A 54,436-nucleotide genomic window follows, 5' to 3' on the forward strand; every position below is an offset into this window, starting at 1 on the left:
CGTTCATAAAGGTCTGGGGCTTCATCAGCAGGACCTTGGTCCCATCGACCAGACCCTCGCTGACGATCGACTGGAACTTTGCGCGCTCAGGCCCGAACCGCCACCGGCGCGCGATCTCGTCAGCGGCCATGAAGCCGATGTTGTGCCGGTTCTTTTCGTATTTCCCGCCCGGATTGCCGAGCCCCGCGATGATGATCATGGCGTCCTCTTGCCGTTTGCGTCAGGCAAAGAAAAGCCCCGCACGGCGAACCGTGCGGGGCCTGATCTTGTCGAAGCGACGAAGGATCAGTCTTCGGTCTTCTCAGCCGGAGCGGCCTCGGCTTCGGCGGCTTCGTCAGCGGCTTCCGACAGGGCGGCCGACGAGATCTTGACCGTGGCGATCACGAAGTCGCGGTCGGTAATGGTGGCTTCCGCGCCCTTGGGCAGCTTGATGTCCGAGATGCGGATGGTGTCGCCGATTTCGGCCTTGGCCAGATCGACAACCAGTTCTTCCGGGATCTGGTCGGCGCGGACCAGGATCTCGACAGTGTGACGGACGATCTCCAGCGAGCCGCCTTGACGCGAGTAGGGCGCTTCATCGGCGTTCAGGAAGTGCACCGGCACTTCGATCTTGACCGGAGCCTTCTCATCGACGCGCATCAGGTCGAAGTGCAGGGGGCGGTCCGAAACGGGGTCGAACTGCACGTCCTTGGCGATGACCGGCTGGGTCTCGTCGCCATACTTCAGGGTCACCAGGTGGCCCAGCAGCTTGCCGGTGTAGAGCGACTTGCGGAAGTCCTTCTCGTTCACCGAAATGGCGACGGGGCCTTGCTCGCCGCCGTAAAGGACGCCTGGCACGAAACCGGCGCGACGCGCAGCGCGAGCGCCGCCGGTGCCGACGCCATCGCGGACGTCCACGTTCAGAATGATCTCGGCCATGTGGCTCGCCTCAACAACAACGGAAACGCCGCGCCAACCCGGGGCTCTCGCGGCGGGGGTGATGAACCCTCGAATTCAAGAGCGCGGGCTATTACACGCATCAGGTCCAAGGCGCAACCGTCAAAGGTTCCGCTTCACGCCGCCCGCGCGCGATCCTTCAGCAGCGAGGTCGGCGCTGCGACGATGCCCAGCAGTTCTGCGGCGTTGAAAGGCTTGGCCAGGTGATGGTCGGCCCCGGCTGCGCGTCCGGCTGCTATGTGTTCGGGCATGGCGTTGGCGGTCAGCATGACGATCGGCGTGCGATCCAGACCCATCGTCGCCTCGTGCAGACGAATCTCCTGCGTCGCGGTCAGCCCGTCCATGACGGGCATCTGCATGTCCATCAACACCAGGTCGAAGGTATCCGCCCGGAAGCTTTCCACCGCCTGGGCGCCGTTCTCGGCGATCACGATCTGCGTCGGCGTCTGCGCCAGAATCAGTTCGATGACGCGGCGGTTGGTCGGATGGTCGTCCGCGACCAGCACGCGGATCGTCCGCGCCTGCTCTATGACTGCGGTTTGAGCCGGCGCCGGTTCCTTGCGCGACGAGGCCTCAGTCTGTCTCAGCGGCAAAGTCAGGATGAAGGCCGCGCCGCCGCCGGGTTCGCTTTCGCAGCCCAGGTCGCCGCCCATCATCTCGGCCAGCTGACGACAGATGGACAGGCCCAGTCCCGAGCCGCCGAATTTGCGCGTGATGCCGCCATCGGCCTGTTCGAAGCGACTGAACAGGCGCGCCCGCGTCGCGGCGTCGAAGCCGATGCCGCTGTCCTCGACGGTGAAACGCAGCACGGGCGAGCCCTCGCGATCCGCCCCGCGCTGCACGATCAGACCGACGAACCCCTTGCTGGTGAATTTGACCGCGTTGGAAATCAGATTGGTCAGAATTTGTTTCAGGCGCACCGCATCGCCCAGAATCCAGACGTCGTCTTCCAGATCGATATCGACGTGGAAGTCAAGATGCTTCTCACGCGCGTTCTCGGCATAGAGCTGAGCCGCCTCGCGCACGACCGTCGCCAGCTCGAAGGCGTCTTCCGTCAGCTCCAGCTTGCCCGATTCGACACGCGCCAGATCCAGGATGTCGCTGAGCAGGGTCTGCAGCGTCTTTCCCGACGCCTGCATCAGATCCAGCATCTCACGCTGTTCAGCCGTCAGATCGGTCTTGGCCAGGGCTTGGGACAGGCCGATCACGCCGTTCAACGGCGTGCGGATCTCATGGCTCATATTGGCCAGAAACTGGCTCTTGGCGACATTGGCGGCCTCGGCCGCGTCACGCGCTTCGGACAGGGCCTCGGCGTCGCGCTTCAGATCGGTGATGTCGTTGCAGACCGTGACCGTCCCGCCCTCGGACGTACGGCGATCCTGGATACGCAGCCAACGCCCGCCGGCGACCTGTTGCTCGCTGTTCGATGACAGCTGACGACGCGCCTGCATGCGCTCGTTCAGCCATTCTTCTTCGCGGCCCGCCGCCTCCTGATAGCGGCCCTCGTCGATGCCGATGCGAAGAGCTTCGCGGAAGGTCAGGCCGACAACCAGATGCGGCTCAAGTTCGGGGTTCACCTCGGCATAGCGCGCATTCCAAAGCACCAGCCGGTCCTTGGAATCATAGAAGCCCAGGCCGTCGGGCATGGCGTCCACCGCCTCGCGGATACGGCGCAGAGCGGTGGCGCGTGAAATATAGGCCATCATGCCCAGAACGGCCGCGGCCGTGCAGATCATCAGCAGAATGGCGGCCAGCAGCAGTCGCATCGCCTCGCTGGACAGCCCCTGGTCGGCGGCGACGGTCGGGTCCGGCGTAACCGTGATGGCAGACATGCCGATGAAATGAAGAACAAGAACTGTCGCCGAAAGTCCCGTCGTCGTCGCCAGCAGGCGCAGCAGGCCGCCTCGACGATAGAAGAAGGCCGTCGTTCCGCCGATCGCCAGGGCCGCGATGATGGACAGCGCGACAAGACCGGGGTCCCAGCTGATGTGCGCCGGCGCCTTGATGGCGGCCATGCCCAGGTAATGCATGGCGCCGACGCCGGCGACCGCGATCACTGCGGCAAGCACGCGCCACATGCGGCCCTTGCCCATCAACGTCGAGCCGATCGTCAGGCCGATCATGGCCAGCGCGATTCCAAGAGAGGCGACCGTCAGGAACGGATTGTAACGCACCGGCACACCGGCCACGAACCCCTGCATGGCCACGAAATGGGTCGCCCAGATGGACAGGGCGCCGATCATGACGGCCAGCAGGACCGAACGGCGGCGTCGCCCGGGATCGCGCCGACCCATCCGTTGCATGACGTGGGTGGAGACGCCCAGACCGGCCATGCAGATCAGCGCAGCGAACAGCGTGATCCGCCAGTCGTGATCGTGCGCAATGCAATGGATGATGCGGTCCACGAGGCCTCCCCTTGAGCGTACGATAGACGACAATTCTAAAGAAACCGTGCGGCGAAGCTTATGGGCGCCGCAGGCTGTCGGCACGCCGTCACAGAATCCGTGCAAGGATCGGAATCGTTCTTCAGTTCGAGGTCGCCCGGACCCATGCCTTACGAAGTCTCGCCATCGCCCGTCGCGCCGGTCTCCACCTCGCGGCTGTGGACGGTCGGCGCCAGCATCGGCATCGCCATCGTGACCCTGCTGGTGCTGGCGATTCTGCATCCCGAACTCGCGAACTGGCTGGTCGGCGGGGCGGTGATCGTGGCGGCCTCGGCCTGGCTTTTGAACATGAGCGAGGCGAGCAGGGCCGAGCCGGCGGCCAGTCAAGGCGCTGCGACCGAGCCCGCTATCGACATGATGACGGGCGATCTTCTCGACCGCGTGTTCGAGGCGCTGGACGATCCAGTGCTGGTGGTCAGCGGCGGCGAGCCGGACGACATCGCAGGGCGACGCATTGTCATGGCGAATGCGGCGGCGCGCGAACTTCTGCGCATCCAGCGCCAAGGCGCCTTGCTGGTGCAGGTGATCCGCGAACCGGGCGTGCTGGAGGCGGTGGACGAGGCCCTGTTCGGCGGGACGGCCCGCACCACGGATTATGCGACGGGCGGTCAGCGCGACCGACGCTGGCGCGCCTGGACCCGTCCGCTTTCACTCGAATCGTCAGGCAAGGCCGGGTCGGAGCTGGCTCTGCTGATCCTGCGCGACGAAACGGACTCGCGACGCATCGAGATGATGCGCGTGGACTTCCTGGCCAACGCCAGCCACGAACTGCGCACGCCCCTGGCCTCGCTCAGCGGTTTCATCGAGACCCTGAAGGGCCACGCGCGTGAGGACGTGGTTGCGCGCGACCGCTTCCTGGACATCATGTCGGCCCAGGCGGACCGGATGGGGCGGCTGGTCGCGGATCTGCTGTCGCTCAGCCGGATCGAGCTGAACGAGCATATTCCGCCCTCTGGCCGCGTCGATCTGGACCGAGCCGCCTCTGACGTGGTCGACGCGATCAGCGTTCTGACGCGCGAAAAGGAGATCGCCATCGCCCTGGATCAAGGGGAGGCGAGGGCGTCGATCAGCGGCGATCGCGATGAGATATTGCAGGTGGTGCAGAACCTGCTCGACAACGCCGTCAAATATTCGTCACGCAACGGGACGGTCGAAATCTCGGTCCGTTCGGACCTGTCGTTCGACGAGGCCTGGGCCTCGCGCATGCCCGGCGCCACACGACTGCCGCTGGTCACGCCGGACCGCACGGCGGGCGTCTCCTATGCCGCCGTCACGGTGCGCGACCATGGGCCCGGCATGGCGCGCGAACATCTGCCCCGCCTGACCGAGCGCTTCTATCGGGTCGAGGGTCAAAAGAGCGGCGAGCGGCAGGGGACGGGGCTGGGGCTGGCCATCGTCAAACACATCATCAACCGTCACCAAGGCGGTCTGGTGGTCGAAAGCGCACCGGGCATGGGCGCGGCCTTCACCGCCTGGTTTCCCCAGCCGGTCGAGCGACGCTGAGAGCGCGGCGGCCGATCGCTGTCACCCAACTGTCATCGACCCGTCGTAATCCGCTGACCATTCGCAGGCAGTAGTCGCGCCGCGTTGGTCCCGATGTTCAGGACCGTCGTCGATTCGCGCACGGCGCTTCGGACTTCTGAATGATCTGGATTTATCTGCTGATCCTCGTCGCCTTGAGTGCGGCCGCCTTCCTGGGCGGGCGTGCATTGGCGCGTCGTCGTGCGATCGGCGCAAAGCCCCATTCCCGCCCCGGCCAGCACGGCGCCTATGCGCTGATCTGGGTCGCCGCGCCGGCTCTGGTGGTCCTGATCCTGGCCTCGGTGTTCGCCGCCCCGCTTCAGCGTCAGCTGACGGCCGCCGGCACGCCTGATGCAGTCGCTGCGCTGGAGCCGTTCCGTCGCGACGCCTTCTTCGCCGACGCCCACCGCGTGGGTCGTGGCGAACCCGCCATGCAGATTTGGGAGCGTCCGCTGGCCGAAGAACTGCCGGTCGAGGCGCGCCGCATGGTTCGCATCGAACGCACCCTGTCGTGGGGCGGCGGCGTCGCCGCCATCCTGGCCGCCGTCCTGGGCGGCCTGTTCGCCCTGACGCAGATCAAGCCCCAGACGCGCGCCCGCAACCGGGTCGAGGGCTGGATCTACGGCGCCCTGTTCGTCTGCTCGGCCATCGCCGTCCTGACGACCCTGGGCATCATCGCCTCCCTGGCCTTCGACAGCTTCCGCTTCTTCCAGAGGGTGCCGGTTCTCGACTTCCTGTTCGGCACCCAATGGAGCCCGCAGATCGCCATCCGCGCCGATCAGGTCGGGTCCTCGGGCGCCTTCGGGGCCGTGCCGCTGTTCGCCGGCACCCTGCTGATCATGGTCATCGCCATGTGCGTCGCCGCGCCGATCGGCCTGCTGTCGGCCATCTATCTGTCGGAATACGCCAGCCGCACGACCCGCGCGGTGATCAAGCCGCTGCTGGAGGTTCTCGCCGGCGTGCCGACCGTCGTTTACGGCTTCTTCGCCGCCCTGACCGTCGGGCCCTTGCTGCGGGTCCTGTTCAACGAGATCGGCCTCTTCCTGATCGGCGGACCGCTGGACGGGCTGGGCCAGTACCTGGCCCTGGTTCAGAATCAGATGGCCCTGACGGCCGGTGCGGTGATGGGCATCATGCTGATCCCGTTCGTGTCGTCCCTGTCCGACGACATTCTGAACGCCGTGCCCCAGTCGCTGCGTGACGGCTCGTTCGCTATGGGTGCGACCAAGTCCGAGACGGTGAAACGGGTTCTTCTGCCCGCCGCGCTGCCGGGCATCGCCGGCGCCCTGCTGCTGGCCGTGTCGCGCGCCATCGGCGAGACCATGATCGTGACCATGGCCGCGGGCCTGGCCGCCAACCTGACCTTCAATCCGCTGGACACCGTCACCACCGTCACCGTGCAGATCGTGACCCTGCTGACCGGCGACCAGGAGTTCAACAGCGCCAAGACCCTGTCCGCCTTCGGCCTGGGCCTGACTCTGTTCCTGGTCACCCTGATGCTGAACATCATCGCCCACCGGATCGTGCAGACCTATCGGGAACAATATGACTGACGCGACCCCCGATCAGATCGCCGGCGCGGCCGCTAAGGGACGTCTCGACCGCCTGCGTGCAGGTCTGAAGCGTCGTCACGCCAAGGAAACGCGCTTCAAATGGTATGGCCGCCTGGCCATCGCCGCCGCCATGCTGTTCCTGGCCGTGCTGCTGGTGCGCATCGTCGAGCAGGGCCACACCGCCTTCTACGCCCACACCGTCACCGTGCCGGTCTTCATGGACCCGGCGCGCGTGGACCGCGCCTATCCGCAGGGCTCAAACTTCGAGCAATTGGCCGCCGAGCAGCAGTTGGCCCGCATGGGCATTCCGGACGACGCGGCCGGGACCAAAGCCGCACAGATGAAGCGGTTGTTCTCGTCTGAGCTGAAGTTCGTCGCCGCCGACTTGGTCGCCAAGCGCAGCGAAGTCATCGGCGAGACCGTGCCCCTGGCCGTACCGCTGTCCGACGACGCTGATCTGTATCTGAAGGGCGAAATCTCCAAGGCCACGCCCGAGGATCAACGCCGTCTCACCGATCAGCAGATCGCCTGGCTGGACCGGATGAAGGCCAATGGCGTGATCGGCGCCCACTTCAATACGGCCCTGTTCACCAACGGCGATTCCACGCAGCCCGAGCTGGCGGGCGTCCTGGGCGCCGTGGTCGGTTCGGCCCTGATGCTGATGGTCACGGCCCTGATCGCCATTCCGCTGGGCGTCGGCGCGGCCATCTGGCTGGAAGAGTTTGCGCCCAAGAACAAGCTGACCGACATCATCGAGGTCAACATCAACAACCTCGCGGCCGTGCCGTCGATCGTCTACGGCCTCTTGGGTCTGGCCCTGTTCATCAACTGGATGCACCTGCCGCGCGCCAGTCCCATCGTCGGCGGTCTGGTCCTGGCGCTCATGGCCCTGCCGACCCTGGTCATCGCCACCCGTTCGGCGCTGAAAGCCGTGCCCCCGTCGATCCGCGAGGCCGCCCTGGCGATGGGCGCATCCAAGACCCAGACGGTGTTCAGCCATGTCTTGCCGCTGGCCATGCCCGGCGTCATGACCGGCGCCATCATCTCCATGGCCCACGCCCTGGGCGAGACCGCGCCGCTGCTGCTGATCGGCATGGTCAGCTTCGTGCCGGGCGTGCCGCACGCCATCGACCAGCCGGTCGGGGCGCTGCCCTCGCTGATCTACATCTGGGAGAACGCCTCGGAGCGGGCCTTCCACGAACGCACCGCTGCGGCGATCATCGTCCTGCTGGTCTTCATGATCATCATGAACGCGGCGGCCATTATCCTGAGGCGGCGCTTCGAGCGTCGGTGGTAAGAGAATGAAATTCCGTATTTTCCGCTCCGCCGAGGACCAGACCGGCGCCGGCTCGGTCGATCCGACCGAAGCGCCGCGCATGGGCGGCCAGGTCCTGCCCGAAATCGCTCCGTCCAAGGGCGCAGCCGCCGAACCGCGCGTCGAGGACGCTACGCCCCGGTCGGGCCCCGCCGTGGTCGACAGCCCGCCCGTCGGTCCGATCAAAATCGCCGCGCGCGACGTCTCGGTCTTCTATGAGGGCAAACAGGCGCTCTACGACGTCTCGCTGGACATCCCGGACAAGACCGTCACGGCCCTGATCGGCCCGTCGGGCTGCGGCAAGTCCACCTTCCTGCGGACCATGAACCGCATGAACGACACCATCGCCGGGGCCAAGGTCACGGGCCGCATCGCCATGGACGGCGAGGACATCAACGACCGCTCCATCGACCCGGTGCTGCTGCGCGCCCGCGTCGGCATGGTGTTCCAGCGTCCGAACCCCTTCCCGAAATCGATCTACGAAAACGTCGCCTATGGGCCCAAGATTCACGGCCTGGTGTCGTCCAAGGCCGAGATGGACGAGGTCGTCGAGAAGGCGCTGAAGCGCGCAGGCCTGTGGGACGAGGTCGCCGACCGCCTGCAATCGTCGGCCATGGGTCTTTCTGGCGGGCAGCAGCAGCGTCTGGTCATCGCCCGCGCCATCGCCGTGAACCCCGAAGTCATCCTGATGGACGAACCCTGCTCGGCGCTAGACCCCATCGCCACGGCGCGGATCGAGGAGTTGATCGACGAACTGCGCGAGCGATTCTGTATCGTCATCGTCACCCACTCGATGGCCCAGGCCGCGCGCGTGTCTCAACGCACCGCCTTCTTCCACATGGGCCGTCTGGTCGAGACGGGGGATACGGAAGACATCTTCCAGAATCCGCGCGAACGGCGCACCCTCGACTACATCACGGGACGCTTCGGCTAATCCGATGAACCAGCACACCGTCAAAGCCTATGGCGACGAACTGAACCAGATTACGGCCGAGATCGCCCGCATGGGCGGCCTGGCCGAGGCCCAGGTCGCGGACGCCATCGATTCCGTCGCCCGCCGCGACATCGCCCTGGCCCGCGCCGTGGTGGAACGCGATCTGAAACTGGACGCCCTGCACCGCGATATCGAGAAGAAGGCGATCCGCCTGATCGCCCTGCGCCAGCCGGTCGCCAGCGACCTGCGTCGCACCCTGGGCGCCATGAAGATCGCCACCGATCTGGAGCGCACCGGCGACCTCGCCAAGAACATCGCCAAGCGCGCGCTGATCCTGGCCGAAGCCCAGCCGATGCAGCCCCTGACCCGTTCGATCGAGCGGATGGGACGGCTGGTTTCGACCCGCCTGCGTGATGTGCTCGACGCCTATACGGCCTCGGAACTCGATCGCGCCGTCGCCGTCTGGCAGACCGACGACGAGGTCGACGAGCACTACAACGCCCTGTTCCGCGAACTGCTGACTTACATGATGGGCGATCCGCGCACGATCGGCGCCTGCACCCATTTGCTGTTCATGGCCAAGAACCTGGAGCGGATCGGCGACCACGCGACCAACATCGCCGAGACCGTTCACTACGAGATCACGGGCGAGGACATCGTGGGCGAACGCCCGCGCGCCCAGCCCACGGCTGAGGATTCCGATCCGACGCCGAACCTTTCGACGCACTGACCCGAGACCGGAGACCCGACGTGCAGCCCTATATCCTTGTGATGGAAGACGAGGACGCGCTGGCGACCCTTCTTCAGTACAATCTCGAAAAGGAAGGCTACGACGTCGCCGTCGCCGCCGACGGCGAGGAGGGCATGCTCCAGATCGACGAGCGTCTGCCCGATCTGGTGCTGCTGGACTGGATGCTGCCCAAGCTGTCGGGCATCGAGGTCTGCCGTCGCATTCGCGGCAAGGCCGAGACCCGCAACCTGCCGATCATCATGCTGACGGCGCGCGGCGAGGAGAGCGACCGGGTTCGCGGCCTGGACACCGGCGCCGACGACTATCTGACCAAGCCCTTTTCGATGGTCGAGCTGATCGCCCGCATCCGCGCCGTCCTGCGGCGCATCCGTCCGGGTCTGGCCGACGACCGTTTGAACCATGGCGACATCGTCGTGGATCGCGTCTCGCACCGGGTGAAGCGCAACGGCAAGGAGGTCCATCTGGGCCCGACCGAGTTCCGCCTGCTGGACCACTTCATGCAGCACCCCGGACGGGTGTTCAGCCGCGAACAGCTGCTGGACGCGGTCTGGGGCTCGGACGTCTATGTCGAGGCCCGTACGGTGGATGTCCACGTCGGGCGCCTGCGCAAGGCCCTGGCCATCGCCGATGAAAGCGCCAATCCCATCCGTACGGTCCGCTCGGCGGGCTATTCTCTGGATCTGGAAGGCTGAGATCAAAAAAGGGCGGCTCCCCGGAGCCGCCCTTTCTCGTTCAAATTTGCTCTGCGACCACTTCTTCGGGATCCAGCGCATAGACCGTGGCGCAGTATTCGCAGGTGACGCGGATCTTGCCGTCGTCCTCCAGCATCTCGGCGCGCTCGGCCGGATCGAACGAGGCCAGGACCGAGGTGATCCGTCCGCGCGAGCAACGGCAGACGGCCGTCAGTTCTCGCGCGCCCTCCAGCCGCACGCCGTCCTCGTGGAACAGGCGGAACAGCAGCGTCTCGGGCGAGATCGTCGGATCGACCAACTCGTCATCGCCCAGCGTGCCGAACAGGGCTCGCGTGCGGTCCCAGACTTCTTCGGTCGAGCCGCGAGCCTCGTCGCCGGCGATGATCTGGATCATCGCCCCGCCGGCGCGCCATTGCGATCCGGCCTCGGTCTGAACCTGGCCGACGGCCAGGCGCACCTTGGTCGGCACCTGTTCCGACTGCTGGAAATAGTGTTCGGCCGCCAGCGACAGGCTTTCGCCCTCGATCGGCGTGATCCCTTGGGTGCGCTCGAAGTCCGGGCCGCGATCCAGCGTCATGATGAAGACGCCTTGGCCCAGCAGCGAGCGGGCGCCGGGGCGGGCGAACCCCTGCGACGCCTCGGCGACCTCAGCCTCGTCATAGCGGCAATAGCCGCGCAGCGATCCGTCGGTGCCGTAATCGGCGACGACATAGCGCACGGGGCCGTCGCCCTGGGCCTGGACCAGCAGGCGACCCTCGAACTTCAGGCTGGAGCCGATCAGGGCGGCCAGCGCGCAGGCCTCGCCCAACAGGGCGGCGACCGGCTCGGGATAGGCGTGGGCGGCCAGGATCTTGTCGATGGTCGCGCCCAGGCGAACCAGGCGACCGCGCACGGGCCAGCCTTCGATCTGGAAGGCGGCGGCCAGATCGTCGGAAACGGGAATGTTGGGCGCGTGATCGGTCACGGCGAGGTCCTTTGGGGCGTCATTTCGGGATCGCGGCTATGTAGGCGCCCGCAGGCGACTTGATAAGGGGCTAATCCGCCGGGTCTTGGGAGAGGGCGACGGAACCGATTTCGGCGCGGATCGCTCTTTTGGCTCAAGCGGAGCCGTCGCTCCGTTCATGACGCCAATAACTGAAGAGGTTCCGCCGATGATCCGCGACATCGATCCGATCGAAGAGATTCGCAAACACCCCGGCATCACCGCCGGCAGCCTCCTCGCGGTCGCCCTCGGCGCGGTCGCCGTCGTCTATCTGACGCAACGCAGCGGTCCTACCCGTTACCAGCGCATCAAGTCGCGCATCGACCCGCGCGGCTGGGTCGACACGTCCGAACTGCGTGACCGTTTCCACGACGCCGTCGACGCTTTCCGCCACCGCGCCGAGGATGTCGGCGAACGCGCCGGCGCGCTGTCGCGCGACGCCCGCCATCGTGCGGCCGACGCCGCCTATGACGTGCGCGACCGCGCCGACGACTGGTTCCGTTCGGCCCGCAAGGACGGCAAGAAGGCCTTGAAGAAGCATGGCAAGACGGCGCGCCGCTATGCTGACGACGCCGGTCAATATGCGCGTGATCACGCCCGCGAAGGCGGCGCGTTGCTGGCGGTGGCGACCATCGCCGCAGCCGTCGGCGCAGCGGTGCTCGAAAGCCGTCGTCCCGACAGCCACGTGCGTCGCATCGCGCGCTTCTGACATTTTCGTGCCGCCCGCCCGGTGAAAACCGCGGCGGGCGGCAAACTTTTAGCGCATCTGCCCACAGTGAGCAGCATCGCTCGGCTTTGCCGCAGACGCGAAGGCCGCTAAGACGCCGCCCATGAGCGCGCGCCCCACACTGATCTTCGACTTCGATTCGACCCTGGTCGATTTCGAGACCCTGGAAGCCTTGGCCGACATCGCCCTGGCGGATGCGCCGGGCGCATCCGAAGTGCGTGCTCAGATCGCCGCCCTGACGGATCAGGCCATGGCTGGAGAGATCGAGTTCGGCGAGGCTCTGCGCCGCCGTCTGACGCTGTTGCCGCTGACCCGCGCCCATGTCGCCGCCCTGGCCCAGAGCGCGTCGGACCATCTGACGGCGTCGGTGCGGCGCAACCTGAATTTCTTCCAGCAGAACAAGGGCAGGGTCGTCATTCTCTCCGGCGGCTTCCGCGAGGTGATCGCGCCTGTCGCGGAAGAGCTGGGCGTCTCTGCCGATCGCGTACTGTGCAACGATCTGATCTATGACGCCGACGACCGCGTGGTGCGCGTCGACGACGCCAACCCGCTGTCGCTCGCCAATGGCAAGCCGACCGCCATTCACGGCCTGAACCTGTCGGGCCGCGTCGTCATGGTGGGCGACGGCTGGAACGACGCCGAGGTCAAGATCGCGGGCGCCGCCGACGCCTTCTACGCCTTCACCGAGGTCGTGCGCCGCGCACCGGTGGTCCAGGTCGCCGACGCCGAGGCCGCGTCGCTCGACGAGGTGCTCCATGCCGAAGGCCTGGTCGGTCGGTGGTCCTTCCCGCGCAGCCGCATGAAGATGCTGCTGCTGGAAAACATCCACCCCGCCGCCGTCGAGAGATTGGAGGAGGCGGGCTATTCGGTCGAGACCCAGAAGGGCGCGCTGGACGAGGACGATCTGATCGCGGCCATCAAGGGCGTCCATGTCCTGGGCATCCGTTCCAAGACCACGGTCAGCCGCCGCGTGCTGGAACAGGCCGATCGGCTGATGGCCGTCGCCGCCTTCTGCATCGGCACCAACCAGATCGACCTGGACGCGGCCTCGGATCACGGGGTGGCGGTGTTCAACGCCCCCTATTCGAACACCCGTTCGGTGGTCGAACTGGCCATCGGCCTGATGATCGTCCTGATGCGCGACGTGGCGGACAAGTCGGCGGCCATGCACGTCGGCAAGTGGAACAAATCCGCCACCGGCTCCAAGGAGCTGCGCGGCAAGACCCTGGGCATAGTCGGCTACGGCGCGATCGGCAGCCAGTTGTCGGTATTGGCTGAAAACCTGGGCATGCGGGTGCTGTTCTACGACCTGTCCGAGCGCCTGGCCCTGGGCAATGCGCGCCGCATGCGCTCGCTGGACGCGCTGCTGGCCGAAAGCGACGTGGTCACCCTGCATGTCGATGGCCGCAAGGAGAACGCCAATATCTTCGGTGCGGCCCAGTTCGGCCGCATGAAGGAAGGCGCGTTGTTCCTGAATCTGGCGCGCGGCCATGTGGTCGATGTCGGAGCGCTATCTCAGGCGATCGGCTCGGGCCGGGTCGCCGGCGCCGCCGTCGATGTCTTCCCCGAGGAGCCGCGCACCAACGCCGACCCCTTCGAGAGCCCGCTTCAGGGCCTGCCCAACATGATCCTGACGCCGCACATCGGCGGCTCGACCGAAGAGGCGCAGGAGGCCATCGCCGAGTTCGCGGCCGAACGCCTGCTGGGCTATCTGAACCGGGGCGACACGACCTTCAGCGTCAACCTGCCCAACGTCCAGCTGTCCGAGGTTTCGGGCGCGCACCGCATCTTGCACATCCACCGGAACCAGCCGGGCGTGCTGGCTGAACTGAACCGCGCCCTGGCGTCGGCGGGCCTGAACATCCTGGGCCAGCATCTGAAAACGGATGAGCGCACTGGCTATGTCATCACCGATGTTGATCGCGACTACGACCCGGAGGCGCTGCGCGAACTCAAGACGGTGCCGGGCACGCTGAAGTTCCGCACGTTGCAGTGATGCGTCGCTCGCAAATATCTTCTCAAAGCTGACCTCGCGGCATCTTGCGCTCTGCGCGAACTGGCGCATCCTCACGTCGAACGGCCGCGCAGCGACGGCTGCGGGAGGATATTCATGTCACGCTTCATCACCGGCGGCGCCGTCGCCGCCCTGGCGCTCGCCGCCTGCGCCTTTGCCGGCTCGGCCTCGGCCCAGACCTACAACCGTCTTGTCGTCTTCGGCGACAGCCTCAGCGACAACGGCAACCTGTTTCTAATCTCGGGCGGGACCCAGCCGCCGTCGCCGCCCTATGCGCGCCGCTTCTCGAACGGTCCGACCTTCGTTGAACTGCTCGGCTTCAACGCCGCCAACTTCAACGGCTCGGTCACGGGCAGCATCAACTACGCCTTTGGCGGCTCGCGCACTGACTCCTCGGCCGGCGTACCGTTCGGCATGTTGAACCAGCTGTCGCGCTACACCGCCGCGGGCGGCCGGTTCAGCTCGACGGATCTGGTCAGCGTCCTGGGCGGCGCCAACGACATCTTCCAGGGCCTGCCCGCCGCCGGCGCTTCCGCCAGCCCGGTCGCCGCCATCACTCCGGTCGCAACCACGGCCGCCGCCAACATCAACAGCCTGGTCAACACCGTGGCGGGCGCGGGCGCCGGGACCATCCTGGTCACCAACCTGCCCAAGCTCAGCCTGACGCCTCAGTTCCGCGGCACGACCGCCGCGCCCCTGGCCGACTTCGCCGTCACCACCTTCAACACCGCGCTCCAGACCAATCTGACCGCCACGGCCGCCGCCCGCCCAGGCAGCAACATCATCATGATGGACCTGTACAAGATCGGCGACACCCTGGCCGGCAATCCAGGCCTGTTCGGCATCACCAACATCACCCAGCCCTGCTTCAACGGCGTGACGGTCTGCACGAACCCGGACAGCTACTTCTACTTCGACGGCGTCCACCCGACCGCAGCGGGCCACCGGATCATCGCCCAGCTGGCGACTGACTACCTCTACTATGGCGACATCGGCGCTCAATCGACCTTGCAGGGTGAGACGACCTATCGTCACCGCGAGGACGCCCTGGACGCCGCCGGCGAGGCCCTGTCGGGTCGCCAGCCGTGGGAGGCCGGCGTCTCGGTCACGACGGCGGCCCTGATCGACAGCGTCGACACCGACGCGCGCGGCTCGGTCAACAGTTCGTCCAGCGATGGCTGGGGTGCCCGTATCGCGCTTGAGGCCGGTCCCTCGGCCAACTGGCGCTTCGGTCTGGCCGGCACGGCGCGCAACACCGAAGTCGAAAGCCAGGCGCTGCAGTTCAACGTCGAAAGCTTCGGCCTGGACGTCTATGGCGGCTGGCGCTCGGGCGATGTCTTCGTCAACGCCGCCGTCGGCATGGCGCGTGACAACATCGACGACATCGAACGCACCACCAACTTGGCGCCGATCGTCCACACCGCCGAAACCCGCGCGCTCAGCAGCGGCGCGCGTCTGCAAGGCGGCATGTGGTTCGACATGGGCGGCGTCGCCCTGTCGCCCCGTGCAGCCCTGGCCTATGTGTCCAGCGACGTGGACGGCTATTACGAACAGGGAGTCGGCGCCCAGTATCAGTACGGCGATCGCACCGTGAAGGCCCTGACCGGCGAGGTCGCCCTGCGCGCCGAGGCGGAAATGGGCGGGTTCGGCCTGTTCGCCGAAGGCGGCTACCGCGACGCCCTGGACGACAGCTCCGATCCGGTGCGCGTCGGTCTCTACAACAACCCGGCCCAGGTGCTGTCGCGCGAGATCGACGATCCGTTCGGCGGCCAGTTCCTGGCCTCGGCCGGCGTCGAGGGGGCGGTCGGCCCGGTCAAGGTGACGGTCGGCTATCGCGGCCGCTTCGGCGACCACGCCGACAGCCATATGGGCGGCATTCAGCTGAAACTGCCGCTTTAAGCGGCAGCAGGGGCGGGAAGGGGCCTCAGCGCCCCTTCTTCCTCACCCACATGGCGGCGTCGGCTTCGGTCAGCCAGACCTCGGCGTCGGTATGGCCGTCCCAGGCGCGCACGCCAAACGAGCCGCCCAGTTCGGTCTTCTGGCCGTCCCAGACGAAGCCCTCGGTCTTAAGCGCTTCGGCCAGCTGACGCGCCTTGACCCGGCCCTCTTCATAGCCTGCGTGCAGCATCAGCAGGGCGAACTCGTCGCCGCCCAGCCGGCCCACCGCATCCGACTCGCGCAGATTGGCCAGGAACAACTCGGCCACCGCCACCAGGGCCGCATCGCCGGCCGCATGGCCCAGGCTGTCGTTGACGCTCTTGAACCCGTCCATGTCCAGATACAGCAGCACCGCCGGCACCCCGTGCCGTTGGCAATAGGCCATGGTCCGCTGCATCGCCGTGATGAAGCCACGCCGGTTCAGGGCGGGCGTCAGCACATCATGGTCTGCGGCGGCCTCGGCGGCTGCGGCGCGCGTCTTCCACGCTTCCAGCTCGGCGCGCAGGCGCGCGATCTCGGCGGTCAGGTCGTGTTCGGCCACGTCGGTCACGGCGCAGGGTTGGCTCCGAAGGCGCGACTCAGTCTGCGTCGCGCGGTCGAACGATGGTAGAGCGTGATCCGCCGACATTGAAGGCCGACATTACGGGCCGACCCGGCTGAAATCACGGTGTTGCGGTTGCGGGCGTCACCCGCGTGCTGTAACCGGCGCCTTTCCGCGAGGGGCCTTGCAGACATGGCGACTTCCCAAACCCCGGTGGCGATCATCATGGGCAGCCGGTCCGACTGGCCGACCATGAAGCTGGCCGCCGATCGCCTGGATCAACTGGGCGTCGCCTGGGACGCCAAGGTCGTCAGCGCCCACCGCACGCCCCAACGCCTGGTCGAGTTCGCCACGGGCGCCAAGGCCGCCGGATACAAGGTCATCATCGCCGGGGCCGGGGGCGCCGCCCATCTGCCGGGCATGGCCGCCTCCATGACCGAACTGCCGGTGCTGGGCGTGCCGGTTCAGTCCAAGGCGCTGAAGGGCATGGATAGCCTGCTGTCGATCGTGCAGATGCCGGCCGGCGTTCCGGTCGCCACCCTGGCCATCGGCGAGGCAGGCGCCGCCAACGCCGGCATCCTGGCCGCCCAGATCCTGGCCCTGTCGAACGAAGAACTGGCCGGACGCCTGGCCGCCTTCCGCGCCGCCCAGACCGAATCCGTCGCAGAAACCGTCGAGGACTGAGTGCCTGATCTTCCGCTTCCCCCCGGTTCGACCCTCGGCATCATCGGCGGAGGCCAGCTGGGCCGGATGCTGAGCCAGGCCGCCTCGCGCCTGGGCTTCGACGTCGTGATCCTGGACCCCGAGGCCGACAGCCCGGCCGGCCGGGTCTCGGCGCGCCAGATCGTCGCCGCTTATGACGACCCCAAGGCCCTGTCGGCGCTGGGCCGCGCCGCCGATGTCGTCACCTTCGAGTTCGAGAACGTGCCGGCCGAATCCATCGAGCGTCTGGCCGAGGCCGGCGCCCTCGTCGCGCCGGGACCGACTGCGTTGCGCGTGTCGCAGGATCGGGTGGACGAAAAGACCTTCCTGAACGCCGTCGGCGCCCCGACCGTCGCCTTCGCCGTCGTCGATACGCTGGACGATCTGGTCGTCGGCCTGACCGAACTGGGGCTGCCCGCCCTCCTGAAGACCCGCCGCGAAGGCTATGACGGCAAGGGCCAGGTCTGGATCCACGCCATTGAGGACGCGCCCGCCGCCTTGGAAAGCCTGGGGGGGCGCCCGGCCATCCTGGAGGCCAAGGCGACCTTCGTGCGCGAACTGTCGGTCATCGCCGCCCGCGACTGGGACGGCCATATGGCGGTCTATCCGTTGGGCGAGAACCGACACGAAGGCGGCGTCCTGCGCACCACCCTGGCCCCCGCCGCCGTGGACGAGAAGACGCAGGTTCGCGCCCGCGCCATCGCCGAGGCGATCCTGGACGGGCTGGACTACGTCGGCGTTCTGGGCGTCGAACTGTTCGACCTCGGCGACGACGTGCTTCTGGTCAACGAGATCGCCCCGCGCGTCCACAACACCGGCCACTGGACCCAGGACGGCTGCGTCTGCGACCAGTTCGAACAGCATATCCGCGCCGTCGCCGGCTGGCCGCTCGGCGCCACGACGGCCCACGCCCGCATCGAAATGACCAATCTGCTGGGCGACGAGGTCGAGGACTGGCGCAAGCTGTCGGCCAAGTCCGACGAACGGTTGCACCTCTACGGCAAGGCCGAGGCCCGCCCCGGCCGCAAGATGGCGCATGTGAATAGGGTGTTGGGCGTGGTCTGATCAGTCAATCTTAGTCGCGTCACATCGCACGACATTGAGCACGCCGTTGGGAATCGGTTTGCTCTCAACCCAGCAGACCTTCGGTTTCACTTGTGACGGCGGCTCTTGGTAAGAGAGTGCGCCCAAAAGCGCAGACCCAGCCAAAACGCCTATGCCACTCAAGACGATAGTCTTTCGCATCCTACACTCTCCGTTGGAGCGAAGGGGTCGCATGGCTTGCGCTCGTCGGCAACCTTGACGCGTTCGCCTTACACCCTCGCTCCATACCGCATGCGGCTCAACGCATCGCTGACCTTTCGGAACGGCGCGTCGAAATCCTTGCCCGCCTTAAACTTCTCGAAGGCCATGACGTTTTCGATCCGGCGGGCGACGAAAGCTTCGGCCGTTTCGCGGCCGTCGAACCAGCGCAGGGTCAGGGCGGGAATCAGGATGCCCGACAGGATCGTCCGCTTCGAATAGTGATTCCAGTCGGTCGCCTCGTCCCCGGACCAGCGCCACAGATGATCCGCGCTCTCCCAGGCCAGTTTCAGTCCTAGATCGGCGTTGACGGGCAGGGCCAGGAAGGCGGCGCAGCGACGCGTGGCCTCCAGATCGGCGGCGCCCGCCTCCATCCGCTCGGACACGGCGCGCGCGACTCGCTCACGAATCTTCAGCGACTTGGCGTCGATCTCACCCAGAGCCGCCAGCGCTCGCGCATCATGGCGGCGCGACAGCAGGGCCGCCAGATCGCGCGCGCCGTTAGGCAGCAGCAGTTCCTCGTCGCCCTGCGACAGGCCGCACGCCTCGCAGGCTTCGCGCACCAGACGCGCGTTCCAGCCCAATGCGGGCGCGCGGGCGATGGCGGCGTCCAGCACGGTCTGTTCGGTCCGGTCGGCCCAGTCTGTCGTCTCGGTCATAAGGGCGATCATACGCCGGTCGTCATGGCGTTTCGAGCCTTGAAGAATGGTCGCGACGATCTGGACAGAAGGGGGCGGCTCGTGTATCAGCGCGCCTTCATCCGAGAGCCCGGCTGTCGGAAGACGATTTTATTTTGTTCGCCCGTCTCCCTCACAGGACGCGGCGGGCGGCCAAAGGAGAGTTTAACCTGGTTCAGATTTTCGTTCGCGACAACAACGTCGACCAAGCGCTGAAAGCCCTGAAGAAGAAGATGCAGCGCGAGGGCAGCTTCCGTGAAATGAAGCGCCACGTGCACTTCGAGAAGCCCTCGGAAAAGCGCGCCCGTCAGAAGGCTGAAGCCATCCGTCGCGCCCGCAAGCTGGCGCGCAAGCGCATGCAGCGCGAGGGCCTGCTGCCCGCGCCGAAGCCGCGCGTTCCCGGCGGTCGTTAAGACACCGGCGAAAGCCGAAAGATTTAAGGCCGCTTCCTCCGGGAAGCGGCCTTTTTCTTTGCGTTTCGTTTCTGCGGAGCGTGGGGCAGGGCTCTTCAAGTTTTGACGGAAGAAGCGCCGCGCCACCTCCCCATCGCGGTGCGACGGGGAGGAGACAACCGTGCCGACTAAGCCGGCCCGGTGATGGCCCGACCGAAGCTCTTCCAGCTCAGCTTCACGTCTGACAGCGCCCCGGCGCGGAAGGCCCGCCCGGCGATCCACACCATGAAGGCGGCGGTCGCGAACATGCCGATCAGCGTCAGAATCACCTCCACCAGCGGCGGATCGCTGGGCGCGCGCGCGCTCATCAGGAAGGGGGTGAAGAAGGGGATCCAGGACAACACCTTGACCACCGGCGCATCCGGACTGGTCAGGGCCATCTGCATCACCAGGATCGGCACGACCAGGATCATCATGATCGGCCCCATCAGGGTCTGGGCGTCGCGTGGCGTCTCGCAGAAGGCGCCGATGGCGGCGAACAGCACCGCATACATCAGATAGCCGCCGACCATATAGGCGATGAAATAGAAGATCAGGCCGTCGTGCAGCAGCACCTGTCCGACCGTCGCCGCCGTCTCGGGCGAGGCCGAGATCAGGGTGAAGGCGCCGATCCCGCCCCAGACCCCCATGACCGTCAGGGTCAGCAGCGCCACGCCCAGCACCTTGCCCGTCAGGATTTCGGTCGCTGAGGCCGAGGACAGCAGCACCTCCAGGATCTTGTTCGACTTCTCCTCCATCACGCTGTTCAGCAGGATGGAGGCGCCGGTGATGACCAGTGACCACAAGAGGAAGCCGACGCCCAGGCCGATGAAGGACGGGATCCGGTCACGCATCGACACCTCGCCACCGCTCGCTGCGCTGGGCGAGAAGGACTTCACTTCGGGCCGGAAGGTCTGAACCTCCTGCGCCACGGCCGGGGCGACCCCGGCGGCGGTCAGAAGTTCCGTGCGCCGTGCATCGCGCAGGGCGTTGCGGACGAAGCTGGAAACGTCGTTGTCGGTCGCACGCGCGGTCCAGACCTGGGCGGCGGGCTTGCCATCCGTGCGGCTCAGGAAGACCACGGCGTCGAGGCGTCTGGCCTTCGAGGTCTGCTTGTCCAGCGCCTTGCGGATCGCCTCGTCACGGGCCGGGCCGACGGCGTCGGCGATGGCGGGCGGCGCGTCGACCAGACGGATCTTGGGGCCGGTGATGGAGGCGACGGCGCGCCCGGCGCCCGCCTGTCCCTTTTCGGCGGCTTCGCGCAGGCGCTCGTTCTGACGATCCACATCGGCTTGCAACGAGACGCGGACGGCGGCCGCCAGACCTGTCGCATTCGGGCCTTCCTCGATCACCGCCACCGACTTGATCGGCTCGGAGGCCTTGATCAGCGCCGGAATGCCGCCGCCCAGCACGGCGAACAGGGGAAAAGCCAGAAGCGACAGCCAGAAGCCGACGGTCTTGGCGTAGGCGACATATTCGCGTCGCGCGATCAACAGAGTGCGGTTCATCGGACAGCCTCCACGGATGCAACGGGTTGGTCGGGATGGTCGCCGGTCAGGCCGATGAAGGCGTCGTGCAGCGTCGGCTCCTTCAGCGCGAAGCCACGCACGTCCAGGCCGTTCAGGAAGGCCGTCTTCAAGGTGTCCTGGCCCCCGGCACCGGGCACCAGGGCGATCTTCAGGCGACGCACGCCGTCCACGTCGGACAGGGTCTCGACGCCCGCCACGCCGGGCAGGGCGGCAGCGGCGTCCGCGCTGATCGCGCCGTCCAGATCCAGGAAGCGCGGCGAGGTGGCCTTGGCCTGATCCACTGTCCCCTCGAACGCCTTCTTGCCACGCGCCAGCAGCACGACCTTGTCGCACAGCCGCTCGGCATGCTGCATCACATGGGTGGAGAACAGCACCGTGGCGCCGTTCGCGGCCAGCCCGCGAATCATCGCCTCCAGGCCCTGCTGGTTCATGGGGTCCAGACCGGAGAAGGGCTCGTCCAGGATGACGAACTCGGGCTGATGCACGACCGAGGCGATCAGCTGCACCTTCTGCGCCATCCCCTTGGACAGCTCCTTCATCTTCTTTTTCTGCGCCTCGCCGAGCCCCTGCTGCTCCAGCAGGGTCTTGGCGCGCTTGCGGCCCTCGGCGACCGGCAGGCCTTTCAGCGCGCCGAAGAAGGCGATGGCCTCGACAGGCGTCATCTTCTTATAAAGACCGCGCTCCTCAGGCAGGAAACCGATCCGGTCGCGCACCTTGCGCCCGTCGTCGGCGCCCAGGATTTCGATCCGCCCCGACGTCGCCGGCTGCAACCCCAGGATCATCCGCAGGCTCGAGGTCTTGCCTGCCCCGTTCGGTCCCAGAAAGCCGCAGATCGACCCCTTCTCGACCTGAAAACTCAGATCGCGCACGGCGTGGAAATCGCCGTATCGCTTGTTCACCCCATCCAGCGTCAACGCCGCCATGTCGCCTCCCAAATCCCTGTCGTCAGACTAGAATCCGACGACAGGGGACGCCAGCGACTTCGGCGCAGGGGCGCCTATTTCACCACAGGCAGGTCGATATAGGAGGCGTCGTCACCCGCGTGATGGATGGCGTTGTCGGCGATCACGCCTTGGCTCTCGGTCTCGTTCGGTCCGCCCGTGTTCAGGTTGCGCACGAACTTGGGGAAGTTGGAGCTGGTGACTTCGACCCGGATGCGGTGACCGGGCTGGAAGGTGTTGCTGATGGTCAGCGGCGTGGGCTGCACCGTCGCCACCTGGCCCGGCGTCAGGGGCGCGGGACGGTCATAGCCGTTGCGATAGCGCGCCCGCATGATGGTATCGCCCAGGATATAGGCCGTGCCGTCCGGCGCCACATCCACCAGCTTGACCGCGAAATCGGTGTCGAGCGCAGAGGACGACACCTTCAGCACCGCATCGATGAAGCCGGTGACCTGCATCGGCTCGGTCAGCGCTTCCGACGTATAGACCAGCACGTCGTTGCGCGCCTCGATCGGCCGCTGATCGAAGGCCCCGGCCGTGACCAGCCCGCCGTTGCAGCAATCGCCGCCGCCGATGGTCTGGACCGGGTTCATCGGATCATAGCGATAGCGGTCGGCCGGCTCGCCGGCGGGCGGCGCCTGAAGACTCAGCAGGCCGTCGCCATTCAGGCTGTTGGCCCCGCCGCCCGAGCGCAGATACATCCGCACCGTCCTGACCCCGGCCGGGGGCCACTGCGCGGCCGTGCGCCAGGCGTTTTCGCCCATGTTGAAATACTGCACATGCGGCGTGCTCTCGGGGAAGGCGTGGCGCTCGCCCTTCAGCCAGCGGTCGAACCAGGCGTGCACCAGGGCGTCGCTGTCGAAGGTGGCGTCGCCCAGCGGCCGGTCGCCCGACTTGTAGTTCGGCCCCAGGCCCGCAAAGGCGCAGTGGTTGTTGGGGCCGACCACGACATACTGGTTCTCGACCGCCTCGCGATCCTGGGTCGTGGACCGGGCGTGGTTGAACAGCTCCATGTTCGGCCCGATCGAGACGTCATACCAGCTGTTGAACCACAGGGACGGCACGCCCCAGCCCATGTCGTCGTGATACAGGCCGCCCTGACGCCAGGCCGGATCGGACGGGGTGCGCGCGATCAGTTCCTCGAACGTGCCGGCCGGCTCCCCCAGGTCCTTCAGCATCTCGTTGACCGGCAGATGCCGGATCTGGCTGGGCCAGTTCACATCCGGCTTCTTGGCGTCCAGATCGTTGTAGCGAACGATGCGGGCGCGGGTTTCCTGATCGAGATCCATCGGGATCTGGGCGCGCTGCGGATTGTCCACGCCGTACAGCCACACGAAGAACAAATTGCGCGGCACGCCCCCGGTGTACCAGTTGCCCTGTTCCTGGAACCGGCCGACCTTGCCGATGCCGGCGCCCGAAGCCTGGGGCACCATGGCGGCGTGGGCGGGGTGGTTCTGGGCCGCCAGGGCCAGCTGCCATTCGGCGGACGACGAACAGCCCAGGGTGCCGACCTTGCCGTTCGACCAGGGCTGGGCCGCGATCCACGTCAGGGCGTCATAGCCGTCGGTCTGGGGATAGCCCAGGATCTGATAGTCGCCACCCGAGAAATACCGTCCCCGCTCGTTCTGGATGACGAAGGCATAGCCCTTGCTGACCCAGCTCAGGGCCGAACGCGTGGTGCGGGCGTTGTAGGCCAGCTCGTTATAGGGCGTGCGGACGAACACCGTCGGCAGGGGGCCGGATGCGTTCTTGGGGCGATAGACATTGGTGGCCAGCCCCACGCCGTCGCGCATCGGCACCATGACCGCCATCTGCACATCCGCCAGGCGCGACAGCTCGGTCTGTGCGGCGGCGTCGCTGTAGCGCCCGTAGTCCTGCGCCGAGGCGGCGATGGGCGTGGCGGCCAACAGGCCCGCGACGACGGCGGCGACGATCTTGTTCATATTCATCCCTCCCAGAACGAGAGGGGACACTAGGACGTTTGTCGCGCCTGTCGCAACGTAATGCGCGTCAGGCCTTGGCCTTCACCGTCACTTCGAAATGGCGATCGACCACCTTGGTGGGATTGACCTGCGCGCCGCCGCGACGGACCTCGAAATGCAGGTGCGGGCCGGTGGAATAGCCGGTGGAGCCGACCAGACCGATGCGTTGACCGGGCGCGACCGCATCGCCGTTCGCGACATCGATCCGGCTGAGGTGGCCGTACAGGGTGCTCATGCCGTTGGGGTGGCGCACCTCGATGAAGTTGCCATAGCCCTCGGGGTCATAGCCCGTGCGGATGACTTCGCCCTCGGCGGCGGTGAAGACGGTCGTGCCCTTCGGTGCGGCGATATCCACGCCCTTGTGCGCGCGCGCCTTGGCTTCGATGGCCAGTTTGCGCAGGCCGAACGGCGAGTTGATCGCATAGCCGCGCACCGGGGCGGTGAAGGCGATCTGGCGCGTGATCGGACCTGCCTTCTCGACCTCGGCCTTCAGGGGCGGCGACACCGGCGCGGCGATCTGGGTCGGCGGCGGCAAGGCGGCCTCGCGCGCGGCGTTGGGCGCGGCGGCGGCGGCGAAAACGGCCACGGCGGCGAAGGCGGCCGTCTGGCCGGAGTGGATCAACAGGGTTTTGCACCGCGCCATCGGCGCGTTGGACAGCAGGCGTCGCATTCGGCGGCCTCTCCAGCGTCTCTACGCTCTGGAATGAAGGAAGCGGCGCCCCGACAGCGCACGGCGTTCCGTGGGAGGGCGGCTTATGCCTGCGGGCTTTGGCGACTTTGGGGCTAGGGCAGGGCGGCGGATGGTCGCAGGGCGGAACCGGCGGCCCGCCCGGCCAGATCAGGCGATGATGTCGGGCAGGATGCGGTCTTCCAGCTTCACGATCTCGTCCTTCAGCGCCAGCTTCTTGCGCTTCAGCCGGGCGATCATCAGCTGGTCTGGAATGGCGGCCTGACCCAGGGCTTCGATCGAGGCGTCCAGGTCGGCGTGTTCCTGCCGCAGATGGTTCACCCGCGCCTGAAGCTCGGCCATTTCCTCAGTGATGGCAGGCGTGTCGTCGTTCATCGTGTCATCTCCACGCCGCTCGTCTCAGGCCGCTTATAGCCACGCTGATCTCAGGTCGGAAGGGCGTCTGCAAGCCGGATCAGGGCAGGACGCGGGGTGACGTCCGCCCACATCCGGACCGTGGCCGCCAGGCCGTCGATGATCGGGCGGGCCGGCCCGCCGGGTTCGGGCGCCAGCGCCTCCAGCGCGTCCAGCAAATGCCGCTCCGCTTCCAGCTCCAGCGCCTTGATGCGGTTGCGCACGCTCTCGCGCGGGCCGTCGTCGATATCGGGGACCGGCGCCTTCAGGATCCGCCGCACCGAACGCAACGGGGCGACCACGACGTTGTGCCAGGCTCGGGCGGTGTCGCAGGCCGCCTCGATCGTCTCTTCGTCAGGTTTTCGGCCCGTCGCCGCGACCCAGGCGGACCACAGCAGCAAGGGCACGTTCTGGTCGTGGCTGTCCTGCAGCGCCAGACACGCCTCTCCAACGCCCGGCGCGCCATAGGCGGCGACAGCCCAGTCCCACAGCCTCATGACTTCAGGCCTTCCCAGCGCCGCACCGCGCCCCAATCCAGGCCGAACAGGTCCAGCGTCCGACCCACCGACTGATCGACCATCTCCATGATCGAGCTCGGCCGGGCGTAAAGCGCGGGCAGGGGCGGGGCGATGGTCGCGCCCATTTCGGCCAGGGCGGTCATGGTGCGCAGGTGGCCCAGGTGGAACGGCGTTTCGCGCACCATCAGCACCAGCGGTCGCCGCTCCTTCAGCGTCACGTCCGCCGCCCGCGTCAGCAGGGTCGAGGTCACGCCCGTCGCGATCTCGCTCATCGTCTTGATCGAGCAGGGCGCCACGATCATGCCCAGGGTGCGGAACGAGCCGGAGGCGATCGTCGCCCCCACGTCGCCTAGCTTGTGAACCACCGACGCCTTGGCCGTCAGTTCGTCGGGCGACAGGTCGGTCTCCTGCGACAATGTGAGCAGGGCGGCCTTGGTCACGACCAGATGGCTTTCGACGCCTAAATCTTTCAATGCGTCCAGCACCCGGGTGCCATAGACGGCGCCGGAAGCCCCTGAAATTCCGATCACCAGTCTGGCGGGCGGGTTCCGTATGGCTCCGTTCACATCATCGTCCATTTTGCGGGTCAGCCTCCTTCGGGTCCGGAGCGACGGGCTGTCACTGGAAAGTGATTACACAGCGCGCCAAACCGGGCGCTCACTCTACTGGTCCCTAACCAAAGGAGGCGCAAGCCATGACCATCGAGGCTCGTATTCGCGAACTGGGTAATCGTCATCGCACCCTGGATGAGACCATCCAGAAGGAACTTACCCGCCCGTCCACGGATCCGTTGCAGGTCAGGGCGCTGAAGCAGAAGAAGCTTCGGCTGAAGGAAGAAATCACCAGTCTGGAGGCGCGCGCGACCTAGCGCAGACCTCCCTGAAAACGACGACGGCCCCGGAGATCGCTCTCCGGGGCCGTTTTCGTTGCGCAAAAGCGGATCAGTCCTTGGTGCCGAACACCGATTCCGCCGTCGGCTCGGCGCCGGGACGTTGGCGGGCTTCCGGCACGAACTCAGGCTCGGCCTCGACCTGTTCGACGGGCTGGATCGTGCCGCCGCCGTTCTTCAGGTCGTCCTTGGCCTTCTTGTCGGCGGCCTTCTTGACGATCTCGTCCAGCGCCAGCTGGCCGACCAGGCCGAGGGTCACCGGGTCGACCGGCTTGATATTGGCGCTGTTCCAGTGGGTGCGGTTGCGCACGCTCTCGATGGTGGACTTGGTCGTGCCCAGCATCTTGGCGATCTGGGCGTCAGTCACCTCGGGGTGGTTGCGCACGAACCAGGCGATGGCGTCGGGGCGGTCCTGGCGACGCGACACGGGCGTATATTTCGGCGCCGGCTTGGCCGACTTCAGCAGTTCGGCGTGGCGGCTGACGATCGCCTTCATCCGGTAGTTTTCGTCGCCCTGGGCCTTGTCCAGTTCTTCGCGGGTCAGCTGGCCGCCGGTCACGGGATCCACGCCGCGGATATCGCGCGCCACGTCGCCGTCGGCGATGCCGCGAACTTCCAGCGGGTGCAGGCCGCAGAAGTCGGCGATCTGCTCGAAGCTGAGAGAGGTGTTGTCGACCAGCCAGACCGCAGTGGCCTTGGGCATCAGAATGTCGCTCATGGGGCGTTCGTCCCGGTGTTGTTGAGCCGCCGAATGAGGCTTCGGCTGGCGTTGGATACGACGGCGCCCGGCCTTTCGACCGGGCGCGTATGATGCCGATATAGGCCTATTCGACACAAAAGAAAACGCTGACCGACAATCCCATACAGCAACGGTTCATCCGCCCTCACGCAACCTTCGCGGTAATGGAGCTTTTCAGCTTCGGGAGAGGAGAACCACCATGTCCATTCTGCTTGGCGCGGCTCTGGCCGCAGCGATGGCCTCGGGCCAGGACTATGCGCAGCAACGCGTCGCCCCGCGCGGCGGCTACACCCAGTCGTGTTCGGAAGCCTATGTGAATCGCGGTCGTCTCTATGCCGATTGCCGCGATACCCGCGGCCGGATGCGCGGCACGTCGATCGAGCTAAACCGCTGCGGCGGCGAGGAGATCAACAACGACAACGGCCTGCTGGTCTGCGGGCGGTTCCGTGGCGATTATGAAGACAGCCAGCCCGGTCGTCCGGGCGGCGGCTGGGGTCCTGGCAATGGTGGGCCGGGCTGGGGCGGCGGCAATGGCGGTGGCTGGGGTCGGTCCTCGATCACCGTCTATGAGAACGCCAACTTCCGCGGCGCCTCGCGTGAGTTCACCAGCGAAGACCGCAACCTGGGCCGCACCCCATTCAACGACCGCATCAGTTCGATGCGCGTCGAAGGCCGCTGGGAAGTCTGCACCGACGCCGAGTTCCGGGGCCGCTGCCGCATCGTCGAAGGCGACGTCCGCTTCCTGAACGGCGGCTTCAACGACAACATCTCGTCGCTGCGCCCCGTGCGCGGCGGTCGCTACTAGACGCTCAGTACGATCTTGCCGATGTGCCCGCCGGCTTCCAGTTCGGCGTGCGCATCGGCCGCCTGCTCCAACGCGAAGACCGCCTGAACCGGCGGTTTGACCTTGCCGGATGCCACCCACGGCCAGGCGGTCGCCTCGACAGCCGCGGTCAGACGCGCCTTTTCGTCCGCCGGGCGGCTGCGCAGCGTCGATCCGGTCAGGGTCAATCGCTTCAGCATGATCCGCTGCAAATCCATCTCGACCTTGGGGCCGGTCAGGGAGGCGATGACCACCCAACGCCCGCCGGCATTCAGACTGTTCAGGTTCAGGGCGGCGTAGTCGCGCCCCACCATGTCCAGAACCACATCCGCGCCGCCCGCCTCGCGGATCTGCGCCTCCAGATCCACGCTCTTGGCGTCCAGGCTGATGTCCGCGCCCAGCGCCTTGGCGGCTGCGGCCTTGTCCGCCCCGCGTGAGGTGGCGATCACCCGGGCGCCGGCCGCCTTGGCCATCTCGATGGCCGTCACGCCGATACCGCTGGTCGCTCCGTGGATCAGCAACGTCTCGCCGGCCTTCAAGGCACCGCCCTCGAACACATTGGCGAAGACGGTGAAGACGGTTTCCGGCAGCACGGCGGCCTCTACGTAATCCAGACCCTCGGGGATCGGCAGGACGTGACGCGCATCCACCACGGCCAGCTCTGCATAGCCGCCGCCGCCCAGCAGGGCACAGACCCGGTCGCCGACCGTCCAGCGCGTCACGCCCTCTCCGACGGCCTCGATCTCACCGGCGACCTCGAGCCCCAGAATGTCCGACGCGCCGGGGGGAGGGGGGTAGGCGCCGGTGCGTTGAAGCAGGTCCGGCCGGTTCACACCCGCCGCCCGCACCCGGATCAGCACCTGACCCGGCCCCGCCACGGGATCGGGCCGTTCGGCGATCTTCAGGGCCTCGGCCGGTCCGGAACCGCCTTCGATTTCGATCACGCGCATCGCACTCGCCTTGCATTCGTCCGTATCCGGGCGTTCAGATAGGGACCGTGGACCGCCTTGGCCATGACAGCGCGAAAGGAAGGCGACGATGTTCGAAGATCTTGAACCCCGCCCGCAACGCGGCGAACCGCTGCGGGCCCTGTCACGCGAAGACCTGGACGTTTACGCCGTCGAGGATTTGCAGGAGCGGATCGCCGCCCTGGAGGCTGAGATCGCGCGCTCGCGCACCGCGATCGAGACCAAACGCTCCAAGAAAAACGCCGCCGACGCCCTGTTCAACTTCGGTTCGTGATCGCGAATGATCCGCTGGCATGGCATGAGCGTTGCATCGTTCGTGCGAACGGCCCCGCCAGGCGCCGATTGCAGGACGGACCCGACCTTCTCTGATGATCAATGCTCAAATGACCTCCGCTCCGTCACCCGCTGACCGCAGCCGCACCGTTCGCGATTTCGCCCGGTCCGAGCTGTTCGATCGCACCTTCCGCGAAGGCATGGAGCTGGTCGAGGAAACCGCCGCCTATCTGGACGGCGAGGGCCGTCGCGATTCCAAGATGCTGTCGCGCGCCGCCGCCTTGGCCTATGCGGCCGAGAGCATGAAGCTGACCACCCGCCTGATGCAGATCGCCTCTTGGCTCTTGGTCCAGCGCGCCGTGCGCGAGGACGACATGTCGCCGGAAACCGCCTGCGAGCCGCGCTACCGCCTGAACGAGCGCCGCATCGACGCCGAGCCCAGCCACGCCGAACTGCCGATCGCCCTGATCGAGTATCTGGTCCGTTCGGAAAAGCTGTTCGATCGCACCCTGTATCTGGATCGCCGTATGTATTCAGACGATCAGGAACAAGCCCCGGAAAACCCGGTGCTCAGCCAGATGGGCATGCTCGAGGCGGCCTTCAGGGGCTGATCGCCCCCTTTACGGTCCGACGTCGTTGGCGTCGGCCCGGCCGTCGTCGATGGGCTTGGGCAGATTGACGCCGATGCCCAGCGCCTGCGCCAGCTTGTCGTCGCGGCCATAGACGTCCTCGCGGAACGCCACCCGGCCCTGACCATCCACGAAGGCGGTCCAGTACAGCAGCCGCACCGAAATCTCGCGTCCGGTGGTCACGCGCGTCGTCTCGCGCGTGTCCTGGGCCGTGTCGAACTGGGCCAGCTTGGTCGGATCGGGCGACAGCAGCAGGCGCGCGAACTCCACCGCATTCTGCACCCGCACGCAGCCGTGGCTGCGCTGACGCGTGGACAGGTTGAAGGCGGCCTTCGACGGCGTGTCGTGCAGGAAGATGGCGTAGCTGTCGCGCAGCTCGAACTTCACATAGCCCAGGGCCGAACGCGGACCGGCGCGCTGGATGACCATGCCGTCCTTCACATACATGTCGTTGGCGGCCAGATAGCCCGGCCCCTTGGGCAGGATTTCGCGGCGCGCGATGCCGGCCGGCACATACCAGGGCGGATTGGCCACGACCGAGGCGAACGGCTTCTCTAGGCTTGGCGTCTGGTTCTCGGCCGAGCCGACCACGACGCGGTTGGAGTGAACCGGCTTGCCGTCCTTCCAATAGACCATGATGGCGGCGGCGGTGTTGACCTCGATCCGCTCGGGCGCGACCTCGCGCTTCAGCCAGCGACGGCGCTCCAGGTTCAGCGCGATCTGACGCGCACGGTCCTCGGCCGAGGCGCCCAGCGAGCGCTGGGTGCCCGCGCCGATCCGTCCGTCGGCGCCCAGGCCATGGCGGTTCTGGAAGCTCTGCACCGCGCGTTGCAGTTCGGCGTTGTAAACCAGGCCCTGCGCCTTCAACCGCGCGCCGTCTGCGGCCGACAGGTCGCCCTCAGCCGTCAGGCGGTCGATCAGGGCGGGGATGCGACGATCGCTGTTGCCCGGCTCGATGGTCGCGCCCTGGGTGAAACGAGGCCATCCGCCCTGCGCCGCCAGACGGCGATAGCGGACATAGCCGGCCGACAGATTCTGATAGCCGATGTCGGTGGGCGCCAGGCCGTCATACCACTGGCCCAGCACATTGCGGGTCAGGGCGTCGCTGAGACCGCGCGGCAGGTCCACGCGGTTCTTCTGCATCTCCCACAGGTCTTCGACCGTCTCGGGCCGCACCTTGCCCTCGGCCAGGACGCGCGCGTAGGCCAGCGCCGCCGCCGTGGTCCGCAGGTCCGCGCTCGCCGGATCGGCCGCCAGTCCCACGAAGTCGAAATAGTCGGAGCCCGCCAGACCATGGCGATTGGCGCCGGCCGCGACGGTATTCAGGGCGCGCACCCGGTCGGCATTCCACACCGGCCGCCAGCCGTTCATTTCATAGAAGGCGCGCACATCCGCCTGCTGCGTCTCGGGCAGACGCGAAATCTGGTCGTTGAAGCTGTTGTAGAAGGCCGTCGCCTCCGGTCCGCGCTGCACGAACACCTGCTGCGCGCGCGCCGCCGAGCCAAGGGTCATGGCCGCCGTCGCGACGCCCAGACCCAGTTGCCGTCTATTCATCGTCTTCCGCTTCTTCGATCGCTTCGGCCAGCGTGGCCGACGCCCCTGGTACCCGAACGCCTCCACATTATCGGTGTTCCGACCAAACAAAAAGCGCCGGCCTTGCGACCGACGCTCTTGGTGTTCTGATTGCTGCGAGATGTCGCAGCCAGGACGCGCTTACTTCTTGATGAAGCCGGCGAACTTGTTGTTGAAGCGCGAGACGCGACCGCCGCGGTCCATCAGCTGGGCGTTGCCGCCCGTCCAGGCCGGGTGCGTCGTCGGGTCGATGTCGAGGGCCAGCTTGTCGCCTTCCTTCCCGTAGGTCGAACGGGTCTGGTAGGTGCTGCCGTCGGTCATCACCACGGTGATGAAGTGGTAGTCGGGATGGGTATCCGCCTTCATGGTCGTCGTCCGGTCTCTGCGCGGTGACGATGCCGACCGTCCGTGCGCGTGAAATGAGAAACCCGCCAGAAAGCCGGCGGGAATGAGGGGCGGCGTTTACACCGGGGGGCGTTCCGGGGCAAGAGGCGGGCGAAATGACCGATCAAGCCGCCGCCTCCGCCTCTTCCGCCAACCGCGCCTCGGGCATGGCGTCGCTGGAGGGCCGGCCCAGCGCCGGCGCCCTTCTGGCCGATCAGATGTCCGAAGCGGGCGCCAAGCGCGCCAAGCGTCGCGACATCCGCCCGTTGGCGCGACTGATTCCCTTCGCCATGCGCCACAAGGGTCATGCCCTGATGGCGGTCTTCTGGCTGCTGTTGTCCACCGCCGCTTCGCTGGGCCTGACCGCCCTGGCGCGCGGGGCCATCGACCATGGGTTCGAGGCCGGCGGCGCCAATCTGAACATCTGGTTCCTGCTGCTGGGCGCCAACGCCCTGTTCCTGGGGCTGGCGACCGCCGCCCGCTACTATTTCGTCACCCGAACGGGCGAGCGCGTCATCGCCGATGTGCGAAAGGGTCTGTTCGGCCGCATCCTGACGCTGGACCCGTCCTTCTACGCCCATATGCGCACCGGCGAGGTGCTGTCGCGCCTGACCACGGACATCGCCCTGGTCGAGACGTTGATGACGACGTCCATCTCCTATGCGCTGCGCAACTTCTTGACCCTGATCGGCGGCGTGGCCCTGCTGTTCTTCGTCAGTCCCAAATTGACCGGCTTCGTCCTGCTGATCGTGCCTTTCCTCCTTGGGCCGATCTTCATCTTCGGCCGCAAGGTGCGCAAACTGACCGTCGCGTCTCAGGACCGCTTCGCCAACGCCGTCGGCTTCGCCGGCGAAAGCGTGGACGCCATCGAGACGGTCCAGGCCTTCGGCCGCGAACAGAGCGCCATCACCCGCTTCGGCGCGGCGGTCGAGGACGCCTTCAACGCCTCGCTGACCCGGATGCAGGCCCGCGCCTGGATGACGGCCCTGATCATCGTCGTCATGTTCGGCGGCGTCACTCTGGTGCTGTGGCTGGGCGCCCAGGACGTGGTGAAGGGCGCCATGACGCCCGGCGCCCTGCTTCAGTTCGTTCTACTGTCCGTCTTCGCGGCGGGCGCCGTGGGCGCGCTCGGCGAAAGCTGGGGCGACGTGCAAAAGGCCGCCGGCGCCATGGAGCGGATCGAGGAGCTGATGCGCGCCGTCGCCGGCATCGCCCCGCCGCCTCAGGCCACCGCCCTGCCGACGCCCCCGCGCGGCGAGGTGTCGATGTCGGCCGTCGGTTTCGCCTATCCGGGCCGCCCGGATCTGCCGGCCCTGAAGGGCTTCAGCCTGACCGTGCGCCCCGGCGAGACTGTCGCCCTGGTCGGCCCGTCCGGCGCCGGCAAGTCCACGGTCTTCCGTCTGCTGCTGCGCTTCTATGATCCGCAGACCGGCATGGTCTCGGTCGACGGCGTCGATGTGCGCCAGGCCGATCCGGTCGCCGTGCGCGACCGCTTCGCCTGGGTGTCGCAGGAAACGCCGCTGTTCTCGGGCTCGGCCTTGGAAAACATCCGCTTCGGCCGCGAGAACACCACCCTGGAAGAGGCCCGCGCCGTCGCCGAAAAGGCCCAGGCGCTCGGCTTCATCGACGCCCTGCCGGAAGGGTTCGATACCCCGCTCGGCGAGCGCGGCAAGAGCCTGTCGGGCGGCCAGCGCCAGCGCCTGGCCATCGCCCGCGCCCTGGTCCGCGACGCCCCCATCCTGCTGTTGGACGAGGCCACCAGCGCGCTGGACGCCGAGAGCGAACGCCTGGTCCAGGTCGCCCTCGATCAGGCGATGGAGGAGCGGACCACCCTGGTCATCGCCCACCGCCTCGCCACCGTCCTGCGCGCCGACCGCATCGTCGTCATGGACGACGGCCGCGTGGTCGAAGAGGGCACCCACGAGCAACTCGTCGCCCAAGGCGGCCTGTACGCCCGCCTCGCCGAGCTTCAGTTCCGCAACTAGGGCGCCGGGGGCCGCGCCAGCGCTGGGAAATCGCTGAACAGCGCATCGACCCCGGCTGCGGCGAAGGCTGCGGCATAGCCGGTCATGTCGCCGTGCCCGGCCGGGTCGTCGCCTCTGCGTCGCTCGACCGGCAGGAAGGCGTTCTCGGCCCGCAGCGTCCAGACCACGACCTCGAGGCCCGCCGCATGGGCGTCGGCGACCAGGGAGCTCGGCGCGGCCGTGCGACCTTCGGCGTCGCGCGGCAGGACCAGGGTCATCTCCGGCGCGACCCAGGCGGCGTAGGCGGCGATGGCCCTTAGCCCCTCGGGCGTGATCATCTGCGCATAGGTCACGTCCGCCCGGTCCGCCGGTCCGCCCTTGGCCGATACGAGTTGAGCAAGCGGCGCATCGATCCGCGTCGCCAACCGCTCCAGCGGCCCGACCTCGAAACACTGGATGATGATCGGGGCGTTGGCGCCCGTCAGGCCCAGCCGCTCCAGTTCAGCGACGAACCCGTCCTCCATTGGCAAACCGATCGCGGCGAAATAGGTCGGGTGTTTCAGCTCCGGCGCCACGGCGATCGTCCGCCCGGTCCGCGCCGAGGCCTCGCGCGCGATGACGACGACCTCGTCGAAGGTCAGGATCGGCTCCTGTCCGTCATAGGCGGCGCTGCCCGGTCGAAAGCCGGGCAATCGCTCCCTGGCCCTCAGGGTCTTCAACTCGGCCAGGGTGAAGTCTTCGGTGAACCAGCCGGTGGTCTCGACCCCGTCGATGGTTTTGGTCGTCCGACGGCCCGCGAACTCGGGCCGGTCGCCCACGTCGGTCGTGCCGCCGATCTCGTTCTCATGCCGATCGACGAAGACGCCGTCGCTGGTCAGCACCAGATCTGGCTCGATCACGTCCGCGCCCTGTTCGATCGCCAGCTCATAGGCCGCACGCGTGTGCTCGGGCCGTTCGCCAGACGCGCCGCGGTGGGCGATGATCAGGGGCTGAGCCAAGGCTGGCGTTCCGGTCAGAAGGACGAGGCCGCACAGGATGAAACGGATCATCCGCCTTGGATAGGGCAGGGGTGCGACAGGCCGATGACCGTCTCCGCCCCACGTGTGGGGAGGGGGACCGCGAAGCGGTGGAGGGGTTCTTGACGCCCCACCGGCCGCTGGCGATCAGGCAAGAGCCCCTTCGTCACGGCGCTGAAGAAGCGCCGCGCCACTTCCCCGCAAGCGGGGAAGAGACAGAAGCGAGCCTCAGGAGCCCTGCAAAACCTTGCGCAGGTGCGGATGCAATTCGGTGTTCGACGCCAGGATCGACTTGCCCGTCTTCGGGTCGCCGTTGTTCTCGATGGTCGTGACCCGGCCGCCGGCCTCGGTGACGAACAGGATGCCCGCCGCCACGTCCCAGGGCTTCAGATTGCGCTCATAATAGGCGTCGTAGCGACCGGCCGCGACCCAGGCGAAGTCCAGGGCGGCCGAACCCAGGCGACGGATGCCCGCAACGCGCTGGCCCACGGCGTGCAGGTCCTTGATCGCCTGGGCGTGACCCGACTTGCCGATGAAGGGCAGGCCGGTGGCGATCAGGCTTTCGGACAGATCACGACGGCCGGCGACGCGGATGCGCTGGTCGTTCAGATAGCAGCCCTTGCCCTTTTCGGCCCAGAACAGCTCGTTCATGACGGGGTTGTAGGTCACGCCGGCGACGATCTCGCTCGACCCGTCCGGCGCGCGGCGCTCCAGCCCCACCGTGATGGCGAAGTGAGGCATGGCGTGCATGAAGTTGGTGGTGCCGTCGATCGGATCGACGATCCAGGTGTGGGACTTGTCCGTCCCCTCGATCATGCCGCGTTCCTCGCCCAGGAAGCCGTAGCCGGGGCGGGCCTTCATCAGCAGTTCGTATAGCGTGTCTTCGGCCTTCAGGTCGGCGGCCGTGACGAAGTCGCCGGGGCCCTTTCTCGACACCTGAAGCTGGGAGACTTCGCCGAAGTCGCGCAGCATCGGGCGGGCGGTCTTGCGCACCGCATCGGTCATGACTTGGAGCAGGGCGGAGGCGAGGGCCATCGAGGAATCTCCTGGTCCGAAAGTCCTTCAAAGCCGCAGCCGGACAGTCGGAGAAGTTCAGAAAGGAACGGCCCCGAAAGGGGCCGCTTTAACGTGGTGGTCTGTTAGTCCGCGCGGCGGACGTATTCCCCGCTGGTCGTGTCGACGACGATACGCTCGCCGGCCGACATATAGGGCGGGATCATGATGCGCACGCCGTTCGACGCCAGCGCGGGCTTGTAGGACGAAGAGGCGGTCTGGCCCTTAACGGTCGGCTCGGTCTCGGCGACTTCCAGCACGACCTGATCGGGCAGTTCCAGGCCGATCGGACGCTCTTCGTGCATCTCGATCACGACCTTCATGCCTTCTTGCAGATAGGGGATGCGCTCTTCGCCGACCCAGTCCTTCTGCAGTTCGATCTGCTCATAGGTGGCATCGTCCATGAAGACCAGGCTGTCGCCGTTGTCGAACAGATAGGAGAAGTCCTTCTGTTCCAGCGTCACGCGCTCGACCTTGTCTTCCGAACGGAAGCGTTCGTTCAGCTTGTTGCCGGTCTCGAGGTTCTTGGCCTCGACGTTGGCGAAGGCGCCGCCCTTGCCGGGCTTGACGTGGCTGGCCTTGGTGACGACCCACAGGCCGCCATTGTGCTGCAGGACCATGCCGGGCTTGATGGTGTTGCCGTTGATCTTCATGGGGTCACATCGGAAATGGAGTTGCGCCCTCGCACCGTTCGGGGCGAGGCGAATAGGGCGCGATCCCTAGAGGAAGCCCCGATAAAGGGCAAGGCGACGCAACCTAATGCAGGGTGCGCCCGCCCGAGGCGTCATCGGCCTTGCGATGCAGGAAGTTTCCGAACCGCACGCCCGACCCCAGCGGCGCCGCCATCTTGCCGGCTCCTTCGTCTAGTTTGCGCGCCTCGTGGGCGAAGGCGGCGGCCAGACCGGCCGACGACATGGCGGCGATCACCTGACGCGCCATCGACGACGGCCGCAGGCCCAGCCAGACGGCGTTTACCGTCTGGGCCGCCAGCCACAAGCCCATGGCGCGGGTGCGTTCGGGCCGCGACGGCGCATTCCACACCCGCACCGCGGACAGGGTGGTGGCGGAAAACACGGCGGGCAGGATCAGGCTGAAGGCGCCCCGCGGCTTCTCGGTGATCGGCAGATCTTTCTTGCGGACCTGTTTCAGATTGCGCTTGGGCGTCAGGGCGCCCGAGGCGATGCCATGCGCCAGCAGAGCGAAGCCGACGGTCAGGGCGATCCCGGCGACCACATGGCCGGCGCTGCGGCCCTCGCTGTTCAGCAAGTCCATGGCGGCGTCGCGCACGTCGTCGATGGCGTCGTCGATATCGGTCATGGTCCGCTCCAGCTTGGCCCTGACAGGCTAATGGCCGGAGCGGATTGGGGTTCCGTCAGAAGGCAGAGCTTAGTTGCCGGTCGCCGCGCCTTCGGTGATGATCTCTTTCATCGCCGATTGCAGATAGTTCTGCGCACCCATCAGCTCGATCAGCTTGTGCTGGTTTTCCAGGAAGTCGATGTGCTCTTCCGTGTCGGTCAGGATCTTCATCAGCAGGTCACGGCTGACGTAATCGCGGGTTCCCTCGCACTGGGTCACGGCGGCGGCGGTCGTGGCGCGGCTGTCCAGTTCCAGTTGCAGGTCGGCGCCCAGGCATTCGATCGGATCCTCGCCAACCTTCAGCTTGTGCAGATCCTGCAGGTTGGGCAGGCCGTCCAGGAACAGGATGCGTTTGATCAGCATGTCGGCGTGCTTCATCTCGCCGATTGATTCTTCGTAGATCACGTTGCCCAGGTGCGCGAGGCCCCAGCTTTCGAACATGCGGGCATGCAGGAAATACTGATTCACGGCCGTCAGCTCGTTGGTCAGCACTGCGTTCAGCGTGCGCAGGATTGCGGGGTCGCCCTTCATGGCCATGGTCCTTGGTCTCGCCACGGCGCTGTCGCCGTCTGTCGAGCGCAGCCATAACACAGTAGAACGCGGCGTGTTTATTTGCGAGTTTTTATCACTGCATTGAGAGTGCGAGTGACTGTCGCCCGCAGGCGAAGCAAACTATTCGGCTGCGAGTGCGAACGCTTCGCGGCTTTCCTGAATCATCTGACGCATTTCGCAGACGCATTTGGCGCACTGGGCCTGGCACTGGTTGCGCGCGAAGATGTCGCGCGGACGACAGGCGCCGGCCTCGATGGCCTGGGCGACATCACGCTGGCGAAGACCGTTACAGTTGCAGACGTACACGAGGCGCTACACGTTTCACTGACTGAGAATGGTTCGCTATAGCAGTCCTTAAGGCGATTGCAAGTCGTTCGCATGGGTCAGCCGGCGGTGGGCCGTTGACGGATCGTCGCGGGGGCGGGCAATGACGCGCATGGCCCGAACACCCACCGTCCCCGAGCGTCCGCCCTGCCGGCTGTATCTGATCACGCCGCCCGCAATCGCCGACCTGAACGCCTTTGCGCAGACCCTCGATCAGGCCTTGGCGGCCGGCGATGTCGCGGCCTTGCAGATCCGGCTGAAGCCCGCCGACGACGGCGCCATCCGCACGGCTGTCGAGGTCTTGGCTCCCGTTGCGCGGCGTCATGATGTCGCGGTTCTGCTGAACGACCGGCCGGATCTTGCGCGGGCCACCGGCTGCGACGGCGTTCACATCGGTCAGGAAGACGGCTCGCTGGCCGAGGCGCGGCGTATCATGGGGCCGGACGCCATGATCGGCGTCACCTGCCACGACGACCGCGATCTGGCTTGGGATGCCGCAGAGGGCGGCGCCGATTACGTCGCCTTCGGCGCCTTTTATCCCACAGAGACAAAGGAAACGGTGCATCGTCCGCCCTTGGACATCCTGACGGTGTGGCAAGAAACGGTCGAGGCACCCTGCGTGGCCATCGGCGGGATCACGGTCGACAACGCCGCAGAGCTTGCCCAGGCCGGCGCCGACTTCGTGGCGGTCAGCGGCGGGGTCTGGAACCATCCTGACGGCCCGGCCGAGGCCGTCAGGCGCTTCAATGAAAAATTGAGGCCCTGACTTCAGGGGATATTAGGAACCGGCTGATCCTATGCCGATCTCTGATTGGTCGGAACCTGTCCATGATCCTGAGCCGCGCGCTCAATGTCGATGATCCCCACAGCGCGTCCGTGAAGGGCGTGCTGGCGGCTGGCCATCGGCCGAGCCCCGGCGGCGTCGACGGTCCGGACGGATCCAGCCCGCTAGTTCCGGTGCTGACGGGCGTGGCGGTCGCCATCCTGGTCGCCGTGGCTGTGGCCTATGGCCGCTCGGCCGGGCTGGTCGCCGGCCTGTGGGGCGCCAGCGGCGTCGCCGTCGCCGTCTGGCTGCGCACCAGCCGTGGTCATGCCAGCGACCTCACCTTCGCCGGCGTCCTGACCGTCAGCATCCTGATCGGCGAGATCATCGCCGGCAACAAGCCGCCGCTGGCCCTCGCCTTCACCATCGCCAATATGATCGAGATCGTGGCGGCCGTTATTCTGGCGCGTCGCTTCTCGCCCACGCTCAACCTGTCCAGCCTGAATGGCGCGGTCAGCTTTCTGTTCTTCGCGGCGGTCCTGGCGCCGATCCCCGCCGCCCTGTGCAGCACCCTGATTCTTTCGCTGATGGGCCAGGGCGACATCGTCTGGCAGGGTTTCCAGACCTGGTGGCTCGGCCACACCCTGGGCATCGCGGTCCTGGGATCGCTGGGCATGTCGTTGACGCCTGCGATGTTCGCGCGTCTGCTGAAGCCCAGGAAGCTGTTGGAAGCCGTCATTCTGATCGGCCTGGTGCCCGTCTTCTATTATGTCGCCTTCACGGGTGACGTGCCGATGGGCTTCGTCCTGCTCCCGCTGTTGCTCGGCATCGCGGTCCGGCTCGGCGTCGCCGGCGCGGCATTCACGCTGGTCGTGATGAGCATCCTGTTGGTCGGCAGCGCCATGATCGGTCATGGCCCCTATGCCCAGGGCGACCTGACCCACCAGGTTCTGATGGCCCAGATGCTGGTGCTGATCGGCTATATGCCCGTCCTGCTGGTGGCCTCATTGTTGGAAGAGCGCGATCTTCTGGCGGAGCGCGCGCGCGTTGGTCGCGAACGCGCGGAAAAGGCCTCGGAGGCCAAGTCTCGCCTGCTCGCCAACGTGGCGCATGAAATCAAGAGCCCGGTCGCCGGCATCATCGGCATCGGCGATCTGTGGCGGCAGGGCCATCTCGGGCCGGTCTCCGCCCAGCAGGCCGAGATGTCCGTCATGCTGGTCAAGACCGCGCGGCAGGTCGAAACCCTGGCCCACGATCTGCTGGACGTGGCGCGCGCCGAATCCGGGGCGGTCCGGGTCGATCTGCGCCCGACCGACATTCCGGGCCTGCTGGAAGACGTGCGTCGCACGTGCCTGCTGTGGCCCGACGCCGACCGCGTCGCCGTCGAGGTGGTGTGCGAGGGCGATGGCTTGATCGCGGTCGCGGACTCCCAGCGTCTGGCCCAGATCATCACCAATCTGACCAGCAATGCGCTGAAATACGGCGGCTCCGGCGGCCGCGTCATCCTGCGCGCGCTTCGTCAGGACGACTGCGTCCGCATCGAGGTCAGCGATTTCGGCCCCGGCCTGTCGTTTCAAAAGCAGGCGCAGCTGTTCGAGCCCTTCAACCGCCTGGGCCTCGAGCGTTCGACGGTCGAGGGGCACGGCGTCGGCCTGGCCCTGGCCAAGCGGTTGGTCGAGTTGCAGGGCGGCTCGATCGGCGTGATCTCGGCGCCGGGCGAGGGCGCCACCTTCTGGGTCGCGCTGCCCAAGGCGTGAGGTCGCGCTTGCGGTCGCACGCCGCCCGCGCGATGGTCGGGCCATGCCCATGATCGCCCTTGCCGCCGCCCTCGTGATTTCCGGACAGACGACGACGCCCCCGGCGCAACGTCCCGGTTCCAACCTGACCCGCGATCTGAACAGCGCCCCGCCGTCCGCGACCCCGCCCGCCACCTCCACCGCAGCGCCGACCCAGAGCTCGATCCCGACCCAGGCCCCGGCCCGGGCGACAGCCCAGAGTTTGCCTCCGATCGGCCAGACCCCCGCGGCATCGCCGCGTCCGGCGCCCGCCACTTCATCTGCGCCGCGCACGACCCAGACCCTGCCGCCGATCGGCCAAAGCCCGGCGGCGACGACACGCCCGGCGACCGCGACACGTCCTCAAACGCCAGCCCCGACCACAACGGCGCCTCAGGCGACCGTGCCTCAAGCGACAACGACCGCGCCTGCCGCAACCCCGCCGGCCGCCGCGCCCGCGCCGGCGGCCTTGAACGCCGCCGCCATCGCCTCTCTGCCCTTCAGCATCCAGCTGCCCGCTGGCCTCACGATCACCCCAGCGCGCGCAGGCGCGAACGCCAGCATCTATCGCGTCCAGCGTGGCGACCAGACCCTGCTGATGATCTACGCCGGCCCGTCGTCGCAGTTTCCGATCTATGACGGCGAGACGGTCCGCGCTGGCGGCCGCGCCTCGGTCGTCGTCACCGAGGGCAGCCGCCGTCTGGCGATGGAGCACCTGTTCCAGCGCGCTGCGGATCCCAAGGAGATCCACGTCTGGATCGCCAGCGTCGAGGGTGCGGACCGGGATCTGGCCGAACGCATCGGCCAGTCCATCGACGTCAAATAGGGCTCAGCCCTCGGACCACACCGCCATTTCGGTGCCGGCCGGATCGGCGAAATGGAAGCGGCGACCGCCGGGGAAGCTGTAGATCGGTTTCACGATTCGGCCGCCGGCCGCTTCGACCTTGGCCTGCATGGCTTCCAGGTCATGGGCGTACAGGATGGGCAGGGGAGCCTTGGTCTGATCGGCTTGATCGGCGTCGAACCCGCCGTCTAGGCCCTGATCGAAGGCCGCATAGGTCGGGCCGTAATCCACGAAGGTCCAGCCGAACGCCTGACTGTAGAAGTCCTTGGTCGCGGGCAGGCTGGCGGCGGGCAGTTCGAGGTAGTCCAGTTTTCCGTCTTCACGCACGGTTGATCTCCTGAAATGGACGCCACCGGTCCCTTGTCTTGCACGCGCCCTCGACATGCGCAAACCTGCAAACGGTTCGCAGTTGCAGGAATCCAGCGATGATCGTGATGACGACAGGCCTGTCGGCCCTGATGACCTTGATGCGTTGCGAGGCGCGTCCGGTTGAGCCACCGCCGAGGCTCTACACCGATCGTGGAAACCCGCGACCGGCCAGACGCAGGCCCTGATCAGCCGACCTGGGCGCGGTGCCTCAGATAGGCGTCGGCGAGGACGCAGGCGGCCATGGCCTCGACCACCGGCACGGCGCGCAGGGCGACGCACGGGTCGTGACGACCCTTGGTGCGCAGGTCCGTCTCTTCGCCGTCGCGCGTGATCGTCTGGCGCAGGGTCAGGATGGAGGAGGTCGGCTTGAACGCCACCCGCGCCGTCACCGGCTGACCCGTCGAAATCCCGCCCAGCACGCCGCCCGCCTTGTTCGACAGGAAGACCGGCTGCTTGTTCAGGTCCAGCCGCATCTCGTCGGCGTTCTGTTCGCCGGTCAGTTCGGCGGCCTCGCAGCCCGCCCCGATCTCGACCCCCTTGGCCGCATTGATCGACATCAGGGCCGCGGCCAGCTCGCCGTCCAGCTTGCCGTACAGGGGCGCGCCCCAACCCGCCGCAACGCCCGTCACCTCCAGCGCGACGACCGCCCCGACCGACGATCCCGCCTTGCGGACGCCGTCCAGATAGGCCTCCCAGTCGCCCACGACCTCGGCCGAGGCGGCGAACAGGGGATTAGTGTGCACGGCGTCGAAGTCGATTCGGTCCGGCGCAATCCGGTTCGGGCCGATCTGCACCACGCCGGCGCGGATCCTGATTCCGTCGCCCAGCACCTTGCGCGCCACGGCCCCGGCCGCCACGCGGCTGGCCGTCTCGCGCGCCGAGGATCGACCGCCGCCCCGGTGGTCCCGCACCCCGTATTTGGCCTGATAGACATAGTCGGCGTGCCCGGGCCGATAGGCGCGGGCGATCTCGCCATAGTCCTTGGACCGCTGGTCCTCGTTCTCGATCAGGATCGAGATCGGCGTGCCCGTCGTAACAGGCCCGTCGCCGTCGTCGAACACGCCCGACAGGATGCGCGCCGTGTCGCTTTCCTTGCGCTGGGTCACGAAACGGCTGCCGCCCGGCTTCCTCTGATCCAGCCACGGCTGAAGATCCGCCTCGGTCAGGGGGATCATCGGCGGGCATCCATCAACGACGCAGCCGATCGCCGGCCCGTGGCTCTCGCCCCAGGTGGTCACGCGAAACAGATGGCCGAAGGTGTTGTGCGACATGGCCCCGACTTAGGCCGCCAGACGCTCCTGCGTCCAGACCCGCGTGAAGCGCACCAGCAGGTCCTCCGCCGCCGAGGGGACATCGGACGACGGCTCCAGCGTCACGAACAGATGCCCCGCCGGCCGAGATCCGCGCGCGGGCAGGCCCAGGTCCTTCAACCGCACCCGCACCGGCGCGGCCATGTCGGCGGTGATCCAGGCCGAGCGCGTGCCGACAGGGGTCTCGATCTCGACGCGCCCGCCGTCGGCCATCAGGCGACGCTCGACGGCCCAGGTCATGAACAGGTCGTCTCCGACAACCGACAGCCCGTCCTCGGGCCGGATCAGCACCGACAGATAGAGGTCGCTCCCGTCCGCCGCCCCGCGCTTCAGCCGCAGATGATCGCCGCTGCGCAGGCCCTTCGGCGCCGTGACCCGAACCGTGCGCGCGCCCAGCCGCACCTCGACCTGACCCCCGGCCAGGGCCTGCATCGGCGACAGGACCAGAACCGGCGACGGCGCGGGCCGCGCGGCGGGCGCCGACAGAGCGGGGCGAGGGGGCTGGAGCGCCTGGATCAGCCGATAGGCCGCGATCACGCGCCGGAACCGCTCGGCGTCCCCGCCGCCCTGATCCGGCCGCGCCGCCTTCACCGCCGTGCGGAAGGCGGCCTTCAGCGTCGACGCATCGACCTCGCCGTTCAGCCCGAGGATCGACAGGGCCTCACGGACGCCGGACACATCTGAAATCGAAACAGGCGCGCTCATGCCGTCACCGTTCGCCCATCAGGGTCAATGGGCGGTTAACCCTGACGGCGACACGCCCGTTTTTGACCGCGATCATTCCCAGCCGCGCCAGCACCGACTACATCACTCGCATGACCGCATCCGTGATCCCGCCCAGCCCGTCGCGTGAGGAATACGCCCGCGACTACGCCGCAGCCTTGGCCGCCAATGGCGACGAGACCATCTTCGACCGACCCGAACCCATCGGCCTGTTCGTCGAATGGCTGGCGGACGCGAGGGCGCATGAGCCGAACGATCCGAACGCCATGACCCTGTCGACCGTCAACGCCGACGGCCTGCCCGATGCGCGGATCGTCCTGCTGAAGGACGTCGATGCGCGGGGCTTCACCTTCTATTCGAACAGCGAAAGCGCCAAGGGCGTCGAACTGGCCGGTTGCGCGGCGGCCGCCCTGACCTTCCACTGGAAATCCCTGCGTCGCCAGGTGCGGGTGCGCGGCGCGGTCGAGCCGGTCACGCCGGCCGAGGCCGACGCCTATTTCGCCAGCCGCGCGCGCGAAAGCCGCATCGGCGCCTGGGCCTCGGACCAGTCCCGACCCCTGTCGGACCGCACCGTGCTGGAAGAGGCCGTGGGTCGCGAAACCGCGCGTTTCGATGGTCAGGAGGTGCCGCGCCCATCTCACTGGACCGGCTGGCGCGTCGTGCCCCGCTCGGTCGAGTTCTGGCGCGATCGCCCTTTCCGTCTGCATGACCGACTGCGGTTCGACCGCGACGGCGAGGCCTGGCGCTCAGGCCGCCTCTGGCCCTGACACGCGATCAGTCGCGGAACAGCAGCGATCCGTCGCCGTAGGAATAGAAGCGATAGCCGTCGGCGACCGCATGGGCATAGGCCGCCTTCATCGTCGCCGTGCCCGCAAAGGCGCTGACCAGCATGAACAGCGTCGATTTCGGCAGGTGGAAGTTGGTCATCAGCACATCGACCGCCCGGAACCGATAGCCGGGCGTGATGAAGATGGCCGTGTCGCCGTGGAAAGGTTTGATCTCGCCGTCCTCGGCCGTCGCATTTTCCAGCAGCCGCAGGGAGGTGGTGCCGACGCAGACGATGCGCCCGCCGTTCGCGTGGACGGCGTTCAGGGCGGCGGCGGTGTCTGGCGACACCTCGCCCCATTCGCTGTGCATCTTGTGGTCGGCCAGATCGTCGGCCTTGACCGGCAGGAAGGTGCCGGCCCCGACATGCAGCGTCACCGCATGGGTCGAGACGCCTTTGGCTCGAATGGCGTCCAGCAGGGCCGGGGTGAAATGCAGCCCCGCCGTTGGCGCCGCGACCGACCCGTCATGCTCGGCGAAGACGGTCTGATAGTCCGACCGGTCGCGGTCGTCCTCGGGCCTTTTGGCGGCGATATAGGGCGGCAGGGGCATGACCCCGACCTCGCGGATCGCATCGTCCAGCGCCGGTCCGGCCAGGTCGAAGGTCAGGGTGATCAGCCCGTCTTCCCTCTTGGCCGTCACCGTGGCGTCCAGCCGTCCCAGGTCGCAAGCGGCGTCGCTCGCGTTTCCGAACCGGATCCGATCCCCCGGCTTGATCCGCTTGCCCGGCTTCATGAAGGCAGACCAGACGTCGGGCGCGTCGCGGTGATGCAGCGTCGCCTCCACCTCGACCGTCAAGGTTTCACCCTCGGCCCCGATCCGTTGACGCACGCCCGACAGACGGGCGGGAATGACCCGCGTATCGTTGAACACCAGGGCGTCGCCGGGCTGCAGGAAGTCCGGCAGATCGCGAATGATCCGGTCTTCCAGCGCGCCGCCTTTCACCACCAGCAACCGTGCGGAATCGCGCGGATCGGCCGGGCGCAACGCAATCCGGTCCTCGGGCAGGTCGAAATCGAAATCGGCGGTCTTCATCGCGCGCTCTATAGGGCGCTCCGACGCCCCGCGCCACGTCGCGGCGTGCTGCCAGCGCATCGTCGGCGCGCCGCTGTCTGATTCACAACGGGTTTTCGCGCCCGAACGGCGTCTAACCGACCGCGCCCCGGCCGTGTGATAGACTTGTGGGCGATCTTTGACAGCGTAAGTTCAGGCGGAAGGGACGGCGAAATCCCGCCCGCGCCTCACCCGGATGACGGCGCCGGATTAGACGAATTAGACACTTTAGACGGTGATTTGCCGTCCGCGACCCAAGGGCTCACGGCGCAAGCAATTAGACGAATTAGACTCTTTAGACGGTAAAATTCCCCGCCGCCGTCTGATCTCAGCTGTAGCCCGGCGCGAACGCCCCGGCCCAGGCGCCATAGCGGTTCAGTGACAGGTCGCGGGTTTCGATCTCGGGCGCCTCGCCGTCGATCATGTCGGCCAGAACCCGCGCCGAGCCGCACGCCATGGTCCAGCCCAGGGTGCCGTGGCCGGTGTTCAGATAGAGCCCCGGAACCTTGGTCGCGCCGATCACCGGCGTGCCGTCCGGCGTCATCGGACGCAGGCCCGACCAATAGCTGGCGCCCGCCAGGTCGCCGCCGCCCGGAAACAGGCTGCCGACCGAATGGGCCAGGGTCTCGCGGCGGACGGCGGGCAGGGTGTTGTTGTATCCCGACAGTTCGGCCATGCCGCCCACGCGGATGCGGTCGCCCAGGCGCGTGATCGCCACCTTGTAGCTCTCGTCCATGACGGTGGAGACGGGCGCCCGGTCTTCGTTCACGATCTTGGCCGTGATCGAATAGCCTTTCACCGGATAGACCGGCAGATCCAGACCCAGCGGCTTGGCCATCATCGGCGAATAGGAACCGAGCGCCAGGATCACCAGATCGGCCGTCATGGCGCCCTTGCTGGTCAGGGCGCCGGTCGCACGACCGTCCGTCATCGTGATCGACTGGATCTCGGTTCCGGTATGGAAGACCACGCCGCGCTCCGCCGCCAGCTTCGCCAGGGCGTTGGTGAACAGGAAGCAGTCGCCGGTCTCGTCATGCGGCAGACGAAGACCCCCGACGAAATCGACGTCGGAGGCGGCCAGGCCCGGCTCGGCGGCGATACAGCCCGCGCGGTCCAGAACCTCGCACGGCACGCCGGCGGCCTTCAGCACATCGACGTCCTTGTGCACGTCGGCCAGCTGCTTTTCCGTGCGGAACAGCTGCAGCGTGCCCTGCTGGCGACCGTCGTAAGTGATGCCGGTCTCGCGGCGCAGCAGGTCGATCTGGTCGCGGCTGTATTCGGCCAGACGCACCATCCGGCTCTTGTTCAGCGCATAGCGTTCATGGGTGCAGTTGCGCAGCATGGCGACGGTCCAGCGCACCATGGCCATGTCCAGCCGCGGCCGCACGATCAGCGGCGCGTGGCGCATCAGCAGCCACTTCATCGCCTTGACCGGGATCGACGGCGCAGCCCAGGGCGCGGAATAGCCAGGCGAAATCTGCGCGGCGTTGGCGAAGCTGGTTTCCAGCGCCGGGCCGGCCTGCCGATCCACGACCGTGACCTCATGCCCCGCCTGGCTGAGATACCAGGCGGTGGTGACGCCGATGACGCCCGATCCAAGCACCAGAACCCGCATGTGACGTTCCCAAGCCCAATGTTGTTATTCGCCGCAAGCTAGCGCCGCATGGATCGACGATCCTGCCTGTTTGCGCAACGATCGGTCGCTGATAGAAGTCTGACGCAATAATCTGCGGCTGAACGGCGGAAACTTGTGTCCCTGCTCGATCCTCTCGATCAACGCCTCCTTCAACGGCTCCGCGCCGACGGGCGCATCAGCAATGCGGACCTGGCCTCCGCCGTCGGTCTGTCGCCTTCCGCCTGCCTGCGGCGCGTGCGGCGGCTGGAAGAGCGCGGGGTGATCCGGGGCTATGCCGCCGTCTTGGCCAACGACAGCGACGACGGCGTCGTCGCCTATGTCGAGATCACGCTGGAGAAGCAGACCGACGACCACATGCGTCGGTTCGAGGCGGCCGTCCGCAACCATCCGGAAATCCGCGACTGCTATCTGATGGCGGGCGAGGCCGACTACATCGTCCGCGCCGTCGCGCCCGACATCGCCGCCTATGAGGTGATCCACAAGGACGTCCTGTCGCGTCTGCCGGGGGTGTCGCGCATCCACTCCAGCCTGGCGATCCGCAACGTCCTGGCGGCCCGCGCCTGAAACGGGCTGAAACGGGCTGAACCTTCCGGCCCGGTCGGGTGTTGTGGCGGCATGAAAGCCCTCGACCTCCTCCCATCCGCCCTCATCGGCGCTGTCGCCAGCGCCCGCTCCATGACCCCGATGGCGGCCCTCGCCACCGCCGAACTGGCGCACAAGCCTTTGCCCGGCCGCGTCTTCCTGCTGAACCGGCCGCTGTTCAAGTTCGGCGCGCTGGCCATGGGCGTCGGCGAGCTGCTGGGCGACAAGATGAAGACCGCCCCCGATCGCACCGTCTTTCTGGGCCTGTTGGCGCGGGTCATGAGCGCGGGCATCGCCGGCGCCGCCCTGGCCCCGCGCGGCAAGGAGAAGTTGGGCGCCGGTCTTGCGGTCGGCACGGCTGTGCCGCTGGCCTATCTGACCCTCTCGGGCCGCAAGAAGGCCATGGCCCGCATCGGCCAGACCAAGAGCGGCTTGATCGAGGACGTCTTGATCGTCGGGGCCGGCGCCTTGGTCGTCGGTCTGACCGTCTCGCGGTTCAACCGCCGCTAGCCGCTCGACAGCCGGGCCCCGGCGGCGATAGGTGAGGGACGTTTTCGAAGGACCCCCGACCATGATCACCCGCATCCAGCCCGGCGCCCGCATGAGCGAGGCCGTCGTCCACGGCGACACCATCTATCTGTCGGGCCAGGTCGGCGAACCCGGCGACGACGTGGCGACGCAGACCCGAACGGCGCTGGCCGAGATCGAAGCCCTGCTGGCCGAGGCCGGCAGCGACAAGTCCAGGATCCTGATGGCCCAGATCTGGCTGGCGGACATCGCCGACTTCGAGGCGATGAACGGCGTCTGGGACGCCTGGGTCGACACCTCCAACCCGCCGGCCCGCGCCACGGGCGAAAGCCGCCTCGCGTCGCCCGACTACAAGGTCGAGATCATCGTAATCGCCGCCAAAGCCTGATCACGGTTGACCGGGCGGGATGCAGACTGCAAACCGCCGCCATGCTTCAGAACCTCGAAACCCTCGCCCGCGAGGCCAAGTCCTGGCCCTTCGAACAAGCCCGCAACCTGCTGGCCCATGTTCTGAAGAAACGGCTGGGCGAGGCCGAGCGAGCCGAAGCGCGCGCCCTGATCGACGCCGGCAAGGCGGATGAAGCCCTGGCGGCCTTTCCCGCCTTGCAGCGCCCGGTGATCCTGGAGACCGGCTATGGCCCGTCGGGCCTGCCGCACATGGGCACCTTCGGCGAGGTCGCCCGCACCACCATGGTGCGCAACGCCTTTCGCGCCCTGACCGGCGACCACTGGCCCACGCGCCTGATCGCCTTCTCCGACGACATGGACGGCCTGCGCAAGGTGCCGGAGGGCGTGCCGAACCCGGAGATGCTGCGCGAGGACCTGCACCTGTCCCTGACGCGGGTGCGCGATCCCTTCGGCACCCACGACAGCTTCGGCGCGCACAACAACGCCCGCCTGCGCGCCTTCCTCGACAGCTTCGGCTTCGACTATGAGTTCATGTCCTCGACCGAGACCTATAGGTCGGGTCGGTTTGACGCGACGTTGCTGACCCTGCTGGAGCGGTTCGACGCGGTCCAGGCCATCATGCTGCCGACCCTGGGCGAGGAGCGCCGCGCCACCTATTCGCCCTTCCTGCCCATCAGCCCGATCACCGGCCATGTGCTGCAGGTTCCGACCCTGGCGCGCAACGTCGAGAAGGGCACGATCACCTTCGAAGATCCCGCCGGCGAGCCGGGCAACCGCACCGAGGTGCCGGTCACGGGCGGTCATGTGAAGCTGCAATGGAAGCCAGACTGGGCCATGCGCTGGGTCGCGCTCGACATCGACTACGAGATGTCGGGCAAGGACCTGATTGAGAGCGTGCGCGAAAGCTCCAAGGTCTGCCGCGCCCTGGGCGGCACCCCTCCCGAAGGCTTCAACTACGAGCTCTTCCTCGACATGGAGGGCAAGAAGATCTCCAAGTCCAAGGGTAACGGCCTGACGATGGACGATTGGCTGCGCTATGGCACGCCCGAGAGCCTGTCATGGTACATGTTCCAGTCGCCGAAGTCGGCCAAGAGCCTGCACTTCAACGTCATTCCGCGCGCCATCGACGACTATCTGGCCTTCATCGAAAGCTACAAGACCCAGGAGCCGGCCAAGCGGATCGACAACGCCGTCTGGTCGATCCATGCGGGCGATCCGCCGACCCACACGTCGCCGGTGTCCTTCGCCCTGCTGCTGAACCTGGTCGGCGTGGCCAACGCCTCGACCAAGGACCAGCTGTGGGCCTATTTCGCCAAATACCTGCCTGACGCGACGCCGCAAAACGAGCCGCTGCTGGACCGGCTGATGGACCACGCGCTGAACTACTACGAGGACTTCGTGAAGCCCGCGAAGTCCTATCGCCTGCCGGACGACAAGGAAAAGGCGGCGCTGCTGGATCTGGCCGAACGGCTGAAGGCGCTGCCGGCCGACACCACGGACGGCGAGCTGATCCAGAATGAGGTCTATGCGGTCGGCAAAGCGCATGAATTCGAGCCGCTGCGGGCCTGGTTTGGCGCGCTCTACGAGGTGCTGCTGGGCGCTAGCCAGGGGCCGCGCTTCGGTTCGTTCGCCGCCATCTACGGCCTGCCGCAGACGATCGCCCTGATCGAAGCGGGCGCAAACGGAGAACTGGCGCAACCTTGACCTTGCGTCAGGGTTGTTGCGTGATGCCAGCCTGAAGGGACGTAGCCGGGGGAGGCGAGGTTGCGTTACGAGATCGATGAGGCGAACAGGGTCCTGATGCTCGACCTGGTGTCGGCCGGGTCAGCCGACCGCGTGCTGAAAGCGACGGTCGATCTGATCACGCAAAGGCCCGAGCTCTGCAGCTGGGACTGGATCGTCGAATGCGAACCCATGACCGACGACGCCACCGTCCAGCATTTGGCGAAGCTGGCTGAGGGCTGGGGGCCGCCGCCGTCCGTCGAGGCGGTGACGGTTTTCGTGACAAACGACCGCATGCTCCATCTGTGGGCGCGCGTGCTGGACTTCCAGTTCGTGCGCCGGAAACACTTCATCGAACGCGACATCGATATCGCCAGACGATTTGTCGCCCGCCGCCAGTCCGCGCGCATGGCCAAGATGAACGGAAAATAACGGCGAAGCTCCGGGAGCCTTCAGGTTCGTCCGTGCATTCTCCCCTCATCGGCAAACGCGCTGACAGGAGAAGAGTTATGTCGAACAAGATTTTCAAGACCGGTCTGGCCACCGCTGCCGCCTTGGCCGCGATGGTGACCGCCGCCCCAATGTCCGCCCAGGCTCAAGCCAACGGCGTGACCAACTGTGACGCCCCTGGCGGTCGCCAGCGTGCGGGCGCCCTGATCGGCGCCGTGGTCGGCGGCGTGGTCGGCTCGAACCTCGCCCGCAACGAGCGCACGGCTGGCACAATCGTCGGCGCGGGCGCCGGCGCCGCAGCCGGTTCCTACATCGGCTGCAACCAGCAGCGCGCCCGCGCTGCATCGGCCTCCAGCGGCGCCCAGTATCGCGCTTCGTCGAACCTGCGCATCCGCAGCGGCCCCGGCACCAACTATCGCCAAGCCGGCACGCTGTCGGCCGGCCAGCCCTTCACCGCCATCGGTTCGCAAGGCGAGTGGGTGCAGATCGCGGGCGGCGGTTGGGTGAACGCCCACTACGTCACGGCCAACTGAGTTCAGTTTGCCGTCCATCGAAAGCCCCGTCCGGTTCGCCGGGCGGGGTTTTTGCTGTGCGCGTTACTGGCTGACCCAGAGGATCCGGGCCATCCATTCGATCTCACGCCGGGGCACGACCCTTGGCGGATGGTCGGGATTGATCGAGGCCAGGGTGACGGCGCGGCTGGTCAGGCTGGTGACCTCCTTGGCCACGGTTTCTCCGCTGGTCAGGCGGGCGACGACACGATCGCCTCGTCGCACCTGCGTCGCTTCCTGATCGACGATAACGCGATCGCCTTCGCGATAGAGGGGCGACATCGAATCGCCGGTGATCTGAAGGCTGAACAGGGTGTCCTTGGCGCGCGGCAGGTCGGTCTCATCCCAGCCTTCGCCGACCGGCAGGCCAGCGTCGTCGAAGAACCCGTCCTGACCCGCCTTGGCCAGACCCAGCAAAGGCACGCTGGTCGGGGCATCCGGCGCATCTTCGGCCAACACCGCAAACTCAGATAGCGACAGGCCCGTCGCCTGAAGCACCAGCGTCATGCTCTCGGTCGAGGGCCAGCGCGGACGCGGCGGATCGCCGGGGCCGAAGCGTTTTGAGGGATTGAAACTCGTCGCATCCAGACCGGCGCGCCGCGCCAACCCGGACGGTGTCAGACCCTCACGCCGGGCCAGGGCGTCGACGGCCTTCCAAAGCTTGGCGTGGGATAGCGGCATCGTGTTCCAGCGACCGATTCGTCGCGAGAATACGATCAGATGCTAGGAATTTCTACCTATCAGTTCAGCCGCCCGGCGCTCCTGCCAAGCGTAGAGCGTGCCGACGATGATGCATACGATGATCAGATAACCTGTCAGATTCATGATTGTGTAAAGTGACGATGCAGACACTGCTTGACCAGTGAACGCCATGATGTGGGCCATCACGACAATAAGTTGTAAGCCGCTAGCCCAAACCGGCCAAGACTGACGGTGCCGCCAGGCGATCGCAGCAAAAATGCCGAGCAGCGAAAGGTCGATCAGAAACAATCCCAAAGGAACGCCTCTGAAGCCGCTGCCTTCTTGCATCACAATGGTCGCAAACCAAGCAAACAGGTAGGCGCCCGCACCGATCCGCTCGGAGCGGCCGCCTTTAAGAAAGGCGAATAGCGCCATGCCGACCATGAAGACGGCGCCAATAATCGCGTAGACGATATTCAACATGACAAATCGCCCCCGCGCGAAAATGCGCGAGGGCGATAATGACCGAAATTAGCTTCGACTGAAATCTCGTTCAGTGAAGCTTACCAACAATTCACGCGACGCGAAGATGCCCTTTGACGGGCTTGTCTTCCCACCAATCGTCGGGCTTGGCGACCGGGCCGGCGGCGTAGGTGCCGAAGCCAAGGCGGCGGTGATCTTTTTGCAGTTCGGCGTGGCAGGCCACGATGGATTCACGCGCGGCCGAGAGGGCGGCGATCGTTTCCATGGCCTTGGCTTGCGACATCGTGCCGGAAACCGGCGACAGCGACAGAGCGGCGCGAGCGCCGATGAAGGATTGAACCAGCGTGGTCGCCTGGGTGATCGCGGCGTCGATCGCGAGTTCGGTAGCATGCAGATCGCCAGCAACGCTGGTGACGACTTCAGTGCGGTCCATGAAAGCCCCTCAAAGACAGGTTTGCAAGAACCGTATGGTTATCACGTCTTAACCCTGTTTGGTAGAGCAATCTTTACTATATCGGCAATCGCGCGTTGAAGCGCCGCCGTAAGCAAGGCGTTGAAACCCAATGAGAGCAAGAAGTCGGCGCGAATCAGCGCGCTAGGGCGCGGTGATCAGTCCTGGTTGTCCAGTAGGAAGTGTGCGGTAAGAGACGCAATCGGCTGTTGACGTTCTTCCTGCCATGCCTCCGCATGCACATGAGCCACGCGACGACCCGCCCGACTGATGCGGGCGCGAGCGAAGACGTCGATCGGCCTGCCGGTGCGCAGATAGGCGACCGTGACATTGATCGGGCGGGGTAGTCGCGGACCCGGAAAGCTGAGCGCCACCTGAGCCATCGCCGTCATTTCAAGAAGGGCGGCCGTCGATCCGCCGTGCAGAGCGGGCAGCATCGGATTGCCGATCAGCTTGTCGTCGAAGGGCATGACGACAGTGACCTCGTCGCCGCTGACCAGGGTCTGAAGGCCGAGAAAGCGGGCGTATGGCATGCGGTTCAGGATGTCGGTCATGCCGCCGCTCCTTTCGCATGGGACGCGCGTTCGCGGGTCTGATTGAGGATATAGGCGGCTTGCGCAGCGGCGACCGGGTCGGCGGGATCGTCTTCGAAGGCACAGGCGCGCACGAAGGCGATGCTGGGCGTCAGCCGGAAACATAGGCCCTGCGCCAGCAGATCCTGACGCGGCCTTGCCGCGCGCATATAGTCGACGCGCAAATCCAGGGTGGCGATGGGCTGGAAGGCGTCCATCGCGGTCCACACAGCCAGGCCGCCGATATGGTCCAGCAAGGTCGTCACCAGACCGCCCGCGAAGACGCCGCTGTCGGGATCGCCGACCAAATCCTCACGCCACGGCACGCGAATGCGGGGCTGGCCATCGTGCAGGCCGTCGAAGGTGAAGCCCAAGGCGCCGGTGTGGGCGGCGCCGGCGGCCAGTTGCGGCAGGATGGTGGTCAGAAAACTCTCGTGCATCGTGCGGACTGAACCTGTTGCGCCGATTTTCGGGGTCATCCTCTATGGGGCGGCGACCCGACGGCGTCGAGAGCGTTACCGCAAGATGATCCGCCCCGAAGACCTGCTGCATCCCACGCCCGCCGGCCTCTACTGTCCGCCGGGAAATTTCTACATCGACCCGGTTCGGCCGGTGGATCGCGCCGTCATCACGCACGGCCATGCCGACCACGCGCGC

At 66.9% G+C, this 54,436-nt stretch carries 61 protein-coding genes (2 of these 61 running past the window's edge); 28 read left to right on the plus strand and 33 right to left on the minus strand.

Annotation, left to right across the window (positions count from 1 at the left end):
• The 3 genes from pth to HF680_RS01410 all read right to left on the minus strand — a co-directional run.
• Positions 1-199 carry the 5' end (the start) of an aminoacyl-tRNA hydrolase gene (gene pth / locus HF680_RS01400; protein ID WP_039245350.1) on the minus strand. 410 nt of this gene lie to the left of the window's left edge, so the window shows 199 of its 609 coding nt (coding positions 1-199); its start codon is at positions 197-199; its stop codon lies beyond the left edge, outside the window.
• A gap of 86 nt (positions 200-285) precedes the next feature.
• Positions 286-918, minus strand: a complete 633-nt coding sequence (locus tag HF680_RS01405) for a 50S ribosomal protein L25/general stress protein Ctc (protein ID WP_185223863.1) — start codon at positions 916-918, stop codon at positions 286-288.
• A gap of 134 nt (positions 919-1,052) precedes the next feature.
• A complete protein-coding gene (locus HF680_RS01410; RefSeq protein ID WP_185223864.1) occupies positions 1,053-3,341 on the minus strand; it encodes an ATP-binding protein in 2,289 nt (762 codons plus the stop codon).
• Positions 3,342-3,485: 144 nt separating this feature from the next.
• On the opposite strand from HF680_RS01410, the gene HF680_RS01415 reads away from it, so the two are divergent.
• From HF680_RS01415 to phoB, 6 genes are all read left to right on the plus strand, one after another.
• Complete coding sequence (locus HF680_RS01415; protein ID WP_185223865.1) at positions 3,486-4,883, plus strand: ATP-binding protein; 1,398 nt, start codon at positions 3,486-3,488, stop codon at positions 4,881-4,883.
• 140 nt (positions 4,884-5,023) lie between these two features.
• The gene (gene pstC, locus HF680_RS01420) at positions 5,024-6,454 is read left to right on the plus strand and encodes a phosphate ABC transporter permease subunit PstC (RefSeq protein WP_185223866.1); all 1,431 of its coding nucleotides are present in this window, start codon (positions 5,024-5,026) and stop codon (positions 6,452-6,454) included.
• Positions 6,447-7,751, plus strand: coding sequence for a phosphate ABC transporter permease PstA (pstA, locus tag HF680_RS01425; protein ID WP_185223867.1), 1,305 nt, complete (start codon positions 6,447-6,449; stop codon positions 7,749-7,751). Before pstC ends, pstA begins: the two co-directional genes overlap by 8 nt.
• Positions 7,752-7,755: 4 nt before the next feature.
• Positions 7,756-8,703, plus strand: coding sequence for a phosphate ABC transporter ATP-binding protein PstB (pstB, locus tag HF680_RS01430; protein ID WP_185223868.1), 948 nt, complete (start codon positions 7,756-7,758; stop codon positions 8,701-8,703).
• Between the two features lie 4 nt (positions 8,704-8,707).
• Positions 8,708-9,433: a phosphate signaling complex protein PhoU gene (gene phoU, locus HF680_RS01435; protein ID WP_017505976.1), complete on the plus strand. Its 726-nt coding sequence runs from the start codon at positions 8,708-8,710 to the stop codon at positions 9,431-9,433.
• Between the two features lie 20 nt (positions 9,434-9,453).
• Positions 9,454-10,146: a phosphate regulon transcriptional regulator PhoB gene (gene phoB, locus HF680_RS01440; RefSeq protein WP_017505977.1), complete on the plus strand. Its 693-nt coding sequence runs from the start codon at positions 9,454-9,456 to the stop codon at positions 10,144-10,146.
• A gap of 40 nt (positions 10,147-10,186) precedes the next feature.
• Here phoB and HF680_RS01445 read toward each other — a convergent pair whose 3' ends face one another.
• Positions 10,187-11,110, minus strand: a complete 924-nt coding sequence (locus HF680_RS01445) for an Hsp33 family molecular chaperone (RefSeq protein WP_185223869.1) — start codon at positions 11,108-11,110, stop codon at positions 10,187-10,189.
• 187 nt (positions 11,111-11,297) lie between these two features.
• Here HF680_RS01445 and HF680_RS01450 point away from each other — a divergent pair, with 187 nt between their 5' ends.
• From HF680_RS01450 to HF680_RS01460, 3 genes are all read left to right on the plus strand, one after another.
• Positions 11,298-11,837 (plus strand): hypothetical protein, encoded by a 540-nt coding sequence (locus HF680_RS01450; protein ID WP_161638833.1) that lies wholly within the window; start codon positions 11,298-11,300, stop codon positions 11,835-11,837.
• Between the two features lie 121 nt (positions 11,838-11,958).
• Entirely contained in the window at positions 11,959-13,851 is a 1,893-nt protein-coding gene (gene serA, locus HF680_RS16305; RefSeq protein ID WP_185223870.1) for a phosphoglycerate dehydrogenase, read from the plus strand.
• A 114-nt stretch (positions 13,852-13,965) separates the two neighbouring features.
• The gene (locus HF680_RS01460) at positions 13,966-15,768 is read left to right on the plus strand and encodes an autotransporter domain-containing protein (RefSeq protein ID WP_185223871.1); all 1,803 of its coding nucleotides are present in this window, start codon (positions 13,966-13,968) and stop codon (positions 15,766-15,768) included.
• 25 nt (positions 15,769-15,793) lie between these two features.
• On the opposite strand, the gene HF680_RS01465 is transcribed toward HF680_RS01460, so the two are convergent.
• Positions 15,794-16,357 (minus strand): GGDEF domain-containing protein, encoded by a 564-nt coding sequence (locus HF680_RS01465; protein ID WP_185223872.1) that lies wholly within the window; start codon positions 16,355-16,357, stop codon positions 15,794-15,796.
• A gap of 183 nt (positions 16,358-16,540) precedes the next feature.
• Here HF680_RS01465 and purE point away from each other — a divergent pair, with 183 nt between their 5' ends.
• Positions 16,541-17,032, plus strand: a complete 492-nt coding sequence (purE, locus tag HF680_RS01470; protein WP_045810283.1) for a 5-(carboxyamino)imidazole ribonucleotide mutase — start codon at positions 16,541-16,543, stop codon at positions 17,030-17,032.
• On the plus strand, positions 17,033-18,115 hold the full coding sequence (locus HF680_RS01475; RefSeq protein WP_185223873.1) for a 5-(carboxyamino)imidazole ribonucleotide synthase: 1,083 nt from the start codon (positions 17,033-17,035) through the stop codon (positions 18,113-18,115).
• Between the two features lie 248 nt (positions 18,116-18,363).
• On the opposite strand, the gene HF680_RS01480 is transcribed toward HF680_RS01475, so the two are convergent.
• Entirely contained in the window at positions 18,364-19,011 is a 648-nt protein-coding gene (locus tag HF680_RS01480; protein ID WP_185223874.1) for a COQ9 family protein, read from the minus strand.
• Between the two features lie 188 nt (positions 19,012-19,199).
• Here HF680_RS01480 and rpsU point away from each other — a divergent pair, with 188 nt between their 5' ends.
• Positions 19,200-19,442: a 30S ribosomal protein S21 gene (gene rpsU / locus HF680_RS01485; RefSeq protein WP_026108547.1), complete on the plus strand. Its 243-nt coding sequence runs from the start codon at positions 19,200-19,202 to the stop codon at positions 19,440-19,442.
• A gap of 167 nt (positions 19,443-19,609) precedes the next feature.
• Here the strand turns inward: rpsU and HF680_RS01490 are convergent, their stop codons facing one another.
• The 7 genes from HF680_RS01490 to HF680_RS01520 form a co-directional block, all read right to left on the minus strand.
• Positions 19,610-20,968 carry an ABC transporter permease gene (locus HF680_RS01490; protein WP_185223875.1) on the minus strand — a complete coding sequence of 453 codons (1,359 nt, stop codon included), beginning with the start codon at positions 20,966-20,968 and terminating at the stop codon, positions 19,610-19,612.
• Positions 20,965-21,912 carry an ABC transporter ATP-binding protein gene (locus HF680_RS01495; protein ID WP_185223876.1) on the minus strand — a complete coding sequence of 316 codons (948 nt, stop codon included), beginning with the start codon at positions 21,910-21,912 and terminating at the stop codon, positions 20,965-20,967. The genes HF680_RS01490 and HF680_RS01495 overlap by 4 nt, the downstream gene beginning before the upstream one ends.
• 74 nt (positions 21,913-21,986) lie before the next feature.
• The gene (locus HF680_RS01500; RefSeq protein ID WP_235968806.1) at positions 21,987-23,873 is read right to left on the minus strand and encodes a CocE/NonD family hydrolase; all 1,887 of its coding nucleotides are present in this window, start codon (positions 23,871-23,873) and stop codon (positions 21,987-21,989) included.
• Positions 23,874-23,940: 67 nt separating this feature from the next.
• Positions 23,941-24,582, minus strand: coding sequence for a M23 family metallopeptidase (locus HF680_RS01505; RefSeq protein WP_045810279.1), 642 nt, complete (start codon positions 24,580-24,582; stop codon positions 23,941-23,943).
• Between the two features lie 168 nt (positions 24,583-24,750).
• A complete protein-coding gene (locus HF680_RS01510; protein WP_017505991.1) occupies positions 24,751-24,975 on the minus strand; it encodes a YdcH family protein in 225 nt (74 codons plus the stop codon).
• A 50-nt stretch (positions 24,976-25,025) separates the two neighbouring features.
• Positions 25,026-25,490, minus strand: coding sequence for a TIGR02444 family protein (locus HF680_RS01515; protein WP_185223878.1), 465 nt, complete (start codon positions 25,488-25,490; stop codon positions 25,026-25,028).
• Complete coding sequence (locus HF680_RS01520) at positions 25,487-26,089, minus strand: UbiX family flavin prenyltransferase (RefSeq protein WP_185223879.1); 603 nt, start codon at positions 26,087-26,089, stop codon at positions 25,487-25,489. Before HF680_RS01520 ends, HF680_RS01515 begins: the two co-directional genes overlap by 4 nt.
• Before the next feature lie 116 nt (positions 26,090-26,205).
• Between HF680_RS01520 and HF680_RS01525 the strand changes: the two genes are divergently transcribed.
• Positions 26,206-26,379 carry a YdcH family protein gene (locus HF680_RS01525; RefSeq protein ID WP_017505994.1) on the plus strand — a complete coding sequence of 58 codons (174 nt, stop codon included), beginning with the start codon at positions 26,206-26,208 and terminating at the stop codon, positions 26,377-26,379.
• A 73-nt stretch (positions 26,380-26,452) separates the two neighbouring features.
• On the opposite strand, the gene HF680_RS01530 is transcribed toward HF680_RS01525, so the two are convergent.
• Positions 26,453-27,118, minus strand: coding sequence for a DUF1013 domain-containing protein (locus tag HF680_RS01530; RefSeq protein ID WP_039245300.1), 666 nt, complete (start codon positions 27,116-27,118; stop codon positions 26,453-26,455).
• A 220-nt stretch (positions 27,119-27,338) separates the two neighbouring features.
• On the opposite strand from HF680_RS01530, the gene HF680_RS01535 reads away from it, so the two are divergent.
• Positions 27,339-27,944, plus strand: coding sequence for a beta/gamma crystallin-related protein (locus HF680_RS01535; RefSeq protein ID WP_045810275.1), 606 nt, complete (start codon positions 27,339-27,341; stop codon positions 27,942-27,944).
• Here the strand turns inward: HF680_RS01535 and HF680_RS01540 are convergent.
• On the minus strand, positions 27,941-28,912 hold the full coding sequence (locus tag HF680_RS01540; protein WP_185223880.1) for an NAD(P)H-quinone oxidoreductase: 972 nt from the start codon (positions 28,910-28,912) through the stop codon (positions 27,941-27,943). The genes HF680_RS01535 and HF680_RS01540 overlap by 4 nt on opposite strands.
• Before the next feature lie 88 nt (positions 28,913-29,000).
• Between HF680_RS01540 and HF680_RS01545 the strand changes: the two genes are divergently transcribed.
• A complete protein-coding gene (locus tag HF680_RS01545) occupies positions 29,001-29,204 on the plus strand; it encodes a DUF1192 domain-containing protein (RefSeq protein WP_185223881.1) in 204 nt (67 codons plus the stop codon).
• Positions 29,205-29,313: 109 nt separating this feature from the next.
• A complete protein-coding gene (rcdA, locus tag HF680_RS01550) occupies positions 29,314-29,814 on the plus strand; it encodes a protease adaptor protein RcdA (RefSeq protein WP_039245668.1) in 501 nt (166 codons plus the stop codon).
• Positions 29,815-29,823: 9 nt separating this feature from the next.
• On the opposite strand, the gene HF680_RS01555 is transcribed toward rcdA, so the two are convergent.
• Both HF680_RS01555 and rpmE read right to left on the minus strand, forming a co-directional pair.
• Positions 29,824-31,386, minus strand: coding sequence for a L,D-transpeptidase family protein (locus tag HF680_RS01555; protein WP_039245296.1), 1,563 nt, complete (start codon positions 31,384-31,386; stop codon positions 29,824-29,826).
• Positions 31,387-31,545: 159 nt separating this feature from the next.
• Positions 31,546-31,770: a 50S ribosomal protein L31 gene (rpmE, locus tag HF680_RS01560; RefSeq protein WP_039245294.1), complete on the minus strand. Its 225-nt coding sequence runs from the start codon at positions 31,768-31,770 to the stop codon at positions 31,546-31,548.
• Between the two features lie 134 nt (positions 31,771-31,904).
• On the opposite strand from rpmE, the gene HF680_RS01565 reads away from it, so the two are divergent.
• A complete protein-coding gene (locus HF680_RS01565; protein WP_045810271.1) occupies positions 31,905-33,773 on the plus strand; it encodes an ABC transporter transmembrane domain-containing protein in 1,869 nt (622 codons plus the stop codon).
• On the opposite strand, the gene HF680_RS01570 is transcribed toward HF680_RS01565, so the two are convergent.
• From HF680_RS01570 to HF680_RS01595, 6 genes are all read right to left on the minus strand, one after another.
• Positions 33,770-34,801, minus strand: coding sequence for a glycerophosphodiester phosphodiesterase (locus HF680_RS01570; RefSeq protein ID WP_045810270.1), 1,032 nt, complete (start codon positions 34,799-34,801; stop codon positions 33,770-33,772). The two genes, HF680_RS01565 and HF680_RS01570, sit on opposite strands and share 4 nt — an antisense overlap.
• Before the next feature lie 195 nt (positions 34,802-34,996).
• A complete protein-coding gene (locus HF680_RS01575; protein WP_045810269.1) occupies positions 34,997-35,803 on the minus strand; it encodes an inositol monophosphatase family protein in 807 nt (268 codons plus the stop codon).
• 104 nt (positions 35,804-35,907) lie between these two features.
• Positions 35,908-36,474, minus strand: a complete 567-nt coding sequence (gene efp / locus HF680_RS01580) for an elongation factor P (protein WP_017504556.1) — start codon at positions 36,472-36,474, stop codon at positions 35,908-35,910.
• A gap of 103 nt (positions 36,475-36,577) precedes the next feature.
• The gene (locus HF680_RS01585; protein ID WP_161638850.1) at positions 36,578-37,138 is read right to left on the minus strand and encodes a tryptophan-rich sensory protein; all 561 of its coding nucleotides are present in this window, start codon (positions 37,136-37,138) and stop codon (positions 36,578-36,580) included.
• 69 nt (positions 37,139-37,207) lie between these two features.
• Positions 37,208-37,708: a bacterioferritin gene (bfr, locus tag HF680_RS01590; RefSeq protein WP_185223882.1), complete on the minus strand. Its 501-nt coding sequence runs from the start codon at positions 37,706-37,708 to the stop codon at positions 37,208-37,210.
• A gap of 141 nt (positions 37,709-37,849) precedes the next feature.
• Positions 37,850-38,035 (minus strand): (2Fe-2S)-binding protein, encoded by a 186-nt coding sequence (locus HF680_RS01595; protein WP_017504559.1) that lies wholly within the window; start codon positions 38,033-38,035, stop codon positions 37,850-37,852.
• A gap of 130 nt (positions 38,036-38,165) precedes the next feature.
• On the opposite strand from HF680_RS01595, the gene thiE reads away from it, so the two are divergent.
• The 3 genes from thiE to HF680_RS01610 all read left to right on the plus strand — a co-directional run bounded on the left by thiE (position 38,166) and on the right by HF680_RS01610 (position 41,417).
• Positions 38,166-38,819 (plus strand): thiamine phosphate synthase, encoded by a 654-nt coding sequence (gene thiE / locus HF680_RS01600; protein ID WP_185223883.1) that lies wholly within the window; start codon positions 38,166-38,168, stop codon positions 38,817-38,819.
• Between the two features lie 62 nt (positions 38,820-38,881).
• Positions 38,882-40,573 carry a sensor histidine kinase gene (locus tag HF680_RS01605; protein ID WP_185223884.1) on the plus strand — a complete coding sequence of 564 codons (1,692 nt, stop codon included), beginning with the start codon at positions 38,882-38,884 and terminating at the stop codon, positions 40,571-40,573.
• 49 nt (positions 40,574-40,622) lie between these two features.
• Positions 40,623-41,417: a hypothetical protein gene (locus HF680_RS01610; RefSeq protein ID WP_205195880.1), complete on the plus strand. Its 795-nt coding sequence runs from the start codon at positions 40,623-40,625 to the stop codon at positions 41,415-41,417.
• Between the two features lie 3 nt (positions 41,418-41,420).
• Here HF680_RS01610 and HF680_RS01615 read toward each other — a convergent pair whose 3' ends face one another.
• The 3 genes from HF680_RS01615 to HF680_RS01625 all read right to left on the minus strand — a co-directional run bounded on the left by HF680_RS01615 (position 41,421) and on the right by HF680_RS01625 (position 43,819).
• On the minus strand, positions 41,421-41,762 hold the full coding sequence (locus HF680_RS01615) for a VOC family protein (protein WP_185223886.1): 342 nt from the start codon (positions 41,760-41,762) through the stop codon (positions 41,421-41,423).
• Between the two features lie 227 nt (positions 41,763-41,989).
• Positions 41,990-43,075: a chorismate synthase gene (aroC, locus tag HF680_RS01620; RefSeq protein WP_185223887.1), complete on the minus strand. Its 1,086-nt coding sequence runs from the start codon at positions 43,073-43,075 to the stop codon at positions 41,990-41,992.
• A gap of 9 nt (positions 43,076-43,084) precedes the next feature.
• Positions 43,085-43,819, minus strand: a complete 735-nt coding sequence (locus HF680_RS01625) for a DnaJ C-terminal domain-containing protein (protein ID WP_185223888.1) — start codon at positions 43,817-43,819, stop codon at positions 43,085-43,087.
• Positions 43,820-43,929: 110 nt separating this feature from the next.
• Here HF680_RS01625 and pdxH point away from each other — a divergent pair, with 110 nt between their 5' ends.
• On the plus strand, positions 43,930-44,604 hold the full coding sequence (gene pdxH, locus HF680_RS01630) for a pyridoxamine 5'-phosphate oxidase (protein WP_185224298.1): 675 nt from the start codon (positions 43,930-43,932) through the stop codon (positions 44,602-44,604).
• Between the two features lie 7 nt (positions 44,605-44,611).
• Here the strand turns inward: pdxH and queA are convergent, their stop codons facing one another.
• Together queA and HF680_RS01640 are read right to left on the minus strand one after the other, a co-directional pair.
• Positions 44,612-45,697, minus strand: a complete 1,086-nt coding sequence (gene queA / locus HF680_RS01635; RefSeq protein ID WP_185223889.1) for a tRNA preQ1(34) S-adenosylmethionine ribosyltransferase-isomerase QueA — start codon at positions 45,695-45,697, stop codon at positions 44,612-44,614.
• A 346-nt stretch (positions 45,698-46,043) separates the two neighbouring features.
• Positions 46,044-47,330: a D-amino acid dehydrogenase gene (locus tag HF680_RS01640; RefSeq protein ID WP_185223890.1), complete on the minus strand. Its 1,287-nt coding sequence runs from the start codon at positions 47,328-47,330 to the stop codon at positions 46,044-46,046.
• A 135-nt stretch (positions 47,331-47,465) separates the two neighbouring features.
• Between HF680_RS01640 and HF680_RS01645 the strand changes: the two genes are divergently transcribed.
• The 6 genes from HF680_RS01645 to HF680_RS01670 all read left to right on the plus strand — a co-directional run bounded on the left by HF680_RS01645 (position 47,466) and on the right by HF680_RS01670 (position 51,574).
• Positions 47,466-47,915, plus strand: coding sequence for an Lrp/AsnC family transcriptional regulator (locus HF680_RS01645; RefSeq protein ID WP_017504569.1), 450 nt, complete (start codon positions 47,466-47,468; stop codon positions 47,913-47,915).
• A 51-nt stretch (positions 47,916-47,966) separates the two neighbouring features.
• Positions 47,967-48,443 carry a hypothetical protein gene (locus HF680_RS01650; RefSeq protein WP_185223891.1) on the plus strand — a complete coding sequence of 159 codons (477 nt, stop codon included), beginning with the start codon at positions 47,967-47,969 and terminating at the stop codon, positions 48,441-48,443.
• Between the two features lie 61 nt (positions 48,444-48,504).
• Complete coding sequence (locus HF680_RS01655; protein WP_185223892.1) at positions 48,505-48,849, plus strand: RidA family protein; 345 nt, start codon at positions 48,505-48,507, stop codon at positions 48,847-48,849.
• A gap of 41 nt (positions 48,850-48,890) precedes the next feature.
• The gene (locus HF680_RS01660; protein ID WP_185223893.1) at positions 48,891-50,573 is read left to right on the plus strand and encodes a lysine--tRNA ligase; all 1,683 of its coding nucleotides are present in this window, start codon (positions 48,891-48,893) and stop codon (positions 50,571-50,573) included.
• 60 nt (positions 50,574-50,633) lie between these two features.
• On the plus strand, positions 50,634-51,023 hold the full coding sequence (locus HF680_RS01665; RefSeq protein ID WP_185223894.1) for a hypothetical protein: 390 nt from the start codon (positions 50,634-50,636) through the stop codon (positions 51,021-51,023).
• A 77-nt stretch (positions 51,024-51,100) separates the two neighbouring features.
• Complete coding sequence (locus HF680_RS01670) at positions 51,101-51,574, plus strand: SH3 domain-containing protein (RefSeq protein ID WP_039246408.1); 474 nt, start codon at positions 51,101-51,103, stop codon at positions 51,572-51,574.
• A 63-nt stretch (positions 51,575-51,637) separates the two neighbouring features.
• Here the strand turns inward: HF680_RS01670 and HF680_RS01675 are convergent, their stop codons facing one another.
• The 5 genes from HF680_RS01675 to HF680_RS01695 all read right to left on the minus strand — a co-directional run bounded on the left by HF680_RS01675 (position 51,638) and on the right by HF680_RS01695 (position 54,219).
• Complete coding sequence (locus tag HF680_RS01675) at positions 51,638-52,273, minus strand: S24 family peptidase (protein WP_185223895.1); 636 nt, start codon at positions 52,271-52,273, stop codon at positions 51,638-51,640.
• A gap of 42 nt (positions 52,274-52,315) precedes the next feature.
• Complete coding sequence (locus HF680_RS01680) at positions 52,316-52,756, minus strand: hypothetical protein (RefSeq protein WP_185223896.1); 441 nt, start codon at positions 52,754-52,756, stop codon at positions 52,316-52,318.
• 91 nt (positions 52,757-52,847) lie between these two features.
• Positions 52,848-53,189 carry a hypothetical protein gene (locus HF680_RS01685; RefSeq protein ID WP_066552012.1) on the minus strand — a complete coding sequence of 114 codons (342 nt, stop codon included), beginning with the start codon at positions 53,187-53,189 and terminating at the stop codon, positions 52,848-52,850.
• Between the two features lie 176 nt (positions 53,190-53,365).
• Positions 53,366-53,761, minus strand: a complete 396-nt coding sequence (locus HF680_RS01690; protein ID WP_039246414.1) for a PaaI family thioesterase — start codon at positions 53,759-53,761, stop codon at positions 53,366-53,368.
• Positions 53,758-54,219, minus strand: a complete 462-nt coding sequence (locus HF680_RS01695) for a PaaI family thioesterase (RefSeq protein WP_185224299.1) — start codon at positions 54,217-54,219, stop codon at positions 53,758-53,760. Before HF680_RS01695 ends, HF680_RS01690 begins: the two co-directional genes overlap by 4 nt.
• An 85-nt stretch (positions 54,220-54,304) precedes the next feature.
• On the opposite strand from HF680_RS01695, the gene HF680_RS01700 reads away from it, so the two are divergent.
• Positions 54,305-54,436, plus strand: the 5' end (the start) of a protein-coding gene (locus HF680_RS01700) for a ligase-associated DNA damage response exonuclease (protein ID WP_185223897.1). The gene runs 900 nt beyond the window's last position; 132 of the gene's 1,032 nt are visible here — the first part of the coding sequence; it begins with the start codon at positions 54,305-54,307; the stop codon falls past the right edge of the window.

It is taken from the genome of Brevundimonas huaxiensis, from assembly GCF_014218725.1.
GTDB lineage: Bacteria > Pseudomonadota > Alphaproteobacteria > Caulobacterales > Caulobacteraceae > Brevundimonas > Brevundimonas huaxiensis.

Excerpts from the sequence above, each read along its gene's own strand:
- HF680_RS01405 (WP_185223863.1), bottom strand. The coding sequence starts at position 918 with ATGGCCGAGATCATTCTGAACGTGGACGTCCGCGATGGCGTCGGCACC.
- HF680_RS01415 (WP_185223865.1), top strand. The coding sequence starts at position 3,486 with ATGCCTTACGAAGTCTCGCCATCGCCCGTCGCGCCGGTCTCCACCTCG.
- pstC (WP_185223866.1), top strand. The coding sequence starts at position 5,024 with ATGATCTGGATTTATCTGCTGATCCTCGTCGCCTTGAGTGCGGCCGCC.
- pstA (WP_185223867.1), top strand. The coding sequence starts at position 6,447 with ATGACTGACGCGACCCCCGATCAGATCGCCGGCGCGGCCGCTAAGGGA.
- pstB (WP_185223868.1), top strand. The coding sequence starts at position 7,756 with ATGAAATTCCGTATTTTCCGCTCCGCCGAGGACCAGACCGGCGCCGGC.
- phoU (WP_017505976.1), top strand. The coding sequence starts at position 8,708 with ATGAACCAGCACACCGTCAAAGCCTATGGCGACGAACTGAACCAGATT.
- HF680_RS01450 (WP_161638833.1), top strand. The coding sequence starts at position 11,298 with ATGATCCGCGACATCGATCCGATCGAAGAGATTCGCAAACACCCCGGC.
- serA (WP_185223870.1), top strand. The coding sequence starts at position 11,959 with ATGAGCGCGCGCCCCACACTGATCTTCGACTTCGATTCGACCCTGGTC.
- HF680_RS01460 (WP_185223871.1), top strand. The coding sequence starts at position 13,966 with ATGTCACGCTTCATCACCGGCGGCGCCGTCGCCGCCCTGGCGCTCGCC.
- purE (WP_045810283.1), top strand. The coding sequence starts at position 16,541 with ATGGCGACTTCCCAAACCCCGGTGGCGATCATCATGGGCAGCCGGTCC.
- HF680_RS01480 (WP_185223874.1), bottom strand. The coding sequence starts at position 19,011 with ATGACCGAGACGACAGACTGGGCCGACCGGACCGAACAGACCGTGCTG.
- HF680_RS01490 (WP_185223875.1), bottom strand. The coding sequence starts at position 20,968 with ATGAACCGCACTCTGTTGATCGCGCGACGCGAATATGTCGCCTACGCC.
- HF680_RS01495 (WP_185223876.1), bottom strand. The coding sequence starts at position 21,912 with ATGGCGGCGTTGACGCTGGATGGGGTGAACAAGCGATACGGCGATTTC.
- HF680_RS01500 (WP_235968806.1), bottom strand. The coding sequence starts at position 23,873 with ATGAACAAGATCGTCGCCGCCGTCGTCGCGGGCCTGTTGGCCGCCACG.
- HF680_RS01505 (WP_045810279.1), bottom strand. The coding sequence starts at position 24,582 with ATGCGACGCCTGCTGTCCAACGCGCCGATGGCGCGGTGCAAAACCCTG.
- HF680_RS01510 (WP_017505991.1), bottom strand. The coding sequence starts at position 24,975 with ATGAACGACGACACGCCTGCCATCACTGAGGAAATGGCCGAGCTTCAG.
- HF680_RS01515 (WP_185223878.1), bottom strand. The coding sequence starts at position 25,490 with ATGAGGCTGTGGGACTGGGCTGTCGCCGCCTATGGCGCGCCGGGCGTT.
- HF680_RS01520 (WP_185223879.1), bottom strand. The coding sequence starts at position 26,089 with ATGGACGATGATGTGAACGGAGCCATACGGAACCCGCCCGCCAGACTG.
- HF680_RS01525 (WP_017505994.1), top strand. The coding sequence starts at position 26,206 with ATGACCATCGAGGCTCGTATTCGCGAACTGGGTAATCGTCATCGCACC.
- HF680_RS01530 (WP_039245300.1), bottom strand. The coding sequence starts at position 27,118 with ATGAGCGACATTCTGATGCCCAAGGCCACTGCGGTCTGGCTGGTCGAC.
- HF680_RS01535 (WP_045810275.1), top strand. The coding sequence starts at position 27,339 with ATGTCCATTCTGCTTGGCGCGGCTCTGGCCGCAGCGATGGCCTCGGGC.
- HF680_RS01540 (WP_185223880.1), bottom strand. The coding sequence starts at position 28,912 with ATGCGCGTGATCGAAATCGAAGGCGGTTCCGGACCGGCCGAGGCCCTG.
- HF680_RS01545 (WP_185223881.1), top strand. The coding sequence starts at position 29,001 with ATGTTCGAAGATCTTGAACCCCGCCCGCAACGCGGCGAACCGCTGCGG.
- rcdA (WP_039245668.1), top strand. The coding sequence starts at position 29,314 with ATGACCTCCGCTCCGTCACCCGCTGACCGCAGCCGCACCGTTCGCGAT.
- HF680_RS01555 (WP_039245296.1), bottom strand. The coding sequence starts at position 31,386 with ATGAATAGACGGCAACTGGGTCTGGGCGTCGCGACGGCGGCCATGACC.
- rpmE (WP_039245294.1), bottom strand. The coding sequence starts at position 31,770 with ATGAAGGCGGATACCCATCCCGACTACCACTTCATCACCGTGGTGATG.
- HF680_RS01565 (WP_045810271.1), top strand. The coding sequence starts at position 31,905 with ATGACCGATCAAGCCGCCGCCTCCGCCTCTTCCGCCAACCGCGCCTCG.
- HF680_RS01570 (WP_045810270.1), bottom strand. The coding sequence starts at position 34,801 with ATGATCCGTTTCATCCTGTGCGGCCTCGTCCTTCTGACCGGAACGCCA.
- HF680_RS01575 (WP_045810269.1), bottom strand. The coding sequence starts at position 35,803 with ATGGCCCTCGCCTCCGCCCTGCTCCAAGTCATGACCGATGCGGTGCGC.
- efp (WP_017504556.1), bottom strand. The coding sequence starts at position 36,474 with ATGAAGATCAACGGCAACACCATCAAGCCCGGCATGGTCCTGCAGCAC.
- HF680_RS01585 (WP_161638850.1), bottom strand. The coding sequence starts at position 37,138 with ATGACCGATATCGACGACGCCATCGACGACGTGCGCGACGCCGCCATG.
- bfr (WP_185223882.1), bottom strand. The coding sequence starts at position 37,708 with ATGAAGGGCGACCCCGCAATCCTGCGCACGCTGAACGCAGTGCTGACC.
- thiE (WP_185223883.1), top strand. The coding sequence starts at position 38,166 with ATGGCCCGAACACCCACCGTCCCCGAGCGTCCGCCCTGCCGGCTGTAT.
- HF680_RS01605 (WP_185223884.1), top strand. The coding sequence starts at position 38,882 with ATGATCCTGAGCCGCGCGCTCAATGTCGATGATCCCCACAGCGCGTCC.
- HF680_RS01610 (WP_205195880.1), top strand. The coding sequence starts at position 40,623 with ATGATCGCCCTTGCCGCCGCCCTCGTGATTTCCGGACAGACGACGACG.
- aroC (WP_185223887.1), bottom strand. The coding sequence starts at position 43,075 with ATGTCGCACAACACCTTCGGCCATCTGTTTCGCGTGACCACCTGGGGC.
- HF680_RS01625 (WP_185223888.1), bottom strand. The coding sequence starts at position 43,819 with ATGAGCGCGCCTGTTTCGATTTCAGATGTGTCCGGCGTCCGTGAGGCC.
- pdxH (WP_185224298.1), top strand. The coding sequence starts at position 43,930 with ATGACCGCATCCGTGATCCCGCCCAGCCCGTCGCGTGAGGAATACGCC.
- queA (WP_185223889.1), bottom strand. The coding sequence starts at position 45,697 with ATGAAGACCGCCGATTTCGATTTCGACCTGCCCGAGGACCGGATTGCG.
- HF680_RS01640 (WP_185223890.1), bottom strand. The coding sequence starts at position 47,330 with ATGCGGGTTCTGGTGCTTGGATCGGGCGTCATCGGCGTCACCACCGCC.
- HF680_RS01650 (WP_185223891.1), top strand. The coding sequence starts at position 47,967 with ATGAAAGCCCTCGACCTCCTCCCATCCGCCCTCATCGGCGCTGTCGCC.
- HF680_RS01655 (WP_185223892.1), top strand. The coding sequence starts at position 48,505 with ATGATCACCCGCATCCAGCCCGGCGCCCGCATGAGCGAGGCCGTCGTC.
- HF680_RS01660 (WP_185223893.1), top strand. The coding sequence starts at position 48,891 with ATGCTTCAGAACCTCGAAACCCTCGCCCGCGAGGCCAAGTCCTGGCCC.
- HF680_RS01670 (WP_039246408.1), top strand. The coding sequence starts at position 51,101 with ATGTCGAACAAGATTTTCAAGACCGGTCTGGCCACCGCTGCCGCCTTG.
- HF680_RS01675 (WP_185223895.1), bottom strand. The coding sequence starts at position 52,273 with ATGCCGCTATCCCACGCCAAGCTTTGGAAGGCCGTCGACGCCCTGGCC.
- HF680_RS01680 (WP_185223896.1), bottom strand. The coding sequence starts at position 52,756 with ATGTTGAATATCGTCTACGCGATTATTGGCGCCGTCTTCATGGTCGGC.
- HF680_RS01685 (WP_066552012.1), bottom strand. The coding sequence starts at position 53,189 with ATGGACCGCACTGAAGTCGTCACCAGCGTTGCTGGCGATCTGCATGCT.
- HF680_RS01690 (WP_039246414.1), bottom strand. The coding sequence starts at position 53,761 with ATGACCGACATCCTGAACCGCATGCCATACGCCCGCTTTCTCGGCCTT.
- HF680_RS01695 (WP_185224299.1), bottom strand. The coding sequence starts at position 54,219 with ATGCACGAGAGTTTTCTGACCACCATCCTGCCGCAACTGGCCGCCGGC.